Source organism: Rickettsia endosymbiont of Ceutorhynchus obstrictus, assembly GCF_964026565.1.
Taxonomy (GTDB): Bacteria; Pseudomonadota; Alphaproteobacteria; order Rickettsiales; family Rickettsiaceae; genus Rickettsia.
Map to the genome: position 1 here is coordinate 227,199 of NZ_OZ032162.1, position 56,231 is coordinate 283,429.

A 56,231-nucleotide genomic window follows, 5' to 3' on the forward strand; every position below is an offset into this window, starting at 1 on the left:
GCCATAGCCCGGAAGATCGACTATAATAAGCTTTTCCGCTAGATTGAAGAAATTAATTTGTTGAGTACGTCCCGGGGTATTAGAAACTTTAGCAAGATTTTTGTTATTACATAAAGTATTAATTAAACTTGATTTACCGACATTTGATTTACCGACAAAAGCAATTTCCGGCAGAGAGAAGTTGGGTATCTGACTTGGACGCATTGCACCGGCAATAAATTGTGCCTGCTGACGAAAAAGTTTAGTAACTTTATCAATACTCATAATAATATTGAGGTTTTTGTATAATTAATTAACATGAATGCAGCAATGCTACGTGAGTAGGCATTGTTGTGTGGATACTAGAATCGTCATTGCGAGCCGCTGTAAGCGGCGTGGCAATCCAGGCTATCCCGAATGTAATGAGGGATTTAAATTAGAATGCTAAACAAGTTTAGCATATCTGGATTGCCGCGTCGCCTACGGCTCCTCGCAATGACGCTCTCTTAAGTTGACACCCATGTCATTATATTCGGGATAGCCTAGATTGCCGCGTCGGATATCCGGCGTTGTTGCATGGATGGTTAAAATCGCTTAAAACTTGTCATACCGTGGCTTGACCCACTACTGTACGAACGTTGAAAAAAGGCTGTGTCATGCCGTGACTTGATCACGGCATCCAGGAAAATAAAGCCATATTAGACTTATTTTAGAATCTTTTTATGATATTATAAGCTGGATTCCGTGGTCGTAGCCACGGAATGACAGAATTTTTACCTCTTTATTTAAACGTTCGTACAATAGTGGGCTTGACCACGGTATCCAGAAAAAATTAAAAAACCTGACTGGATGCCGTGGTCAAGCCACGGCATGACATCGCGGTACTTTTAAAGAATACCCAAAATATAGCAATTTTCGATCCATGCAACAACGCCGAATAAATCACGGAATGACATCGTGAAATTTGCTATAAATTTGGAGCCATGCAACAAAATTGCTTTTAGCTAAGAATGACATTGTTGCGTGGATATCGTACCGTCATGGCGAGGTGCCTCTTGGCACCGTGGCCATCTAAGTATAAACGTATTTTTATATTAAACTTGCCACCTATATAAATTTTTGGTATTCTAATTAATCCCTCATTACTATTGCCGGATAGCCTGGATGGCCAAAGCCACGCAGTTCGCTCGCCATGACGGATTTTTATTAATTTCCGATCCACGCAACAATGCTTCACGAGAATGATATTTTTACAATTATGGATAAAGAATTTTTGGTTGCGGGGGCTGGATTTGAACCAACGACCTTCAGGTTATGAGCCTGACGAGCTACCGGGCTGCTCCACCCCGCGATAATAAACTATTAATTAATAGTTCTATAGTATGGATAAAATGAAATTAGTTTTAAATATATAAAGTTATTTAAAGCTATATTATTACTCTGACTCCGGTTTTTTTGTCATCCCAAAAGAAAGACCGGAAAATTTTTTATTAAAGTCACTAACACTTTTATTAGATTGATTAACAATATTTCCCATATCTTTGTTCCATGCCGGATGTTTTCTATAATCAACATCCATTAAAATTTCGCCGGTAGGATGAGCCGACATTGTTTTAAAAGTGTCGCTACTAATCTTAATTAAAAACTCTTTATATTCCGGATGTATGCCGCTTTTCATAATGTTTTCGCTAGTTTGTTTTGAATTATTTTCTTTTTAATAACTTTTGCGTTGTCGGATAAAACATCATTAGATACTTTTATCATATACTCATCAAAACCGCCGGCTTTTTCCACCGAACGTATGCACTTTGCATTTACCGATAATCTATATTCTTGCGCCGTTACGTCGCTTATAAATTTAACGGACCTTAAATTAGGCTCAAAACGCCTTCTAGTTTTGCGTTGTGAGTGAGATACATTATTACCGTACAAAACGCCCACCCCAGTGAGCTCACACCTACGAGACATAAGTCAAATACCTTAAAACTTAACTACAAATAAGGGAATATAATGTAATTACCGGCAGCTGTCAAGCGATCTTTGTAATATAATCTAGGCATTGCTAAGTCAAAGTAGATGTAGTCATTGCGAGCGACTGAAGGCGTTGTTGCATGGCTCGATAAAAGCAGCAGTATGTCATTCCCGCGAAAGCGGGAATCTAGAAAAAACACTTAAAATAAACAAAATTATATAAAAATTTACTATATAATTCGCTTAAACATTTTCTGGATTCCCGCCTTTAGCTAGAATGACATCGAAAATTTGAGCCATGCAACAAAGCTGCGACCAAAGGGAGCGCGGCAATCTAGAAAATAATAATTTACATAGCATTTTGTACTAATTTTTTCCTGGATTGCCACGTCGGGACTACGTCCCTCCTCGCAATGACGGTGTTTTTTTATAAGGATTTCGAGCCATGCAACAACGCTTGCAGCGGCTCGCAATGACGTAGAATTTCAAGCTATCTATCTTCACATCTTAAACACGTCTAGCATAGAATATAATCCTGGCGGCTTGTCGGCTAGCCAAATAGCGGCTTGAATTGCGCCGTCGGCAAAAGAATTTTTATTAAGAGCTTGATGTTGCAAGGTGATTGTTTGGTCATCGCTCAAAAAATATATATCGTGTATGCCGTGAATATTCCCGCCGCGTAGCGAAGTAATACCGATTTCGTTATCTTTTCTGCCTCTGTTATTACTGCGATTAAATGCCGCGCATTCATCAAAATTTAAACCCTTTGCTGCTGCAATTATTTCGCCGAGTAAAATAGCCGTCCCTGACGGTGCATCTTTTTTAGCGCGGTGATGAGTATCTAAAATTTCAACATCATAACTATTATCAAGAGTTTTTGCAGCTATCTTAGCTAAAACTCCTAGTAAATTAGCCCCTAAACTCATATTAGCGGAATATAAAATAGGCAAAGTTTTTGCCGCCGTTTTTATATAATCCAAATATTGAGGTTTTAAGCCGGTAGTACCGATTACTAATTTAGTTTTGTGCTTAAGAGCGCTATCTATTAGTTTTTCTAATAGTTCCGGAGTAGAAAAATCGATAACTATCGCGGAATTTTTACAAAGATCATATAAGTTGCTTAAATTGTTTAGGCTATTAAATTGCGCCGTAATTCTGCATTGATCAAACTTGCTAATTCTGTCTTTAATCGTTTGCCCCATTCTACCGGTGGCACCGCAAAGCCCAATGTTGATAGTCATTTTAATTCTTGATATGATTTTAGGAAATATAATAACGGTTTTGAGTTATGTTTTATAGCGGTATTAATAACTTCGCCAATAAATATAATATGATCGCCGGCTTTATAGCTTGCAACTTTTCGGCATTCAATATGGCAAATTGCACCATTTATTAACGGGCAAGCGGTATATTGCCCTAATTCATAAGAAATATTTAAAAATTTGTCTAGGTTATGCTTGGAAAAATGCTTAGAAAGATCAGATTGGTCTTCAGCTAAAATACTAACTGCAAATTTATCGCTATTGCTAAAACCGCCGATACTAAAAGCTTTTTCATCAAGACAAAAAGAGACTAACGGCGGTGTCAAGGATACGGAAGTAAAGGAATTAGCCGTAAAACCGAAAAGTTCGTTGTTATAGGAAGTAGTTATAACAGTGACGCCGGTAGGGAATCGGCTCATTGCATTTTTAAATTCGTCGTTTTTTACTGTATTAGCCATTTTTTCATAATTTTATTAAGAGTTCCGTCTTTTTTTAATGCGCCGATTGCTTCATTAATTTCTTTAATAAGTCCTGAATCTTTAGACATAGCTATCGCAAATTCCGAAGAAAATTCTTCCAAAGTACAGCTCGCCAGATTAGAATTATTTTCTTTAAATTTTATGGATTGGAATTCTTCAAGGATAACGGCATCTATAACCTTTGATTTTAGTTCTTCCACTAACATTAAATTATTTGATAAAGAGTTAATTTTAATATTTATTTTTTGCGCTAGTTCTTGAGCTGTTTTTTCCCAACTACTACCGAGTTGCGCTCCGACTATTTTATTGTTCAAATCATCAACGCTTTGTATATTGTCCTCCAATCTATATAAGATCGATAATTTTGTCTTCCCATAATTATCGGAAAAACTAATATATTTTTGCCGTTCCGGAGTGGCAGAAAGCGCAGCTATGACGACATCGATATTTTCGCTAACTAAAGCTGCAAGTAACCCGTTAAAATCAAAGTTTTTTATGATGACTTTTTTGTTTAAACGTTCGCCTATTGCATTTATAATATCAATATCAAGTCCAACAATTTCACCGTTTTGAATAAATTCATAAGGAGGATTATCGGCAGAAGTGCCGACAATTAAATTATGTTCGGATTCCTGTTTTTCGCAAGCAAGTAGTAAAAAAGATAATAAAAATATTTTTAGTAATTTCATATAATAAATTTTTTAAATTATTAGTTAACTAGATTAACAAGATAAGGCTAAGTCAAGTGTCGGTTGTGTACAGCGTCATCTCGATCGCTTGATACAAGCGAATTTTTCTGGATTCGCCTGTACTCACGTATTATTAACGGCTAGCGCAGGCTCACCTTTAAATTCATCTTGTCTAAATCTTTCTGAATTTAGCTGTATACTGAATCCGTCATTGCGAGGAAGCCGTAAACCTTGTTGCATGGCTCGGATTTTCGATGTCATTCTAGCTAAAAGCGGGAATCCAGAAAATATAAAAAAGTCATCCTGAATTTATTTCAGGATATATTAAAAAGATGCTGAAACAAGTTCAGCATGACAAAAAAAGCCTGGATTCCCGCTTTTAGCTAGAATGACATACGGCACTTTTTTAGAGCCACCCAACAACGCCCCGCCTTTAGCTAGGAATGACATTAGAGGCTTATTTGTCCCTTAAACTAACATCTATGCAGCATTGCCTCCTCGCAATACTAAGTAATCTCAATAATTAAACCCTTAGCAGTTCATTAATAGCAATTTTGCTCCTAGTTATTTTATCAACTTGTTTTACTATAACCGCGCAATAAAGCCCGGCTTTACCCGCTTCAGCTGCGGGAAGCGTCCCCGGTACTACCACCGAATAAGGCGGTACTCTGCCGTAAATAATTTCGCCCGTATCTCTATATACTATCTTCGTGGAGGTGGCAATAAATACGCCCATACTAATTACTGCGCCTTCTTCTACTATTACGCCTTCGGCTATTTCTGATCTAGCCCCGATAAAACAATTATCTTCAATTATTACCGGCTTTGCTTGCAATGGTTCTAATACGCCGCCTATTCCTGTACCGCCTGAGATATGACAATTTTTACCGATTTGCGCACAAGAGCCGATTGTTGCCCAGCTATCAATCATTGTTCCTTCGTCTATATAAGCGCCGATATTAATAAAAGAAGGCATAACGACAACATTTTTGGCTATATAGGTACCGGTTCTAATAAAAGCTCCGGGTACTACCCGCATTCCGGCTTTTTTAAAAGTACTTTCATCGGTGTCCGGCGAGAATTTAGCAGGAATTTTGTCGTACCAATTTTTATAATTACTAGTGTAAATTTTTGATTCAGTAACGATAAAATATAATAATATCGCTTTTTTTATCCATTCATTCACATACCAATTATTTTCTTTTTTTTCACAAACTCTAAGGGTACCTTGATTTAAATCGTTTATAATGTTATTAACTATCTCTCTAATATCCTTTAACTTTGAAGAGTCATGTAGTAGTTTATCTTTTATTTGCCAAGCGTCTTCAATTTCTTTAATATATGCTATACTACTCATCTTTCAGGAATTATTTTTTTATTTTATCAGGGATTTACATACTCGCCTATTTAAGTATAGGCTGCGTGTACTCACCCTTCAAAATAAAATCTAATTCCTGAAATACGAGCAGTATAGCATAATACTGTATAGGTCTATATGATAAAAATAATAAATAACTTTATCATTAAGTCAATTTATAAAATATAATAATTAAATGTATATTACTTGTCCAAATTGTCAGACAAAATTTACCGTTTTTAACGAGCAAATAGGTATAAACGGTCGAAAAGTTAAGTGTTCTAAATGCCGTCATATTTGGCATCAAAAATTAGATTATAATGCTACGAAACTAACTGATTTTGCTAAAATTGAAGAACCCCCTGAAGCTATTACTACACCTTTTAAAAATGAATTTTATACAGAGGGTAGCGGTCTACCGGCGTTATTACCCCGTAAACCTCCTAACTATAGTTTTTTTTCTTTGTTATGGATTAGCTTTATTATTTTTTCTTCAATAATATTATTAGAAGATAATTGTAGATTTTTAGTTAGGTATGATCAATTAAAAATTGATCATATTGTTATTCAAGATATTAAAAATCCTGATAGAATAAAAATTTCATATGCAGTAACTAACCCGTCGAGTTATCAAATATCAAACCTAATATTTAGGGTTAGGATAATCGATAAAAACCGGAAAATTTTGGATTCTTACGTAACTAATAAGATGAATATTAATATTTTGCCTGATCAAACGATAAATATGGCAATAGAGCTTGACGGCTTGCCGCCTTTTGCCGAGTATTTAGATATTACTATAGGCAATAAATTTGATTTTTTATTTAAATAAAAGCTACAGCGTCATTCAAAAAGCTTGATACAAGCAAATTTTCGACATTCGCCTGTACTCACCTACTCTAGTACGCTGCTCAGGCTCGTCTTTAAATTTATCTTGTCTGAGGCTTTCGGAATTTAGCTGTATATGCTAGATTCTTTATTTTGAATTTCGCTACAAAAATTTTCCTACTTAATTATTAACTATTATTTTTTTTCTTGGCGGGAGATATACGCTATCATCTTCCATGAGCGAAATTTTTTCCAAAAGCCCGATAAAACGACCTTTATTAGGTACCAATTTTACTATTGCCCATCCTTCTTTTATTGATTCTTTTATTTGTTCTAGGTCTGATTTATGTTCAGAAAAAGATATAATTTTTTGTGCTAAATCTTGCATTTCTTCTCCTAATAGTTAATAAAAGTTATTTATTATAATATATTAATAATAAATAAAATCAATAATTTTTGTTTAGAGGCTTTGTTGTATGGCTCGAGTTTTTTGCAAAGCGTACGGTGTCATCTAGTTGCTTGACCGCGGCATCCAGTCTTTTTATTAAGGTTTTTCCGGATACCGTGGGAGGGCCCACTACTGTACGAACGTTGAAAAAAGGCTGTGTCATGCCGTGACTTGATCACGGCATCCAGGAAAATAAAGCCATATTAGACTTATTTTAGAATCTTTTTATGATATTATAAGCTGGACTGAAGTGGTCGTAGCCACGGAATGACAGAATTTTTACCTCTTTATTTAAACGTTCGTACAGTAGTGGGGAGGGGCCTCGGTATGACACCGTACTTATAATAACCATAATACGGTAAATTATTAGCCATGCAACAACGCCAATATTTAGAATTAAATACTTTCTAAATTTGCATTAGAAATAATAAAATGATAATCTCCTTATTTGGGTTAATAATAGATTAATATGCAGAAAAATGATTTAGCCGAGCCGGCGGCTCTGTCAAAAAAGCAGTTATTTGCTTTTTTCGGAATGGTTGTCGGGATGTTTATGGCGGTACTCGATATCCAAATCGTCGCAAGCTCATTGTCGGTAATAGCTGCAGGGCTTGCTGCCTCAAGTGATGAGCTGTCCTGGGTTCAAACATCTTATTTAATAGCCGAAGTAATTATAATACCTATTACCGGCTTTCTAGCTAGATTACTTTCGACCAGAATTTCCTATTTTATTGCGGCGTTCGGTTTTACTATTATGAGCATATTATGCTCTCTTGCTACTAATATTGAATCAATGATTATTTTTAGAGCTTTGCAAGGATTTTTCGGCGGTGCAATGATACCCACGGTTTTTAGTACTGTTTTTATAATTTTCCCCGTCTCTCAGCGCCCGACAGTAACGATATTAATTGGGTTAGTAGTAACCGTAGCGCCGACGCTTGGACCGACACTCGGAGGCTATATTACGGAAGTTTTATCTTGGCATTTTATGTTTTTGCTTAACGTCATACCCGGGATTTTTGTTTGCACAGTCGTTTTTCTTTATGCCGATTTTGATAAACCTAATTATAATTTACTGAAAAATTTTGACTTTATCGGTATAGCACTGATGGCTGTAACCCTTGGAACATTGCAATATGTTTTAGAAGAAGGAAATAAAAAGGGGTGGCTAGAAGACACTGAAATATTGCTTCTAAGTATTATGGTAGCTAGCGGTTTTATTGCTTTAATTATTTGGGAATTAACATTTGTTAATCCGATTTTAGACCTGCGAACGTTTTTATATAAGGACTTTACTTTCGGCTGCCTTTATTCTTTTGTGATGGGTATCGGCTTATACGGAGCGGTATATATCTTGCCGTTATTTTTATTTACGATAGCAGGGTATGATACCGTGCAAATCGGTGTTACTATGATGGTGACGGGAGCGGCGCAATTTTTATCCGCTCCGATTGCCGGCAGGATGTTAGGCGCCGGTGTCGATTTAAGGATAATGCTGATTATAGGGCTTGGAGGATTTGCCTTGGGTTGTCATTTAAATAGTTTTTTAACACCGGATTCGAGATTTGCCGAGTTTGTGTTACCGCAATTTGTTAGAGGCTTATCTTTAATGTTTTGTTTCATACCGACCAATAACATTGCTCTCGGCAATATGCCGAGAGAAAGAGTGGGAAATGCCAGCGGTCTTTATAATCTTACCCGTAACCTTGGTGGAGCAGTAGGGCTTGCGGTAATTAGTACTATCCTTACTAACTACACTAAAACTTTTGCCGGCTATTTAGGAGAAAATATTTCTTCTACTTCTTCGAGTGCAGCAGAGCAATTAGCATTTTTTAGTCAGTTATTGGACGGGAAAGTCGTCGATCCGGAAAAAGCTTCGTATTTGTTACTTGCGAATCAAATAAATGCCGATGCGTTTGTAATTGCAATAAATAATATATTTAATATGATAGGGTTAATATTTGTGATGATTATGGTTTTGATTCCTTTTACTTCCAATATTAAACTAAAGAAAGCGGTCAATGCGCATTAAAATTATTACATTTTTTATTTTGTCGATAATCTGGATCGGGTTAATGGGAGAATTAAATAACCCTATTAAAATGTTATGGATGGGTATTGTCCCTGTAGGTATTTATTTATTTTCTCGATGGCTTGATATTATACCGCACAAAATGCATTTGAATTATAAAGCCCCATTATATTTTTTATGGTTACTGGTAGAAATATATAAATCTGCGTTTGCGGTTATTAAAATCGTCTGGGGTAGAGATATGAAAATAGAACCGACTTTTGAATGGGTTGATGCAGAAGGGTTACCGGAAATAGGACAGGTAATATACGGTAATTCGATTACCCTAACGCCGGGTACCGTAACACTTGATATAAATAACAATATGTTGTTAGTGCATGCGCTTAACAAATCATCAATTGACGATTTAAAAAACGGGATTATGCTTAATAAGGTTAAGGGGATGTTGAGAAGATAATGCCCGTGTGAATCTCTCAACGTCATTGCTAGGAGGCATTGCGTGGATACCCTAAACGTCATTGCGAGGAGGTGCGTAGCACCGACGCGGCAATCCAGAAAAAAATATTATGAAACAACTTGTGGTGTATATTATTGCTGATAAACGAAACGGTACGATTTATACCGGTGTAACTTCCAATCTTGTTAAACGTATATATGAACATAAGAGCGGTCTTATGAATGGATTTAGTAAAAGATACAATTGTAAAATACTTGTATTTTATGAGATTTGTGAAACTATGGAATCAGCAATAATAAGAGAAAAACAAATTAAATCAGGTTCACGAGAAAAAAAGCTTAAGTTAATTGAGCAACTGAATTTAGAATGGAGAGATTTGTATAATGAAATTATTTAACTGGATTGCTGCTCTAAGCGATGTGGCAATCAAGTTAAACATATTTGCATGCTAAACTTGTCAGCTATATAAATTAGCATTCTAATTAAATCCCTCATTACATTCGGGATAGCCTGGATTGCCACAGCCACTTCGTGGCTTCGCAATGACGGGTTTTTATTAATTCTCGAACTACGCGGCAACGCCTCCGTGGCTTCGCCATGACGATTTAGTATACTATTTAGGAAAACATTATTTATGGATGAATATTTTAAACAAACAGGGTTTTTATTTGGCGGTAATGCTGTTTTTATAGAAGAATTATATCGGCAGTATTTAACAAATCCCAATTCTGTTGATCAAACTTGGCAAGCATTCTTTGGGCAGATTAAGGATAATGAGAGTGCAAAAATTAATAAAAGCACGGCTAAAATAATACTCCCTTCAGAGGTTAAAATTTCTGAAGAACCTACCTTATCTTCAGAAATAGTAGATAGTTTTAAAACCGTAAGAATGATCGAAGCCTATCGTAAATACGGTCATTACTTTACAACTCTTGACCCCTTAAATCTTGAAATTGTTAAAACTAAAAATGATGTAAAGCTTGATATTCTAAATTTTGATTTTAGTAATGAGCAGTTAGAGAATGTTATAAATGTTCCTGATGAATTTTTTGGATTAAAGAAATGCAAATTATCGGAATTAATTAAGCTACTCGATAAAACTTATTCCGACCATATCGGCGTTGAATTTGAACAAGTAGAAAGTGCGGAAGAAAAAAATTGGTTATATAGTCAGCTAGAAAATGAAGCTACGTTATCACCGGAAGAAAAAAAGATTATATTAAATGATTTGGTAGAAGTAGAAGGATTTGAGCAGTATTTACATACAAAATTTCCCGGAGCAAAGCGTTTTTCCGTCGAAGGCGGAGATTCTTCGGTAGTTGCTATGGATAAAGCTATAAACTTATCAGCTAGTTACGGCGTCGAAGAAATTGTAATCGGTATGGCGCATAGGGGGCGACTTAATACTGTTACTAAAATAGTCGGTAAACCTTATAAAGCCGTTATTGCCGGATTTATTAGCGGTAATGTATTTCCTGACGACTTAAATGTTTCGGGGGATGTAAAATATCATTTAGGTTATTCGTCGGATAGAGTTGTGAGCGATAAAAAGATTCATTTATCGATGGCGGATAACCCCTCTCATTTAGAAGCGGTAAATCCGATAGTTGCCGGAAAAGTTAGAGCCAAACAAGATGCTATACGAGATACTGAACGTAAAAAAGTTAAGGCTATTTTAGTTCACGGCGATGCGGCTTTTTGCGGTCAAGGAGTCGTAGCTGAATGTTTATCTATGTCAAATTTAGCTGCTTATGATACCGGCGGGATATTACATTTTGTTATTAATAATCAGCTAGGCTTTACAGCCAATGCCAAGGATACCCGCTCAAGCAGATATTCTACTGAATTTGCTAAAATAATTGCTGCACCTATTTTTCACGTCAACGGCGACGACATGGAAGCAGTTTTAAAAGTAACTAATATTGCTGTAGAGTATCAGCAAAAATTTAGCAAGGATATTGTAGTTGAAATTATTTGTTATCGTAAATACGGTCATAATGAAGGCGATGAACCGATGTATACGCAATCAGTTATGTATAATGCAATTAAAAATAAACCCACGCCTGGTGCGGTTTATGCCGATAAGCTAGTAAAAGACGGAGTAATTGACGGTAGTTATTTTGCTAAACTGAAAGAGCAATTTAAAGCTAAATTAGATCAAGAATATGAGCAAGCTAAAAACTATAAACAAGAGGCGCATTTTCTAGGTGGTTTATGGCAAGGGCTAACTCGTTCTAGTTCCGGAATAATTACCACCGGTGTTAATAAAAAAACTCTGCAAGATATAGGTGTAAAATTATGTGAAGTGCCTAAAAATTTTGCAATTAATCTGAAACTTGTTAAATTATTTGAGGCGCGTAAAAGCACTTTAATAGAGGATAAACCGATTGATTGGGCAACTTCTGAGCAATTGGCTTTTTCAAGCTTGCTTATTTCGGGTACAAAAATAAGGTTTACCGGTCAAGATTCAGGACGCGGGACTTTCTCACATCGTCATTCGGTATTATACAGTCAGATAGACGATACGAAATATATACCGCTAAATAATCTAGCCGAAAATCAAGCAAAATATGAAATAGCGGACAGTCTTTTATCCGAATACGCGGTACTTGGTTTTGAATATGGTTATTCTTTAGCAGATCCTCGGAATTTAGTTATTTGGGAAGCACAGTTCGGTGATTTTGCCAACGGCGCACAAATTATATTTGATCAATTCATTTCTAGTAGTGAAACTAAATGGCTACGTTTAAGCGGTCTCGTCGTTTTACTACCGCATGCTTTCGAGGGACAAGGACCGGAACATAGCTCGGCAAGGCTTGAGCGATTTTTACAGCTAGCGGCGGAGGATAATATGTATGTTGCTTATCCGACGACTCCCGCTTCTATTTTTCACCTGCTTCGTCGTCAAATACTCGGTACTACTCGTAAGCCGTTAATAGTTATGACGCCGAAATCATTATTAAGGCATAAATTAGCCGTGTCATCACTTGCGGAGCTTGACGAAAAAACTAGTTTTATACCGGTTCTGGATGAAGTTAATATAGATGCAAGCAAGGTTATAAAAGTAATTTTATGTAGCGGTAAAGTTTATTATGATTTAGTAGAAGTGCGTACAGATAAAAACATCACGAATATAGTAATTATAAGGCTAGAACAATTATATCCTTTCGAGAAAAATATAGTAGTAGACTTATTAAAGAAATATAATAAAGCTAAAGAATTTATTTGGTGCCAAGAAGAGCCAAAAAATATGGGAGCATGGAGTTATATAGTTTCTTATTTGGAGGGGGCTTTAAAAGAAGCCGGAGTTAGTAACCGATTTAAATATGTCGGGCGAGAGCCTTCAGCATCCCCTGCAGTCGGGTCGTTACATGTACATACCGAACAGCAGCAGAAACTAGTGAGAGATGCGTTGGGGGTTTACGTTGTCGCATCTCCATCGTCATTGCGAGGAGCGTAGCGACGTGGCAATCTAAAAAATTATGAAACAACCAGCAGTATATATTGTTACAGATAAACGTGGTGGTACGATTTATACAGGTGTAACTTCAAATCTTATTAAGCGTATATATGAACATAGGAATGGGCTTATTAAAGGGTTTAGTACAAAATATAATTGTAAAATACTAGTATTTTATGAAATTCATGAAACTATGATATCTGCAATAGCTAGAGAAAAACAAATTAAAGCAGGCTCAAGAGAAAAGAAAATTAAGCTAATTGAGCAAATAAATTTAGAATGGAAGGATTTATATAAAGAAATTATTTAGATTGCCGCACTCCCTTCGGTCGCTCGCAATGACGCTGAAAGGTATCCGCGCAACAATGCCGCACGGGAATGACATAAAAAAATACAAAAATGACATATTAGTAACAAGGAGTAAAACAATATGAGCGTTAAAATTACAGTGCCGTCTCTCGGCGAATCGGTTACGGAAGCGACTATTGCCAAATGGTATAAAAAAGAAGGTGATGCCGTTAAAATAGATGAGTTGTTATTAGAGCTTGAGACGGAAAAAGTTACGCTAGAAGTTAATGCTTCTGCTAACGGTACTATTAGTAAAATATTAAAAAATGAAGGAACAAATGTAGCAGTCGGTGAGGATATAGGGGAAATTCTAGAAGGAGAGGCAGGAACTACTACATCGCCGCAGCCGCAAAAAGATACTGCAAATTCTACGCCTCCTAAAGTCGCTACGCCTCAAATGTCAGAAAAAGTTACGGCAGCCAACACTAGCCTTGCTCCGTCCGTACAAAAATTAGTGACTGAGAATAAACTTGATCCGAGTAATATAAAAGCTTCCGGTAGAGACGGAAGAATAACTAAAGGCGATGTATTGGAAGTATTAAATACTCCTGCAAGTCAAGCACCGACTCCACAAGCAACTAGCGGCATAAAAGCAAATGACGATAGAGTGCAGCGTGTTCGTATGTCGCGTTTGCGTAAAACTATTGCCCAGCGTTTAAAAGATTCTCAAAATACGGCAGCTATTTTGACGACTTTTAACGAAATTGATATGTCGAAAGTAATAGCTTTGCGTACGCAATATAAAGAAGAATTTGAAAAAAAGCATAATGTAAAACTCGGATTTATGTCTTTTTTCGTGAAAGCTACTATTGAAGCTTTAAAAACGATTCCTTCAGTAAATGCCGAAATAGACGGCGATGATATTGTTTATAAAAATTATTACGATATCGGCGTAGCGGTCGGTACAAATCAAGGTCTGGTAGTACCCGTTATTAGAAATGCCGATAATTTAGGATTTGCCGGCGTAGAAAAAGAAATCGGTGCCTTAGCTCAAAAAGCGAGAGAAGGGAAATTATCTATGACCGATCTGTCGGGCGGAACTTTTTCGATTTCTAACGGTGGAGTATATGGCTCGTTATTATCAACCCCGATTATTAATCCTCCGCAATCGGGTATTTTAGGGCTTCATAAAACAGAAGAAAGAGCCGTGATAATAAACGGCAAAATTGAAGTGCGTCCGATGATGTATATTGCATTATCTTATGACCACCGAATAATAGACGGCAAGGAAGGCGTTACTTTTTTAGTAAAAATTAAAGAACTTATTGAAAATCCGGAAAAATTATTGTTAAATTTGTAATAAAATCTTTCTATTAGAGGTTGGGAGTATCATCATGTCTAAAGAACAAATAGATTTGAACGTAGCGATAGAAAAAATTAGTCCCGCTTCTAAAGAAATAGAAGATTATATTATTGCTCAAAGACAAGCGGTAAGCCTTGACCCAAATGCTAATCTAACTTTAAATCAATATTTAAAAGATAAATATTTTAAAGATAAAAACGTAATCGCGGTTGCAGATTTATCAAATAGAGATTTTAGCAAAGAAGGTACCGATAAAATTATCGATCTTGCAGGCGGAGATTTTAGCGGTGTTATCTTAAAAAATACTAGTTTTAAAGGATGTGATTTATCGAATGCTTTGTTTTGTGATGTTGATTTCGATAATGCTTATTTTGAAGATACTATTTTACGAAATATAGATTTTAGAGGTGCTACTCTTGAAAATTGCAGATTTTCCGAAAATTATAAAAATTATTCATCTTTAGGGAAAGGGCAAGAACTTGAAGGTATAAAATATAGTACTACCTCATCTTTAGGAAGAATATATGCCGATGTTAAGGCTGAACGTTTTAAAAGAAAGGAGCACGAAAAAACAATAGTCGAAAAAAAACAAGAATTAAATGAAATTTATAAAACTTTGACTGTGCAGCAAACTGCTTGGTATGTTATCGGAAGAAATACCGGTAATGAAAAATACGATAAGTTAGATGCAGAACTTAAATTAATGCTACATAAAAATATTTTTCCGCCGAAAGATTTGGTAATGCATGCAAGTTTTCAAAATATTTTTAGTAGTGAACACTCAATATTTGATCCTGCTTATATAAGAGGCTCTAATAAAGAAGAAAAAGAGCAAGAAATAAAGCTCGTATCTTTAACGCGAGAAGATGTTATAAGTTATCTAAGTGAAAGAAAAACTAATGAGAAGCTTAGTTTAAACGATTTTGCTAAAAGTAAATTAACTACGCCGCTTAGTCAAACTGTAAGAGTAGTTGCTGATTTATCAAGTAAAATTGATATGCTTACTAATAATGAGTGGCGCGGTAGAGTTGATTTATCCGGTTTAGACTTTACCGGTGCTGATTTGAGTGAGGCAATTTTTGCCGGTTCAATTTTAACTAATTGTAAATTTGAGAATACAAATATAAGTAAAGCAAATTTTGAAAGTGTTGAACTTCAAAATGCAAGCTTTACGAACGTTAATGCTGATAATACCAATTTCTTTAATACTAATATAAAAAATGCCGTTGTTGAGCATAGTGAGTTTACCCATGCTTTTATGTCTCGTTCCGATGGTAAAGAAGTAGTAGTAAAAAATTCAAATTTTGATTATGCGAATATAAAAGACGGAAAATGGGATGAGTCAAAACTTGTGAATTCTACATTTAATTACGCTAACTTAGAGGGTATTTCCTTGATCTCTGCGGACTTACAAAAGGTAAAAATGCAGCATGCAATACTTGATAATGCAATTTTAACAGGTTGCAAAGTTATAGAATGTGATTTATCAAATTCTTTAATGAATAAAGTGGAGGCAAGCAAAGCAGAGTTTCGTGATACTATTTTAAAAAATATAGAAGCTAAAGGAGTAAATTTAACGGAAGCTGAGTTAGATAAGCTAGTAACACTTGAAGGTGCGGATTTACAGAATGCTATTTTAAAAAGGATTAACGCGGAAGGAGTAAATTTTGCTAAAGCTAATCTAGATTTAGTGCAAGCTCAAGAAGCCAATTTACGCGGTAGCATATTAACCGATGCTACGGCAAAATTCGCTAATTTCCGAGGAGCCATTTTCAGAGAAGCTAAGGCTCAAGGTGTTAATTTAAGTTATAGTAATCTTGAAAAAGTTGATGCACAAAATGCGGATTTTACTAAAGCTTTAATGAGGCGAGTTCAAGCAGAAAATGCGGATTTTACTGCCGTGAATTTTACGAAAGCCGATCTTACTCGATCAAACTTGAAAAAAGCAATTTTAGTACAGATACAAGCAGGAAAAGCAATATTAGACGGTGTAAATTTATATGATGTTAAGCTAAAAGAGGCTAATATAAATGAAGCTACTATAGATAACGAAACTAATATTGCTCATACCGATATTACAAATATTAAAGGTAATTTTGTTCAAGACGGGCAGCAAATTTCGCCGTTAGAGCTTAAAAATAAGCAAGAAAAATTAGAAGTAGAAAATAAGAAAAATGTTCAAACTACAGCGCAAGGATTTTTAAAAGGAGTAATAGATACGGTTAGCTTGTTGCCGCCGACTATACGAAATGTTCAAGGATTTAAAGAATTATATGATAATTTTATAAAATTTCAGGAAGTAGATAATAAATTACTTAGCGATAAATTATTAGTAGAAGAGCGTAAAAATTTACAAAAACAACAAGCAGAGTATGCCGCTAATTTAATAAAAGGAGCGCAACCGGTTTTAAAAAGTTATCAATCTATTTTAAATAATCCGGCAAGCTCTGATTTTCTAAAAGATAACGTAGCGCAAGCGGCAATTATTCCGGTGTTAAATGCTGTCCTAACTCCTATACTAACTGAGCTATACACTCCGGAAGCGCAGGCAACAGGTGTTGTAATTCCTAATATGTTTGATAGAGTTAGTCCCCGTTTTATTAGAGATTTACTTCCCGTATCGATAAATTTAGTAGTAAGTGTTTTAGAAGGCGATTCAAATCAAAAAATGCAGGATATTTATAAAAATTTAGCTGTACGGTCGGAAAATTCAAGGGAAAATATCATTGGAAGTGCATTTGAAATATTAAGCACCGATAATGTGCAGAATATTATTAACGATGATCTTATACCGTTTTTAAAAGATACTAAAAACCAAGAAGAATTTGTAAAAATTGCTCAAAATGCTATGGATAATAGTTTAGGTCGGGAAATTCCTAAAAAACTATTTGCCGATACCGTAAATTTAGCCGTAGATGTAAGTGCTGCAATGCTTGCTAGCACGCCGCAAATTATTGAAAACTATCAAGAATTCACAAAATATCAAAGTAATAGTGAAAAACTTTTAACTAATAACAATTTATCGCTAGAAGAAAAAAATAATTTAGTAGATGAACAAAAAGAATCGATAAAAAATATTTTAAAGAACACTGAAATATTTGTTAATAATATATCACCTATTTTAGAGAATAATTTAACAGAGTATTTTAAAAATAATATAAATGATATTTTGAAATTTTTAGATAAACCGCAAGTTCAAGATCGTATAAGATCGTATGATATAACGCCGGAATTTGCTAAAAATTCTACGAAAGCAATATTACCGTTTATGGAAGAAATTTTGCCTTTGGTAACTAAACTTACTAAAAATTCTTTAGAAGGTGAGAATAAAGAAAAATTAACCGAACTATTTTCACAAATTCAAGAAGTGATGAATGCACATCCCGATAATCAATCGGAAAAAGTAGGAATAGTAGTTAAGTCTTTAATTAGTTTCAAAAAAGCTAATCCGGAAATAGAAAAGATTTTAGAAAAAGAAATCCCGGAATTATTAGTAAAGCATGCGGATACTCTTGGACCGGTAGTTGAAGAATTTTTAAATAAAACTGAAATGGGTAAGAAAGTAAAAATCCAAGGTGAGAAAATTATTCAGGTATTAGGAGAACATGCACCGGCTTTGGGAAAAATTGTAAGCTCATATAGTAAAGGTCAATACGGCGCAATGGTGAGACCTATATTTGAGTTATTAGCCGATAAAAAAGTACTCGGAATAATAACAAAAAGTATTATTAATTTAAGCGCATATAAATTTCAAGAAAGCTTTGTTCCAAATAAAATACGGAATAAGGTAATCGGGTCGGAAATGAATAAAACTATAGTTGAGCTTTTAGAAACACAATCAACATTATCTGATAAACAAATTAATTTAGCATTATTATTTCATGAAAGAGATAAACAATTAACGGAAAAGGAATATTCAGCGATGTTTTCTTATTCGTTAAGAGATAAAAATCTTAAAGGGTTATCTTTTGAAAAATCGGTATTAAAATTTGATAATTTTAAAGTTAAAGGATTTAATTTTGATAATACTAAATTTAAAGAATGTTCTTTTAAAGGAGCTATATTAGAAGAGTGTTCCTTTAAAGGAACTATTTTTAATGAACAAGTGAATTTTGAAGGGGCGACTATTGATGCTGCAACTCTAACAACGCTTATTCCGGCAATTAAAAAATATAACGCTAAACATCCGGATAGCCGTATTGCTTTAGACAAAGTAAAAATTGCAGGAGATGTAAGTAAAATTGATTTTTCAGGAGTGGTTTTAAATAATCCGGAATTTATAAAAAACAACAAAGTTGAGTTGCAAGAAGATAAGGAAACACCTAAAAATGATAAACAATTTAAATCGGTTGTTATGAATAATAAGAAAAATGGCAGGGGGATTTAATTTGAATATTCACTTAATTAACTTGCAGGAATTCGTATATTATTTTATGGTAAGTCTCTTTATATTTGTAGAATAACTCTAAAGGCAGAATGTAAGCAATGATAAAATGTACCCGTCGGATTGAATTTGATGCCGGACATAGAATTATCGGGCATCAAAATAAATGTCAATTTCTGCACGGTCACCGATATATTCTTGAAGTAACCGCTGCCGCTAAAAATACTAACAAACTAGGAATGATAGTTGATTTCGGCGAAATTAAGCTTTTTGCCAAAAAATGGATAGACGATAATTTTGATCATAGCCTTATCTTACATCAAGACGATAAAGAAATAGGAGAAAAAATAGCTAGTTGGACGGGTCAAAAAATATATTATATGCAGGATAACCCTACTGCCGAAAATATTGCACTTCATTTAAAGAATGATATTTTCCCTAAGATTTTCACCGGTCAAAGCTTTATTATTACTAGCCTTAAGTTATTTGAAACGCCTAATTGTTTCGTTGAGGTATAGAAGAGTGCAGCAATATTGTATAATTTTAACTACTACTAATAGTAGAAAAATATTAGATGAAATAATTAATATTTTACTGGACATGAATTTAGCTTCTTGTATACAAATAGAAGATATTAAAAGTTATTTTAAGTGGGAAGGTAAGTTAACTTCTGAAAAAGAATATAGGGCTATAATCAAAGCTAAATCAGATAATTACAAGAAAATTGAAGAGATAATAGTAAAAATTCATAATTATGAAGTACCGCAAATAATAAAAATTGATATTGATGACGGTTTAAAAGCATATTTAAATTGGATAAGTTCCGAAGGAAACGGGTTATAGGCGGTTAAACAACAAAAGTAACGTTATCATTGTGAGCCGATATTGTTGCGTGGATACTAGAAATCGTCATTGCGAGAAGCTGTAGGCGTTGCTGCATGGCTCATAATTTACCGCATTATGGTTATTACAAGTATGGTGTCATACCGTGGCTTGACCCACTACTGTACGAACGTTTAAATAAAGAGGTGAAAATTCTGTCATTCCGTGGCTACGACCACTTCAGTCCAGCTTATAATATCATAAAAAGATTCTAAAATAAGTCTAATATGGCTTTATTTTCCTGGATGCCGTGATCAAGTCACGGCATGACACAGCCTTTTTTCAACGTTCGTACAGTAGTGGGCTTGACCACGGTATCCAGAAAAAACTTAATAAAAAAGCTGGATGCCGTGATCAAGTCACGGCATGACACAGCCTTTTTCTCAACGTTCATGCACTAGTGGGTCAAGCCACGGTATGACAAACTAAAGATTTAAAACTTAATAAGTATAATAATGAAATTATGGAAAAAAGTTACCTTAGGGTTGATCTTAGGGGTTATATTCGGTAGTTATTTATCTAGCTATGTTTCGTATGTTAAGCCGATAGGCGATATTTTTCTGCGTTTGATTAAAATGATCATTGCGCCTTTAATTTTCTTTAGCTTGGTTTCCGGTATTACTAGTATGAAAGATTCTTCCGCTCTCGGTAGGGTAGGGATGAAAGCAGTATTAGCATTTTTGGGAACAACTTTTTTTGCTACGGTTTTTGGTCTTGCGGTAGCTCTTATATTAAAACCGGGGCATGGAATTCATATGGATCTCGGTGCTACTCATACTGTTTCGACTGTAGCTACTTTTAATATATTTGATTTTTTCGTACGCATTGTACCGGACAATGCAATAGGTGCTTTTGCCAACGATGATGTCTTACAAATTGTATTTTTTGCAATATTTACCGGCATTACTTTAAATAAAATGGGAACTACTGCAGAACCGGTTACGGATTTGATTCATTTAATGTCAAAAATGGTTTTAAAGATGATCTCATTCGTTATTCAATTATCGCCGTACGGTGCTTTTGCTTTAACGGCTTGGATAGTCGGTATGTACGGTATAGAAGTCATGAGTAGTTTGTCGAAGCTAGTTATGGCGGTTGTGGTTGCCATGATATTTCAATATTTGATTTTTGGGTTACTTATTTATTTATTTTGCCGAGTATCACCGATACCGTTTTATAAAAAGAGTTTCGAGTATCAAATTTTAGCGTTTTCTACCTCAAGCAGTAAGGCAACTCTGGCAACGACGATGCAGGTTTGTCGTGAACGATTAGGTATTTCCGAGGCTAGCACTTCGTTTGTATTGCCTCTTGGGGCATCAATCAATATGGATGGTTTTGCCATAAATTTATCCCTTACTACTATATTTTTTGCGCAAATGATGGGAGTAACACTGGCTCCCCACGATTATTTAGTTATTATTTTAACTTCTACGCTTGGCTCCATAGGCGGCGCCGGTATTCCCGGGGCTTCTTTAATAATGTTGCCGATGGTGCTTTCATCGGTTCACTTGCCGATAGAAGGGGTAGCTATTATTGCCGGCATTGATAGAATACTTGATATGTTACGTACGACAATTAATATTACGGGGGATGCAACAATTACCTTGATTATTGATAATAGTGAAGGTACCTTAGATAAAGAAAAATATTTAGCTTAAATTAACGTGAACTATGGATAATTCTTATCCATAGTTCGGGTTAAATTATACTCGTTCAACTCTTCATTTCACGGGAGTATACAATATTATGAATATAAGGTTAGCGTTTTGGATCGTTATTGGTATATTTTTCGTTTATAACAAGGTTTTAGCTGAACCGAAAACCGCCCAACAAACCATTAAAGTTGCTACCGGTTCTATTTTAAAAGGTTATTATGCGATCGGTCTTGATTTATGCAAAACTATTAAAATTGCTAATAAAAATATTAAATGTGAAGTAGTCCCGACAAATGGCGGCGTAGAAAATTTAAAATTATTGAAAGAAGGCAAAGTAGATTTAGCTTTAGTACAGTCAAATATTGCAGTGGAAGCCTTTGAAGGCATAGGTTACTATCAGAATCAAGAAAAAATGCAAAATTTACGGCAAGTATTAAATTTATATGATGAATTTTTTACCGTTATTGCTAAAGACGATGATAAAATAAAAGTTTTTGCCGATATTGAAGGAAAAAAAATATCTAACGGACCGGGATTTTCTAGTAGTAATATTACCTATGATGCTTTGCGTCAATTATATAATTTTACTAAAGAACCGATAGATGTTGATATTAATTACGAAGATTCTATTAAAAAATTCTGCAATAAAGAAATTGACGTTATAATGATGATGGTTGGGCATCCTAACCCTTTGATAAGTCTTATTGCAAATAGTTGTGAAGTTGATTTTGTCTCTATTGAAAATGCTAAAATAACTGAGTTAATAAAAAGCAATCGAGCTTTCCGTAAAGGAATACTCCATGAAGGGTTGTATCCGGGAATTACCGAAAGTCAAACTACGGTTGTTGTGCCGGCAATTTTGGTCACAAGGGAATATCTGGATTTTGAATTATTAGATAAGTTTATCGGAGCATTTCATAGAAATGTTGCACATTTTAAACACGCAAATTATTTGTTACAAGATTTAGATATTAAGTATTTTGCAGATATTAGTAACTTTGTTTTACCGAAGCACGAAGCAGTCCGAAATAGACAATAAAATTATAAAAGAATATTATGTATAAAAATATTATTATACCGATAGATTTGGCGGATAAAAAATCAATAAAAGCAATATTACCCAAAGCTTTAACTTTTGTTACCACCTTTCAAGCTAAATTACATTTTATATATGTAATTTCTGATTTCGGCATGAAAATGGTCGAAGATTATTTGCCGAAAAATTGGGTTAAAGAGCAAAAGGAAAAACACCGTGAACAGGTAAAAGAATTAATAAAACAATATGTACCGGATGAGATTGAAGCAGATTATTATATCGGGCGTGGAGCAGTTTATGATGAAATAATTCAATATTCTAACAAAGTAGAAGCGGATTTAATAATTATTTCGGCGGTAAGACCGCAATTAAGGGATTATATGCTTGGCCCTAATGCTTCTAAAATCGTTCGCCATTCGAGTATTTCGGTATTGGTGGTAAGAGACGAAAATATCTAATAAAGATTCCCGCCTTCGCGCATGAGTGCCAACTTAAGCGATAAAGGTCCATAAAGTCCGTCATTGTGAGGAGGTGAGCGTTCACGGATATAAATAAAAAATAAATAAGGAGTTGAAAAAGGTTATAGAATTGTATAGAAATAGATAGGACAAGAATAAGTAGCAGCATCAATGAATAATGTTCTATCCGATCGAATTATAGAGTTAGAAAAGCTAGTAGAATTACTAGAAGTAACCAATCAACGGCTTTTACAAGAAAATAAAGAATTAAAGATTAAGCTAATAGAGTTGGAAGATAGGCTAAATAAGAATTCTAGCAATTCTGGTCTTCCTAGCTCTAAAGATATATACCGGATAGAGAAGAAGACAAGACCCAAGAGTGATAAAAATCCCGGGGGACAAGCAGGTCATAAATATAACGCTTATCAAATAAAAACGTCAGATATCAATGTTGATATTATGCCCGATGAAGAGATTTGTAAGTGCGGTGGTTCATTGTTATTAGAAGAAAAATATAGAACCCATCAAAAAATAGAAATTCCTGTTATCAAACCTGTTGTTACGGAATATAGGTTGTATAGGAAAGTATGCTCTTTATGTAATAGAAGATATAAAGCAAAACTAGATAATTACCGATTATTAGGGAAGAACGCTGAAAGTATAATTAGTTCTTTAAGTGGATTCTTTAATAATAGTAAGAGAGAAGTACAATCAATATTAAACCAAATATTTAACCTTGATATTAGTCTTGGCTTGATCTCTAATACTGAGAACAGAATATCAGTTAAGTTAGAAGATAAATATAATGAATTATTGAATAAAATTGAAGAAAGCAGTTACCTTCATTTAGACGAGACAAGTTCTAATAATAAAGGCAGTAGACATTGGTGCTGGGTAGCTACGAACAAAGCTTTTACGGTATTTAAGCTAGCTAATTCAAGAGGACAAAAGATATTAGAAAGTTTTTTACCTGAATATGAAGGGAAAATAATAAGCGATAGATATGCGGCTTATAATATGTTTGACAGCAGCAATCGTCAAATATGTTTAGCTCATTTGCGTAGAGATTTTAAAAGATTCGCTCATAGTCACAATGCCTCTCTTGCTAAAATTGGTTCAGACCTTCTTTGCGTAACTGATACGATATTTAGGCTTTATAATTTACATAAAGAAAATAAGTTAGATAAACCTCGATATTTAGCAGTAATGCAGAAAATTAAAAAGATTATGCTGTATTACTTGCAAGATGTCGCTAATACTGAATACTTACAAGCCCAAAGAGTAGCAAATAATATACTAAAATCATTCGATATGATATGGCTCTTTTTAGATGATTCACAAATAGAGCTAACTAATAACTTGGCAGAACGACAGATAAAGCATTTTGTTAAATATCGAAAGAATTCTTTTTTTACATGGTCACTAAGGGGCGACAGATTCTTAGAAAGGATTAAGTCACTTTATGCTACTTCTAAACTCCAAGGCATTAACCCTTTCTGCCATTTACTAAAATTGGCGTGAACGCTCACGTGAGGAGCCGTTGTTGCGTGGCTTGATAAAAGCAGCAGTATGTCATTCCCGCACGGCATTGTTGCGTGCCTCGAAAATTGCTATATTTTGGGTATTCTTTAAAAGTACCGCGATGTCATGCCGTGGCTTGACCACGGCATCCAGTCAGGCTTTTTAATTTTTTCTGGATACCGTGGTCAAGCCACGGTATGACAAGTTTTAAGCGATTTTAACCATCCATGCAACAAAGCTTCCAGTCGCTCGCAATGATGATTCCGGTATATGTGCAATAATGCCTTCTTTCGGTCTTGCAAAATTCTTCTTTTACAAAACTATAATCACTTTTTCCATCTGTTATGAAACCAAAACCATTGTCCGGGGTTTTGTTTAACCCATTCTCCTAAAATTTGATTAATATTTAGCATTATATTATAGTAATCAACTTTATCATCGCCTGTTTGCTGAAATATAAGGGGAGGGTGAACTATTGCTTTAAAATGACTACCCCGTGTTCGGACTATCCGGCACGGTATAATCGGATATTTAAATTGCAGGGCAATTTTAGCAATAGCGTGCGGAGTCATGGCAGGAGTTCCTAGAAACGGTACTTCTATACCGTCATTCATTTTTTGATCAACAAGCATAGCAATAGCATCGCCTTGTTTTATCGCGTTAATTAAACCTCTGCTTCCTTCTGCTCCTTTTGGAATCAGCTTCAATTTATCACTACTGCGAATTTCATTAATTAACCGATTAACATACGGATTGTTAGCTTTACGGTATATTATAGAAAATTTAGGATAAAATTTATGTATAAGTTTAAGCGCAATATCCCAATTGGCAAAATGACCGGCAAATAATAAAAACGGTTGTCCGGCTTTTCTAAATTCTTCTATATTTTCTACGCCGGTTATTTCAATTCTTTGCAATAATTCTTGTTCTTGCATGCTGCTGATATAAGGAAATTCTCCGATAAAACGACCGAAATTATCCCAAGTTTGATCGATAATTGCTTCGGTATCCACGCTATCCCCAAAAACATTTTGGATATTTCTCCGAGCAATTTTATTAACTGCTAGTAATATACCGATTTTTCTAGCTATAAAGCTACAGATATTTCCGGCTCGATCAATACCGAATAGGCTTAATATCTTCATTGCCGTAACAACAACAAAATATTCAAATAAATATCTAATATTTTTTAAAAATTTTTTCATAAATTAAATTAATTAATTTTTCCGGCTTATCTATCAATAGCTCCACATCACAACAAATTATTTCAGTAGCTGAGTCCTTCAAAGATGAAAGCTTAACGTAATCTTTTCTAGTAGTGATAAGCACGGCATTGTGTTTTTTAGCGGCAACAAGCAAATTTTCTAAATCTTTCTTTGAATAATTATAATGATCGGGGAAGACTTGATAGCCTGCTATCGTCAAACCATAATTTTTTAAAGTTAGAAAAAAACGCTCCGGGTTGCCGATACCGCTAAAAGCAAAGTAATTTTTTGTTTTATCTATTTTTTTTGAAAGGATAATTTTCGCTTGCACTATAGCAGTATAAGGCACTAAAATATTAGGTAGATTCCAATTTTCAGCACTTATTACCGTAATTAAATCGGCTGATGCTAGAGCTTTCTCCGGATATTCCCGCAAAGGACCCGCCGGCATTAAAAAACCGTTACCGAAAAGTCGATGAGCATCAACTGCCAAAATAGTAAAATCCTTGTGAAAATTGGGGTTTTGTAGAGAATCATCAACTATTATTACAGTGGGCTTGATATTGCTAATTAAAGGAATGATTTGTCGAATTTTTTTGGTAGCAATAACTGTGCCGTACTCGGATAATATTAACGACTCATCTCCTACCTCTAACGCAGTATGATGCTCTCTTACTATAGTTGCTTTGGATAGTTTGCTGCCGTAAGCTTTAGTAATAATAACAAATTTTATATTTTTTGCCGATAATAATTTTGCTAAGTGAATAACTATTTGCGTTTTACCCGTTCCTCCGACACTAATATTACCGACGCAGATTACCTTAGCAGGAAAAATAACGGTCCGCGCAAAAAATTTCCTTAAAGAACTTATAAATAAATATATAAGGCTAAATGGCCATAATAGATAGGCAATAATATTCCTACTTTGCCAGAATTTAGGATATAGGAGCTTAATCATCGATTGTAAATATTAGTTTAGGCTTAGTATAGCTGATGTTACTCGATTAACTTATTATTTTCTGGATTGCCGCAGCCACTTCGTGGCTTCGCAATGACGATTCCGATATCCACGCGGGTATTGCCTCCTCGCAAGGCATTGTTGCATGGCTCTAAAAAAGTGCCGTATGTCATTCTAGCTAAAAGCGGGAATCTAGAAAAAACACTTTTTAAGTCATCCTGAATTTATTTCAGGATCTTTTTCAATAGATGCTGAAACAAGTTCAGCATGACAAGAAAAAGACTGGATTCCCGCTTTCGGGCGTTGTTGCACGGCTCGAAAATTAATAAAAAACTCGTCATTGCGAAGCCACGAAGTGGCTGCGGCAATCCAGGCTATCCCGAATGTAATGAGGGATTTAATTAGAATACTAAACAAGTTTAGTATAAAAATATGTTTAACTGGATTGCCACGTCGGCATAAATGCCTCCTCGCAATGACGATTCTGGTAGCCATGCAACAACGCCCCGCTTTTAGCTAGAATGACATCGAAAATTCGAGCCATGCAACAACGCCACTATTCCCGCAATAATACGACATTTTAGCAGACCCTAACATTTATAGCAATGTGATATAAAATCAAACGGGTTAATAGCTTTATTATCTAATAAAATTTCAAAATGTAAATGTTCGCCTGTCGCATTGCCGCTTCTGCCTTGGATACCGATAAGCTGCCCTCTTGTTACGCGGCACCCCTCTTTGATATGTATTTCCTTTAGATGGGCATATTTAGTAGTAATTTTACGGAAATGCTTAATTTCTATAAAATTGCCGTAGTCACGCACTCTCGCGACTTTAGTGACGATTCCGCTTGCTGCTGCATAGACCGGGGACGATTTTTTAGCTTGTAAATCAATACCGCTATGAAAACAATTTTTCTTTCTTTTCTTTTTATGAGGGCTTTTGCGGGCGCCGTAATGGCTGGTAACTTTTGCCTCGTATTCCGGTGCCATCAAGGGTATAGAACTAATTATTTTATCAATTTTTAAAAGTTCGGATATATTATTTTTTTGAGCGGTGATATTATAGCTTTTTGCAAAGTAACGAGCTTCAGCACTAGAGAGGAATTTATACTTTATCTGTAATCGCGATAATAAATCCTTGATCATGACTATTTTCGTACCGGCGGCTTGATTAAACTCTTGCGGCTTTCTATTATGAAATTTTTGTAAGAAAATTTTATTTTGATTAGGGTTATTAATTATTACCGCTAGATTTTTAGCATATAAACATTTTGTATTGCCGGTATTGTTAGCAAGATCATACTGCACGACTAATTCGGCATGATTTATTTTATATTTTTTTTCTAATTCATGAGTAGTAGTAGCAAGTAAAGTTTTATCTAGAGATAAATTAAAGCTATTGCATCCTTGAATAAAAAATACAATTAACAGCAATAGATAATTTTTATACTTTAATCGCATTATAAATAATTATAAGTGAATTTTAAATTTAAGGCAGCAGTAAGATACTCGGTTAATTGCGCTAAATCATCTTTAATATTAGGCGGATTAATTATCATTAGCCCACATTTTACCATATTTTTATCGGAATGTAGAAGCTCATATTCAATAATAAGCGTTTCTTTGAAACCCATATCCTTATAATTGTGATAAAAATCCCGAACCAAAGACCGATCTTTAATTGGATACCAAATAAGAACGCAGTTATTGAGTGCGCGGGATTTTATTTCCGTTATTACTTCTAATAGCTTATCAAATTCATTTTTTACTTCAAAAGGCGGATCGAGAAAAATTAATCCTCTTTTTTCTTTAAAAGGAACAAACGCTTTAACGGCTTTGTAGGCATCTAAATTATGGATATTTGCGGTTTCTCCTAATAAATTCTTTAAGCTTAAATAATCTGCCGAGTGAAGTTCAGAGGCAATTAAGCGATCATGTGGTCTTAATAGTTTAGTGATTATTAAAGGTGAACCAGGGTAATGGTCTGTAGAAGTCGTATTTACTATATCTAAAAAGAGTTGTAAAATATGCGGTACACTCGAATGATTTGAATGTATATTAGAAAAAGAACTAGTAAAGTCGAGTAATTTTTTAATACCGGTTACGCTCTCGGAAGTTTTTTGAGCTGCTTCTAAATTAAGGTCATAAATACCGATTCCGGCAAAACCATCCAAAACTGCAAAAGGTTTTTCTTTTTTCTTTAGTTGCTCTAAGATTGTAATCAGTATTAAATGCTTTACGACATCGGCAAAATTACCTGCGTGGTAGATATGGCGATAATTCATACGATATTTCGATTAATTTTAAGAAAGTATGGTGTCATACCGTGGCTTGACCACGGTATCCAGAAAAAGCCTTAATAAAAAGACTGGATGCCGTGGTCAAGCCCACTACTGTACGAACGTTTAAATAAAGAGGTAAAAATTCTGTCATTCCGTGGCTACGACCACGGAATCCAGCTTATAATATCATAAAAAGACTCTAAAATAAGTCTAATATGGCTTTATTTTCCTGGATGCCGTGGTCAAGCCACGGCATGACACAGCCTTTTTTCAACGTTCGTACAGTAGTGGGTCAAGCCATGGCTTGACACCGGATTGCTTTGCAAAAATTCGAGCCATGCAACAAAGCCCCGCCTTTAGCTAGAATGACATGGAATACGCTTTAACCGATCCCCGCAAAAAAGCCATTTAGGATAAGTTCTTATCCTAAATTCGCGTTATAAGCGCTAGCCATTCTTGTTCGTCGATAATTTTAATATTTAATTCTTTAGCTTTTTTTAATTTACTGCCGGCATCATCGCCTGCAATTACTAAATCGGTAGAAGCCGAGACGGTAGCCGTTACTTTTGCGCCTAATTTCTCTGCTTGAGCTTTTGCTTCCGCTCTTGAAAGAGTCGGCAGCGAGCCGGTAAATACTAATATTTTACCGCTTAAGCTACTTTGCTTAATCTGCTCTTGATAATCTTCAATAGTTAACACCTCGCCAAGTTTATAGATAAGATCAATATTTTCTTTAATATCAAAAAAATCAATAATATCCACTAAAATTTTATCGCCCACCCCTTCTAAATTATTTAGCTTTTGATAGATATCCGTATTACCTTCGGCAAGTGAGGTCATTTGCGTTATAAAATTATTGTAAGTTTGAAATTCTCTAGCAAGTAGCTTGGCATTTTGTTCGCCGATATGTCTGATACCTAAGGAATATATAAATCTTGCAAGGCTAACATTTTTTGATTTTTCAATATTGGTAAAAAGATTTTCGACGGATTTTTTGCCCCAGCCGTCCATATTTTCCAATTTAGTTAAACTATCATCATTTTTATTTTTCAAGAAAAAAATATCGAATGGATTGTTGATTAAGCCTTTATCTATTAAAAACTCCACTTGTTTTTTACCGAGTCCGTCAATATCCATAGCATTTTTTGAAACAAAATGGCGGATTCGTTCATAATTTTGCGCAGGACAGTTTAAATTATCGCAACGTATAATTATTGCGTCAGCATCGTAATGCACAGGCGAGTTACATGAAGGACAAAATTGTGGCGGCTGAAATTCTACGGCATTATCAGAACGTTTAGTAAAATCGACACCGGTAATTTGCGGTATCACATCACCGGCACGTTGCAAAAATACATAGTCCCCAACTCTAATATCTTTTCGAGCAATTTCTTGATAATTATGTAAAGTTGCCCTGGCGACCATAACCCCGCCGATCGATATAGGTTCTAGTTCGGCTACGGGCGTTAAGGTTCCTGTTCTTCCGACCTGTACGGTAACGGCTAGCAACTTTGTTTGTCCGATTACGGCAGGGAATTTGTGAGCTATAGCGAATCTCGGACTTCTGGCGATAAAGCCCATACGATCTTGCAAAGCAAAATCATTTAACTTATAAACTACTCCGTCAATTTCATAAGGTAATTGATCCCTTTTTGCTTTTAAATATTCATAAAAAGAGAATATTTCCTCTTCTAACCGAGCTAATTTTCCGAACTCATTGACGATAAACCCAAATTCTTTAAGCTTTGTAAGCAACTCATCTTGAGAGCTTGCTAGCTTTTCACTATTATTGCCTATTGCATAAACAAAATATTTTAGCGGTCTAGACCTAGTTATAGCTGCATCAAGTTGACGAAGCGAGCCGGCGGCGGCATTGCGCGGATTGGCAAATTTATCCTTACCTACTTCCTCCTGCTGCTCATTTAATATAGCAAAATCTGCTTTATCGATGTAAATTTCCCCGCGTATTTCCAATTTTTGCGGTGCATTGATAAGTTTATGAGGAAAATTTTTGATAGTTTTAATATTAGCCGTTATATCTTCGCCGATATATCCATCACCTCGTGTAGCCCCTGTTATAAGCTTGCCGTTTTCGTAAGTAGCCGCAAAAGATAAGCCGTCTATTTTAGGCTCACAAAAAATGGGCGTAAATTCATCTAGTCGCAGAAAATTTTTTATTCTATCGATAAAGTCTTTAACATCCTTTTCGTCAAAAGCATTGCCGAGCGATAACATCGGCATAGCATGTTTAACCTTGGCAAATTTACTTTGGACTATACTGCCTATTTTTTTGGTCGGGCTGTTTTCTAAAATTAAGTGAGGAAATTTTTGTTCTAGTGCTAGATTTAGGCTAAATAATTGATCATACTCGGCATCAGACACTAAAGGTGCATCTTCCATATAATAAGCATGATTATACTCTGCTATTTTAGAGGCTAGCTCTTTTAATAGCTCCTTTGCTTCGTGTTCGGTAATTAAATCTATGTTTTGTGATTTATTTTGCATTGATAATGTATTTATACTTTAAGCGATTTGATATGCCCAAATTTAGCCCAAGTAAGAATTTTTTGATCTCTAGTGATTAAAGTTGCATTATAACATTTAGCAGTTGCTACAATAAGTCTATCAGCAGGATCATTATGAAAGCCATTCATTAACAAACTACTTTCTGCAGCGATTTCAGCAGAAATATTTTTAATAGATAATCCTTTAATGTTAGTTACTGATTGTAAAAAACCTTTTATAGGCTGATTAATATTGATACGCTTTTTATGTTCCAATATAGCAATTTCCCATAAAGATATGGAAGATAAGAATAATAGTTTATTTTCTTGTTTTATATTTATATATTGCCTTACGGTTTCAGATAATTTGTTTGGCTCTAACATAGTCCAAAGCACAACATGAGTATCAAGCAGAATAAGATCATTCATTCTCAGTATCCCATATAGGACTAATAATATCTCCTGTTATTTTGCCTTGACCTTTAAATATGCCTATTATGGAAGTTTTAGGTTTCTTAGAAGCTTTGGGCTGTGCATTTAAAGCTTCTAATTTAGCAATCGGTATGTTTCTTTTAGTAATAATTATAGACTGATGAGTTTTTTGTAGGTCTTCAAGTATCTCTGAGCAATGAGATTTAAATTCACTAATAGCTATGTTAGTAGACATATTTATAATATAATTATGTTAATAATTTAATATTATAGCATATAGCCACGTGTAATAGTCAAATATTATTTAAATTTTCTCCTATTAATTAATCCAATTAAAAAGCCGCTAGCGGTGATAATCACTCCTAGCCAGATAAAGCTCATCATGGGTTTATAATATATTTTAGCATGAATTATATCGTTATCTATATTACTTAAAACCGCGTAAAGGTCGTATGTTAAATAAGAATAAATATCACTTTCCTGCGATAAAGTTTTCTCGATTATATAAAATCTATTTTCCGGTTTTAATATAGTAATTTTTCCTTCTCTGTCTTCAAGCCAAAATTCGGCAATTTGTCGGTAGTAATTTTCTCCTTGCGCAAATTTAATATTTTGTAAAGTAACTTTAAATTCTCCGAGTATTTTGCTGTCTCCTACCATGCCCGTAAAATCGACTTCACTTTGTAATAATGAATTAATAGTAACACTAAAAGCAATTAGCGCAAAACCGAAATGTCCTAAAATCATTGCCGCACTACTAGCTTTTAGGCTTTTTTGAAAATATACTGTTTTGTTAAGTAACGAATAAATAGTATGTAGCATCAAAAAAACAGCGGATATTATAAGGGCTGCGGAAATAAAGCCGTATTTTACTTTAAAAGAGATAGCGTAACATATTACTAAGGAAAGTAGTAATATTATAATATGCCTTTTTAAGGAGCTTTTATTAGTAAAAAAACCGGCGATAAAAAGAATCGGAATAACAAAAATAATAAAATTACTAACAAAAAATTCTTCATTAATAATAACGGGCTTATCATCAAATAAAGAATAAATTACCGGATAAAGAGTTGCGCATATTAGTATGACTAAGCTAGTTAGGAAGCAGATATTGCCGAGGATTATTCCCGTTTCTTTGATGTCATACCGTGGCCTCGCCACGGTATCCAGTCTTTTTATTAAGGATTTTCTGGATACCGTGGCGGGGCCACGGTATGACATTAGTCCAATCGAGCTAAGCGCAATAATTACGAATATTGTCAGCAAATAAGCCCCTCTCTCCGGTGATACGGCAAAAGAATGGATAGAAGTAATAAAACCGGAACGTACTAAAAAGGTGCTAAATACTACTAATAAAAAAGTAATGATTGATAAAATTATTGTCCAGCTTTGCATCCGACCGGATTTTACGGTTATTAAAATTGAGTGATGAAGGGCGATAGCAGATAACCAAGGGAATAGAGAAATATTCTCGACCGGATCAAAAAACCAAAACCCTCCCCAGCCGAGTTCTCTATAAGCCCACCAAGACCCTAAAGCAATGCCGATAGTCGTAAATAAAATACCGATATTGGCGAAAGTTTTTAATAATTTTATATCATTCCCGCGCAGGCGGGAATCCATACTTAATTTGTCAGAATGACTTTTTGAGTATTTTTTTCCGGATTCCCGCCTGCGCGGGAATGACAAAGGAGGCGGGAATGACAAGGGAGACGGGAATGACGTAATGGAGCGTAATAAAATAATACACGCACAGGTAAAGGGTACTACATAACTAACATATCCCAAATATAATATGGGAGGATGGATGCTAAGTGCGATATCTTGCAGCATCGGGTTTAATCCTAAACCTTGCTCAGGGATAAATGAAAAAGCATTAAACGGGTTGGAAGTAAAATAAATAAAACTGCCGAATAATAATTGTAATATCGATAAAATAAGAATGGCTAGCTGCTTGTCTTGTTTATCGTTAATTAAGCAAACATAACAACAGCTAATAATTTGTAGTAAACATAACCATAATAAAATTGACCCTTCATGGCTTGACCAGCTGCCGGCAATTTTAAATAGCAAAGGTTTTAACGTGCTAGAATTTAAAAAGACAATTTGCAAAGAGAAATCTGATATGACAAAACTGTAAACTAGAAGGGTGAAGGATAATAAAGTGCTAAAAACGCTAAGGTAGAAGGAGTAGAGAGGCATTGTCATACCTTGGCTTGACCACGGTATCCAGGACTTGCTTTTCTGGACCCCGTGGTCAAGCCACGGGGTGACACCTTTTTGGCTAACAAGCCGACATAACAATAAACCAATCGCTCCACCGCTTGCAACTATTGCAAGTATCTGAAAAAAATTACCGATATCACTCACCGTTAATTATTCCTTCGGTTACCGGTAGAACGGTAATTTTTACGCTCTCAATCTTGTTGGCTATTTTTCTGTTAATAACAATAGTTAAGTTAAATATTTCAATTACCTCGCCTTGACTTGGAATACGGGCAATTTTATGAATAATTAAACCGGCGATAGTATTTGCGTTATTATCCGGTAAATTCCAGTCTAATTCTCTATTAATATCTCTGATGGTCGTAGTACCGTTAATGATAAATTCTGAATCGGATTGTTTAATAATTTCATTATTGTGGCGGTCATGCTCATCGGTAATCGGTCCGACAATTTCTTCTAAAATATCCTCAAGCGTAATAATACCTTGCAGGTCGCCATACTCATCAACAACGCAAGCAAAATGGTTGTTGCGTTCTCTAAAAGCATGTAATTGGTGGACGACTAAAGCATTTTCCGGAATAAACCACGGAGGAGTTACTAATTCCTTAATGTTAATTTTTTTTGCATCATTATTATTGTCATATAAAGCACGTAGTAAATCCTTTAAGTGAAGAATGCCGATTATATTGTCCCTATTATCTTGCCATAAAGGTACGCGAGTATTTGAACTTAAGGCTAAAGCATTTTTTACTATTACCTCATTCGGTAAATCTATATTGATCGCTATAATATTACTTCTATGCGTCATAATTTCCGATACTACCATATTTCGGATATCTAAAATCCCTCCTAACATATTACGATCGGACTTGTAAACATTGCCTTCCTGATGGTAATGCTCAATCACTCCTCTAACTTCTTCGGTGCCTGATATTTGGGACTTTAAGTTAATACGAAATATGAAACAAAATATTTTGATAATATAATCAAGGGCGGCATTAATGGGCTTTAGGATTTTTAAAAAAACTATAATAGTCGGCGCCATAAATAATGCTAATTGTTCGGCTTTAGCAACCGCTATTGCTTTCGGTACTACTTCACCGAAAACGATTATTATAAAAGCCATGACGGCTGAGGCAACTATTGTGCCGCTATGACCTAGCAAGCTAATAAATAGTGAGGTGGCAATAGTGGTGCAAACGGTGTTAATTAAACTATTACCGATTAATAAAGTCCCGATAACTTTTTCTTTCTTTTTAAGGACTTCCAAAACGAGTGTTGCACGTTTGTTGCCTTCTATTTTTAGCTTTTGAATTTTTCCCGGAGATGAGGCGGTAATAGCAGTTTCCGTAGCGGCAAGGAGTGCAGATATACCCATCATTATAATAATAATGATTACTAATAATGTAGTCATTTTTTTAATACAGATGTAAATTTGTTAGTAGCAATTATATTCGTAATAAAATTTTTTACCTAATGTTTTTTTATTATTATGTGGGCAGAGCGATTTAAAAAGTGATAGAAGTCATTTCCGCTGGGTATTGTTGCGTGGATGAGAAATTAACACAAAAAAACCGTCGTTGCGAGGAGGTGCAGGGTGTTTTTAACCATCCATGCAACAACGCCGGCTATCCATTAAATTCATCTTGTCTGAACCTTTCTGAATTTAGCTGTAGTCTACAGTAATAATTTCAATTTAGATAATATATTATCTATAAGTGTTTTATCTAATGTCAGAAGCTTATTTGCCTTACGCGCTTTCCAATCCATAGATCGAACTTGATCGCATAACACTACTCCGTTTATTTGTGCAAAGTTTATTTTTACTTCAAATGGATAACCTTTAGTTTGGCTAGTAATAGGCGCAAATAAAGCAAGACCGCTTTTAAGGTTATATTTGTAAGGGCTAAGGACTACAGCCGGTCGTGTCTTTTGAATCTCTCTACCTTTTTGAGGTTCAAAATCAAGCCAAACTATATCTCCTCTTTCAGGCACATATGTTACCATAATTCATTACCTACGATATCATCATCATTTAATATTTCATGATGACGATTAAAGTCTGTAATATTATTTAGTAATGTATCTAATTCTGATATTTCTGTGCTAATAATCAAATGATTGTCAGCTATTTCTAAATTAACAAATATACCTTGTTTAAAATGTAGCTTTCCGGCTAAATGTTTAGGAATTCTAATGCCTAAACTATTTCCCCATTTTTGAATTTGAGCTTGCATACATAATATTATATTTGTTTACTGTATAAACAAGTATATACTATAAACTTGAATTTTGCAAGCTATTGCTAAACCATATCGATCTTCACTGTTAACTTACCTAATTGTCAGCGTCTTACTTCTTTATTATCATTATCCTTGCTACTAATACGTTGTACAAAACTAGGATTTTGAACTCCTATATTTACCTTACTTCTTACTTCTTGTACTTGTTGTTTTGCGAGTTCTTGAGTTAATATTGTAGCGTGATTTTGTCTTAGGTCACTTCCCTTATTTCCATGTTCGGCTAAAGAAAATATTTTTTCTCCGTTAGCTATTTTTATCAAATTATCCGTTACGAATGCTCCGCAATCTTTATCATTTGCTTGTTGTTGAGTGTGCAAATCTTCTATTTTTGCGTTTGGCGCAACTTGGTTAATTAAATTTTCTAACTTCGGTCTAACATTAAGAGGAGTACCGTTTGGGTCATTATAAGTAAATGTCATTTGATCTTTTGCTGTATCATACGTAATTACCATACCTGTCCAATGTTCACGTCCGGTATTGATAGGAATAACTGCAGCTTTTTTGCCTCCTTCTTTCACTTCTTTTACTGCTTGTGAAAGCACAACATTATTTAATTCCTCTCCCCAATCTAAAGAAATTTGTTGGGTATATATTTTATCCTTACCGAGAGAGGTCTCTATAACTTCCCTAATATTATCATCGGTATATAAATAATCCGGTTTTATTAAATCATTTATTGCAGTAGTCAAAACCGGCATTGTTGTTGCAGAACTCATTATAGGGGTAGGAGAAGGTTGTTTATTAACTTCAGGGATGTTAGTAGCCTCTATAGAAGGAGGTAGTTTGTCATCAGGAATAATATTTTGTTCTTTTGCCGGCTTAGCTTCCTCTTCTTTCTTACCGAATATTTTTTCTTTAAAGCTTTTAGCAATCTCTTTAAAATAATTAAAAATTCTGTTAAAAAATCCCTTTGGTTCCGGTGTTAGAGTAGTTTGTTCTTCTATTAAAGCTTTCGGCTTTATTGCGTCTTGTAAATGAGCCGTATTCGGGATATCATTTGCAGGGCTAGAAGGCGATTGATCGTCACTTGATATATTAGGACTCATATCTTTCTCCATATTTGAAATTTTTTGTTTATCCGAAAGATCAAAATATATATCCACGGGATTTATTTCGGCTTTACTTAAATCTTTTTGGAATTGTTCAGATAATTGCGATACGTATTTTTCTAAGTTCTTAGCGCCGGTTGCTTGATCTTTTAAAATTTCTTCAACTTCTAATTTTATACCGAATAATTGATCCGGGTTTTCAATACCGAATTTGAGGGCTATGGCATTACTAGCTCCTTCTACCGAAAGCGGGTTGCTCTTTATAACTATTCGACTATTCTGATCTTTAGCAGTCTTTACTAGTTCGTCTAATTTAGCTTTATCGGGTAATGACCCTGAAATTAAAATATTAACCGGTTTCTGTAGAATTTTTGATATTACGCTATTTGCGTCTGATATAGTTTGAATATTAGTAGTTTTTTCTCTAGCTATATCGCCGTGGGAAATAGCATAATTTTGATCTTGCTCATTAGCAAAAAATACATGATCAATTTTTGCTAACAGCCCTTTCCAAATATTTTCTAACTTCGGATTTTGTAGTAATGGTTTATAATTACTAAAGGTAAGAGAAGTTTTTATGCCAAGGATTTCAAAATTTGTTAAATCTTGTAATCCAAATATAGGGTAATGATCATTTGAAGAATGTTGAATATTAAGTATCGGAGTTTTACGTCCTGATTCTTCAATTATTTCTCTTAAAATTCGATCTTTATCAGATATATTGCTTTCTTTGTTCGGTTTAAGTGAAATAACGGATATTTTTTGTTCAGCTCCTTTTTCATTTATTCTTTGTAATATTGCATCTTTACCGCCTAAAGAAAGAGTAAATATTATAGGAACATTTTCTTTTTGTTTAGCCATGTATAAACCTTATTTAAAAAATATTAAATAATTTATCTTATTATGATAATTTTTAAAGTTTAAAGCAAGGTTTATTACTAACATTTGCCTTTATAATAGTTGACTAAAAAATATGATGTTATTTAATTTTTAATGCTCCATGCTTTAGCTCATATATTTTATCCATTTTATGAGCTATTTCATGGTTATGGGTGACCATAATAATAGCGGTATTTTGTTCCTTTGCAACTTTAAGAAGTAAATTAAACACTTCATTACTAGTTTTAGGGTCAAGGTTACCGGTCGGCTCATCCGCTAAAATGATTTTAGGTTTATTAATTAAGCTGCGAGCAATAGCAACACGCTGCTGCTCGCCGCCCGATAATTCTCCGGGCATATTATGTGATTTTTTAACTAAGCTAAGGCTAAGTAAAATATCCTCTGCTTCTTTTATTGCTTCTTCTTCATCACCTCCGGCGATTAATTTCGGTAAGATAACATTCTCAAGAGCGGTAAAATCCTTAAGCAAATGGTGTTGTTGATAAATAAAGCCTAAATGATATAGTCGGATTAGATGATTTTGTTTCTGATTCGCATTCGGGATAATGACTTCTCCATTTGTCGGTTTATCAAGGAGACCTGCAATATGTAGTAAAGTCGATTTACCGCTACCGGAAGAGCCGATTATTGCAATTAATTCGCCTTCGTTAACGGTCAGATTAAGATCGTCTAGCACTCTGACAATCGTTTTTCCTTGGTTATATTGTTTTGAAATATTTTTTAAAATTAAAACGTTGTTACTCATATCTTAGGGCGTCCACAGGATTTAATTTAGAAGCTTTGTAAGAAGGATAAATCGTTGCCAAGAAACATAATATTATCGATAAAGAAGTAATTAATACTATATCCTCTATTCTCACTTCCGAAGGCAGAGTATAGAGGAAATAAATTGCGGCTTCAAAAAGTTTAGTACCGGTTATTTTTTCTAAAGAAGTTTTGATAGTCTGGATATTGTAAGAAAAACCCGTACCGAGTATTACGCCGAGTATAGTCCCAAGCAGACCGATAAACATGCCGTTACAAATAAAAATGATCATGATTTGTTTAGTACTTGCACCGATAGTCCGCAATATTGCGATATCCGAAGTTTTATCTTTAACTAGCATAAACAAGCTAGAAATAATATTAAAAGCAGCAACAGTAATAATTAAGGAAAGAATAGTAAACATTGCTATCCGCTCCACCGCTAGCGCATTTAAAAATTGCATGTGTAATATTTGCCAGCTAGTTACTCTTACGTCGCTACCTAGTAATTGCTGCACTTTATATGAATAAGGAAGAGATTGGTCGGGGTGTGCGGTATTGAGTTCAATAAGGTTAATATTATTGCCGAGCGATAAAAAATTTTGCGCGGCTTCCAGCGGCATTAATATAGTTGTACTGTCGTAATCATACATGCCGCTGGTAAAACTCGCTATAACTTTAAACTCTTTCGAGCGCGGTATACTACCGAAAGCCGTTGAAATCGCATTCGGTGAAATTAGCTTAAGCTTATCACCGACATTAACGCCGAGATTACTTGCTAGCTCGCTTCCTAAAGCTACGACGTTTTTACCGTGAAAATCGTTAAAACTACCGAAATTGACATTTTTTAGAATCTCGTTCTTAACACTCAAATCCTTTATATCAATACCTTTAATAAGCGCACCGCTATTATTTCTTTTTCCAAGTGCCAAAGCTTGTCCGTGCGCGACGATAGTTACGTGTTTTACGTAATCTTGCTTAAGTAACTTAGTTTTAATTTCTTGATAATCATCGATAACGCTTGCCGTCGGGCTTATCACTATATCACCGTTTAGCCCGATAATATTTTTGGTAAGCTCGGTATGAAAGCCGTTCATGACCGACATTACTACTATCAAAGCTGCAACGCCGATAGTTACTCCGAGCAATGAAAAACCGGCAATAATAGAAACAAATTTTTCGTTTTTCTTGGCTCTAAAATATCTAAACGCTACTTTTAAAATAAAATTTTTATTAGTCATCTTGAATATTTAAGTTAAATTTTTTAATACGTTGTTGCAAAGGGGCCTTGTTGCATGGCTCATATTTTTGATGTTATTCTTGCTATCCTTTATGTCATTCCCGCGCAGGCGGGAATCTAGATTTTTCTTTGTCATGCTGAACTTGTTTCAGCATCCTCTGTAATAGATCCTGAAATAAATTCAGGATGACTATTATTTTCTGGATTGCCACACCGAGTGCCGTCTTATTAATTCTTTTGAATAGAACACTCAAAAACTTTATCATATTGAAATAATTTATAACATGTCAATAACCCAAATGCGGTGGCAACGCATATAGTTATACCTAGCGGTGCATAAGTGCCGTTATACAACCAGCCGACCAATTGTAAACCTATTGCCACTGAAACTAACCTAGCGGAAGTAAAAACACCCGTCATACGAGCCTTACCGTTAGGAATTGCCTCAAGTAATAACGGCCATAATATGTTAAACGGATATATTATTCCTAGTGAAAGTAATAACATAATTATTGTTATTGTAAGTGGATCGGTAGTTTTATTTATAATTAGAATAGTATCGGCAACTAGAAATAATATTATAAATAACATGCCAAAATAAAAACAATTTTTAATGCCGAATTTTTTGAAACAATAACCGCTAGTAAAACTCATAGCTGCAAATAATGCAGCCAGCGAACCTTGATAAAGTCCGAAAGCTTGAAGCGACACCCCTAAATCTTGCATATATAGAATCGGCGCTATACCGACAAAAACCCAATATCCTTGTGCAAGAAACATCAATGTAAGTAAATAATAAATAGCTTTTCGTGATTTGAAAACCGGTAAATATTCTTTTAAAGAAATTCGTACTTCTCTATTTGTTTGACCTTTCGGGATAAATAATAAACCGAGTATTAGACTAGTTATGCCGAATAAAAATAATAAGACAAAATTACCGTGCCAACCCCAAAATAAATTTACATAACTACCTGCAACAGGTGCAAAGGCCATAGAAAGAGTAATAGTACCGTTTAGGACTCCCATCATTTCTTGTTGTTGTTGCACTGAGTAAATATCGGCCAATACTACATATACAAGCACCGCTACCGCCGATATACCGCTTCCTTGCAAGAATCTGCCTATTAGTAACAGCTGATAACTATTTGCAAGCATACATAATAAAGTACCTAAATTAAAAATAAACAGTCCGATAATAATAATCGGTTTACGACCGTAACGATCTCCTAAATTACCGACTATAAGTGACGTTATGCAATAGGCTATTAGGTTCACACCCAGTAACCACTCTACCATAAAAGGAGAAAGATTAAAGGTATTTTGTAAATCAGGGAAACTTGGGACGAATAAATCTACTTCCGCGCCCGCTAAAATTTCCATAATTATAACAGTAAGAAAGAGCTTCATAAAAATAATTTATATGTTTTTGTTCATAAGATTAAGATCGTTCCGGTAAAGTAATGTCCTTTAAGGTTATTCTAACCCGGCATTGCCCGCGTGGATTAAAATCGTTGCAAAAAGCATCGTTATTGCGAGGAGGCAATGGCATTGTTGCGTGGCTCGAAAATTAATAAAAAAACTCGTCATTGCGAAGCCACGAAGTGGCTGCGGCAATCCAGGCTATCCCGAATGTAATGAGGGATTTAATTAGAATACTAAACAAGTTTAGTATAAAAATATGTTTAACTGGATTGCCACGTCGGCATAAATGCCTCCTCGCAATGACGATTCTGGTAGCCATGCAACAACGCCCGAAAGCGGGAATCCAGACTTTTTTTGCTTTTGTCATGCTGAACTTGTTTCAGCATCCCCTGTAATAGATCCTGAAATAAATTCAGGATGACTATTATTTTCTAGATTCCCGCCTTTAGCTAGAATGACATACGGCACTTTTTTAGAGCCATGCAACAAAGCCGCGACCAAAGGGAGTGCGGGAATCTAGACTTTTTTTGCTTTTGTCATGCTGAACTTGTTTCAGCATCTAATTCAAGATATCCTGAAATAAATTCAGGATGACTATTATTTTCTGGATTCCCGCCTTTAGGGCGTTGTTGCATGGCTACCGGAATCGTCATTGCGAGGAGGCATTTATGCCGACGTGGCAATCCAGTTAAACATATTTTTATACTAAACTTGTTTAGTATTCTAATTAAATCCCTCATTACATTCGGGATAGCCTGGATTGCCGCAGCCACTTCGTGGCTTCGCAATGACGAGTTTTTTTATTAATTTTCGAGCCATGCAACAACGCCCACCTTTAGCTAGAATGACATACTGCTGCTTTTATCGAGCCATGCAACAACGCCTGATGCCTTCGCGGATGACATCATTTTAAGAATTACTAATCGATGAAAAAATAAAAAAGAGGGGTAAGGATGATATATTACTTAGAAATTTTCAAAATTATTATACAAATAAATAACCGGTATAAAGTAAATATATACTTTATACCGGCATTTCGTCAGAATTTAAAATAATATTATTATATTAAATTCACTATTTAAGAATAGCTTAATCTAAATAATAATATTATTGAGAAATACCTAATTTTGTTTTTTGCTCAGGAGTAGTATTGTCCATAACCCACTTTTGAACATCGGCACTTAACACATTATACTGATCGGAAGTTAAGCTATCAACCCAACTTTTTTGATCTGCAGTATTCATTTGCATGATCGCATCTGTAGTAACAGATTCCGGTGCAGGCATTTTTGCCATGTCAGCAAAAGCCGATGTTGAAAAAGCTAGAACTAATAGAACCTTTAATAAATTTTTCATTTTTGATAAACCTTTTTGTTTTTGTATAAATGATTATAACTTAAGTATAAGAGCTTTCAAGTTAAATTACATAACAATTTAATTTTTTTATCGAAAATGAATTGTTATTGCAACAAATATGTTACTCATTTTTTGTTGTTGTCAGTTGTTCACGACAAATTAGGCGGTAAATTTCTGAATTTAATAGTAAATCATCGTGAGAGCCTTCGGCAACTAATTGCCCTTTATCTATTACTAAAATATTATCGGCGTGTTCAATGCCGCTAATACGGTGGGCAATCGATAATATAATTTTTCCTTTCATTAATTGTTTTATTGAACTTAATAATTTTTGTTCGCTCATCGTATCTAAAGCACTCATTGCTTCATCGAGAAGTAAAATTTGCGGGTTGTGAAGTAAAGCGCGCGCAAGTGCTATTCTTTGCTTCTGCCCGCCTGACAATCTTATACCTTTTTCGCCGATTTTCGTGTTAATCCCGTCATGAATTTTGGCGGCAAATTCCGTTATTCTCGTTATTTCCGTAACTTTTGCTATTTCTTCGTCGGTAGCATCAGGTTTTGCAAAAATAATATTCGATCTAATAGTACCTGAAAAAATACTAGCTTCTTGCGGGACGTAAGCAATTAAATTCCTAACCGCGCTAGAGTTTATAAATGCTATATCTTGATCTGCGATAGTAATTAAACCGCTACTGGGGAAATAAAATTTTAATAATAGCTGCATTAAAGTAGTTTTGCCGCAGCCTGACCTGCCGGCTATACCGATAAATTTACCCTTGGATATTTTAAAAGAAATATTATTGATAATTTTTAAATTCGGTCTTGAAGGATAAGCAAAATTTATGTTTTTAAACTCTAGGGTAATCTCTCCTTCCTTCTTGCCTTCGACATTAACATCCGGATACCCGCCTTCGCGGCTATGACATAGAGCGGTTTTATCGTATGAATCCGTAAGAGTTAATACCCTTTCAAGAGCCGTGAGCGGTAAATGCATTTCACTTAAAAGTTCAAAAATTCCGCCGCTACTTATTCCGGCAATAATGGCATAATAAATAAATGAAACCATAGAGCCGGCAGATAAATTGCCGGCGACTATGTCCATGCTGCCGATCCAAATAACTAAAGTGATAGAAGTAAGTATCACCGCTATTGAGACGGCAAAAAATAATGCACGGATTTTTAAACGGCTAGCGGAATGTTTTAAATAGAGAACTACTTGCTTATCGAAATCGAAAATTTTATTTGTTTGTTGATTAAAAGCATGGATAGCGCGGATATTAGTAAAGCTTTCTTCTATATTAGAGACTATTTCCGCTTGAGCATTTAAAGCCTTTTTTGATAGAGCTTTTACATGTTTACCGAATTTAATTAACGGGATTAACAATAAAGGAATAGTAATAATTACTATCCCTGTAAGCTTGTAGCTTTCAAAAAACATTAAGGCGATACCGCCGATTAACATCACAAAATTACGAATGAAAAAAGACAGGAAATTAACGATAAGTTTGGCTATTAAATCTATATCACCGGTAAGCCGCGAAATAATCTCACCGATTTTTAATTCTTCAAATCCGGCAATTTCATAATTAATTAAGTTGTTATAAGACTCTTTTCTAATTTGAGTAACTACTTTTTCGGCAACATTATTAATATAATAAGAGCGAAAAAAACTACTGATACTTAAGATAACAATCAATAGGCAAATAAATAATATGGATTTATTAATTGATGTTTGATAATTTTCGGTTAAGCCGTTATCAACTAATTCCCTAAAAACACCGCCCATTAATAATAATGAAATTGATACGGATAATAAAGACGCCGTAACAATAATAAGGTCTTTTTTATAAAACCCTAAATATTTAATCAGTCTATATAGAAGTTTGATATCCATGGCATCATTGGTTTAGACAAAAGGAATGGGAAATGTAGCTTATACTGTTCAGTTAGTCTGAAAAGTATAGGTTTATGTCATTCCCGCGTAGGCGTAGCGTTGTTGCATGGCTCGATAAAAGCAGCAGTATGTCATTCTAGCTAAAGGCGGGAATCCAGAAAAAACACTTAAAATAAATAAAATTATATAAAAATTTACTATATAATTCGCTTAAATACTTTCTGGATTCTTGTTTTTAGCTAGAATGACATCGAAAATTTGAGCCATGCAACAACGCGTATAAATGGGGCGAATGACGGGACTCGAACCCGCGACCCTCAGAATCACAATCTGATGCTCTAACCAGCTGAGCTACATCCGCCGTAAGTGGTATTACTGCCGTAGATATCGAAGCGTCATTGCGAAGCCACGAAGTGGCTACGGCAATCCGGCTAAATATAGTCATCCTGAATTTATTTCAGTATCTATTAAAAAAGATGCTGAAACAAGTTCAGCATGACAAAGATTAGATTGCCGCGTCGGTACTTACATACCTCCGCGCAATGACGGGGTTTTTGCAACGATTTTGATCCACGCGGGCATTGCCTCCTCGTAATGACGTTTTAATTATCCACGCACGCAATGCCACCGTAATTATAACAACGTAAACTTAGATTATTTGGAAGATTTAGTCAAGAGCAATATAAGAATGACTAATAAAAATTATATTTTTTATTTCATGATTTTTTTACTTGCGCTATAATTTATTTTGAAAAAAACATAATAATATTTTAAGAATGAAAAAAGCGGTAATTTTAGTAAGCGGCGGCGTAGATTCATCGACTGTACTTGCGATGGTGAAAAAAATGAATTACGAAATTCACGCTATAAGTTTTAATTATCATCAACGTAACAAAGTTGAACTACAAAAAATAAAGGAATTAGTCAAAAACTATGATGTAAAGCAACATAAAATTATTGAGATTGACCTTCGAGCCTTTGGCGGTTCTGCTCTGACCGATGATCAAATAGACGTTCCTCATTATCATGATACTAATGAACTTCCAAGTGAGATACCCGTTACTTACGTACCGGCTCGTAACACTATATTTTTAAGTTTTGCTCTTGGGTTTGCCGAAATAATAGGATCAACGGATATTTTTATTGGAGTTCACGCAAGCGATTCCGCTAATTATCCGGATTGCCGTCCGGAATATATAAAATCTTTTGAGGCAATGGCAAATTTAGCTACTGCCGCAGGGGTGCAGGGGCAGCGCATTCAAATTCACGCGCCGCTACTTCAGATGACGAAAGAAGAAATTATTAAAACCGGTAGAGAGCTTGGAGTAGATTATTCTAAAACAATATCATGTTACGATCCAACAGAAGAAGGATTATCGTGTGGAACATGTCATTCTTGTTTTATTAGGTTAGATGCCTTTAAAAAAAATAATATACAAGACCCTATCAAATATATATGACAGTTAGAGAATATTTACAGGGACCGTTTCCTATTTTAGACTTAAATGACGTAGTTTTAAGAGAGTTAACCGATGAGGATGCGGAAGACTATTTTAATTATATGAAAAAGCCGGAAATGGCGTTATATTTAACGGATAATAATAGACCGTCTAGCCTTGAAGAAGCGCTTAGCGAAGTTCATTATTGGGCTAGTTTATATAAAAACCGGAGAAGCTTTTATTGGGGAATAGCCCTTAAAGATAATAATAAGCTTATCGGTACTGCCGGCTTTAATATGATAACGATCGCACATCTGCGAGCAGAAATAAGCTATGATCTTGATGTTGATTTTTGGGGGCAGGGGATAATGTTAAAATCTATAAAGAATATTTTAAAATTTGCCGATTATATGGGGTTAATTAGAGTACAAGCAACGGTGATAACCGATAATCATCGTTCTATTAATCTTTTAGAGAGATGCGGTTTTGTTAAAGAAGGCATCTTAAAAAAATATGAAATTGTTGCAGGACAACATAAGGATTATTACATGTACGCAAGGGTTTTATAAATTATTAATTAAAATAAAAAGAGAAGATTTAATGGTAACGGAAACTAATAAAAAAGAATTAATTTGTTCTTTCTGCAGTAAAAAACAACATGAAGTAAAAAAATTAATAGCAGGACCGGCGGTTTTCATTTGTAATGAATGCCTTGATCTTTGTACGGAAATTATGAAGGAAGAAACTAAAGTTGCGCTTAAGCAAATTACTTCTTCGATTCCCGCACCGCAAAAAATTTGTGCAATATTAAATGATTATGTCATTGGGCAAGATCAAGCTAAAAAAGTTTTAGCGGTAGCGGTTTATAATCATTATAAAAGGCTTGAATATCTTGAATCAGGCAATAACGACGTTGAGCTTACTAAATCAAACATCTTGCTAATCGGTCCTACCGGTTCGGGAAAAACATTACTTGCTCAAACGCTTGCTAAAATTCTTGATGTACCTTTTACAATGGCGGACGCTACTTCTTTAACCGAAGCAGGTTACGTCGGAGAAGATGTTGAAAACATATTATTGCGGTTATTACAATCCGCCGAGTTTAATATAGCCAAAGCTCAAAAAGGCATAGTCTATATTGATGAGGTCGATAAAATAGCCCGCAAATCGGAAAATCTCTCTATTACAAGAGACGTATCGGGCGAAGGAGTACAACAAGCTTTGCTTAAAATTATGGAAGGAACTGTTGCTTCCGTGCCGCCTCAGGGAGGAAGAAAACACCCGCAACAAGATTTTGTTCAGCTAGATACTTCTAACATTTTGTTTATTTGCGGCGGGGCCTTTATGGGCATAGATAATATTATAACGGCAAGGACAAGCCAAAGCTCTATGGGATTTGCTGCCAATGTTAATATGAATAAAGAGAAAAATAGCGGTGAATTATTAAAATTACTTGAGATTGAGGATTTAACTAAATTCGGTTTAATACCTGAATTTATCGGTAGATTGCCGGTAGTAACTACTTTGGACGATCTTGATAAACAAGCATTAGTTACAATCTTAACTCAGCCTAAAAATGCTATAATAAAACAATATAAAAAACTATTTGAATTAGACGAGACCGAGCTTAATATTGATTTAGATGCTTTAGAGGCGATTGCCGAAAAAGCTCTAGCTAAGAAAACAGGCGCTAGGGGTCTTCGCTCAATCCTTGAGAATCTGTTACTAGATAGTATGTATAAAGTTGCAGAACTAAAAAAAATGCAGGTTCATATTACAAAGGATGTAGTAAACGGTCTAGCGCAGCCGGCAATTACTTCTAATAATGTGGTTAAGCCTACTAAAAAACAACGGATGGTAGAGGATATACCGGCGTAAGATCGGCAGTTGTCATTCCGTGGCGGCGTTGGCGTTGTTGCACGGCTCGAAATCCTGATAAAAAAACCCGTCATTGCGAGGAGGTGCGTTAGCATCGACACGGCAATTAATCCTTAGAGTAAGAATATATAAAATGTTTAGTTTTTTTAAAAATTCAAAAATAAAACAATTATCTACGGGGTATAAAGAAGAAACTTTAAAATACACAAAAAATGTTAATGAGTTTAGAAATGAAGGAATGAAGACGCTATGGCAAGAACCGGTAAAAACAGAAGCACCAATTGATACTCGAGAAAAATATGTAGAAGAAGTATACAAAATAATTTTAGAATTTAACAAAAACAATAAGGTAAAACAGTTAAGAGAGCTATTTCCTCCACAAACTGAAATCTTTTATTCATTTACGGAAAATAAAGATACGGTAGGCAATATTCATAAAATTGTTGCTATAAGTGATGATATATTTTTAGTAGCTGTAGATGAGCCTAGACTTTTAAGTGAAGATAACCGGATATATTATCAAAGAAATTGTTACGTATATAAAAATAAAAAATTTCATGAATTAAAGAATGTTTTAGATTTTGGAGTATGTCCTCAGAAAAAAATAATTTCTTACATAAAAGAAGACGGTATCTATTTAACAAATTATCACAATGATAAAGAAATAACCTATAAACCTTGGGCAAAAGAAAAAGTTTATTTTCCTGATGGCTCTATTGCAGTAAATGATTGTGATTTATCAAATATATTTGGAGATTTATATGTTCCTTTTTCTGACGGTAAAAAAATTCTAATGGGCGGATATAGCTTTGGCTTAATATTATTAGAACTAGAGACAAATAGAAGAACTTTAATTTTTCCCGATAAACAATATTATGACGAATATATTAAAGATAACCCTAAGAAAAAAGGAAAACCACTAAAAAATATTTTAGAGTTATGGGAGTTTCCTATGTTTCATTTTTCTCTTTCACATAATAATCAATATATAGCTTTAGGTTTTCAAAGTTCTTTCCATAACCTTTATGACATAAATGGAAATCTAATAGGTTCTGCTTTACCTATTTCATCTTACCCACATTATGCTATTTTTTCACAAGATGATAAACAGATAGCTTTTAATTCTTGTCATTTTTATAACGGTGGTACAATAGCAGTACAACTTCAAGAAATACAAAATAATGGCAACCTTGAAAAACAAGAAGATTATGAAGATTATATTGAATTAGATACTGAAAGCCGTGTCTATGCAGCTGTTTCTACATCTTATGGATATATAATCGGTGATGCTCAAGGGTATATACGTGCCAGAAGCTATAATGGCGATCATTTATGGGATGATTATTTAGGTTTTAATATCCAAACTATGGATATTACATCAGATGAGAAATTTCTATATGTTGGGACATATAAGGGTATTGTATATAAAATTCGTTTAAACTCCGGAACAATTGATCCTTATAAAATTGGTAATTCTACTAATTACGAAGAAAAAAGATGGATGTTCTGGGAAGAGAATAACATTTTAGAGTGGTAATAGTATTTATTGACTTTCTAAACAAAAAATAGCGGAAAATGCTGTGAAAATTATTATTTTCTAGATTGCCGCGCTTCGCACAAATGCTCGCAATGGTGATTCCGGTAGCCATGCAACAACGCCGGAGGCATTGCGTGGATGGTTAAAATCGCTTAAACCTTGTCATACCGTGGCTTGACCACGGTATCCAGAAAAAATTAAAAAGCTTAACTGGATGCCGTGGTCAAGCCCACTACTGTACGAACGTTTAAATAAAGAGGTAAAAATTCTGTCATTCCGTGGCTACGACCACGGAATCCAGCTTATAATATCATAAAAAGATTCTAAAATAAGTCTAATATGGCTTTATTTTCCTGGATGCCGTGATCAAGTCACGGCATGACACAGCCTTTTTTCAACGTTCGTACAGTAGTGGGTCAAGCCACGGCATGACACCGCGGTACTTTTAAAGAATACCCAAAATATAGCAATTTTTGATCCACGCAATAATGCATTGCGGTAATAAATTTATCTAATTTAATACATCATTATCGCCGTTAAAACAATTAAAGCTCCCACTAATCCGACTATATTGGCTATTATGATAGGAGTGTTTTTTAATAAAATACCGTATAATAGCCAACTGCTAAGAGCAACGGCACTAATCGTAAAAGCCGGTAGCGAGACCGAACTTGCAGATTTACAGGTAAATATTTTATATGCCTGTACGTAAAACATGAAATTACCTATTATTCCCATAACAGTCATATATTTTTCGTAAAAATTCATAAATTTTGGTGACATTATTTTTATATCCTATTTAATGTTAATTGTGTGGATCGATAAAAAACGCTGCGGATGTCATTCCCGCGCGGCATTATTGCGTGGAGGTCTTGGATCGTTAAACGTATGAGCTAGGGAGATGTAGGCGTTGTTGCATGGCTCGAATTTTTGCAAAGCGTTTGTCATGCCACGGTATGACACCGTACTTATAATAACCGTATTAATACGGTAAATTATGAGCCATGTAACAATGCCTGTGCCTCATCGTAATGATGTTATTACTTCGTCCTGTGAAAACTCGCCACTATCGGTATATGATCAGAAGGCTTTACTTTAGCCCTTAAACTATAATCCATATAACAATTGTCTAAATAGTCAACCGCACCGTTAGAGCCAAGTAGCATGTCAATACGCATACCTCTATTTTGCTCAAAGCATCCGGCTCTATAATCCCACCAGGAAAATTCTTGAGTATTAGGGTTTCCGAATCTATATAAATCTTCAAACCCTAAATTTAAGATTGTTCGGAATTTTTTTTGTTCTTGTAGAGTAAAGCAAGTAGTGTCGGTAAGTATACTCGGAGAATATACATCAATATCAAACGGTGCAATATTAAAGTCTCCGCCTATGATGATTTGTTCTTCAAAAGATTTTTGCAAGGATAAATATTTGATAAAGCTATCATAAAATTTTAGTTTTGCTTCAAATTTATCGCTACCGACTAGCGAGCCGTTAGGAGCGTATAATGAAATTACTTTGCAAAAACCAATGGGAGTGGATACGTTAATTTCCAAAAATCTTGATTGATCAGAGCAATAATTATCAGGAAAATCCTTTATTACTTCGTCCGCGGGAAATTTAGATAAAATAGCAACGCCGTTATATGATTTTTGTCCGTGAACATAAAAGTTATACGGTAGATCAGATAGTTCGTTAAACGGAAAATTATCGGTTTCGCATTTTATTTCTTGTAATAATAAAATATCAGGATTTACTTCGGTTAAAAAATTACGTAAATGCTCAAGTCTTATTTTTATGGAGTTAATATTCCAAGCGGCTATTTTCATTTTTGCTCTGTAGTGTAATTATTGAAACCCATTCTTGCGGGAAGATATTGCTGCTTTTATCGAGCCATGCAACAACGCTCCGCCTGCACGGGAAGGTGTTGTTGCGTGGATCATAATTATCGTATTATGGTTATTACAAGTACGATGTCATACCGTGGTCAAGCCCACTACTGTACGAACGTTTAAATAAAGAGGTAAAAATTCTGTCATTCCGTGGCTACGACCACTTCAGTCCAGCTTATAATATCATAAAAAGATTCTAAAATAAGTCTAATATGGCTTTATTTTCCTGGATGCCGTGATCAAGTCACGGCATGACACAGCCTTTTTTCAACGTTCGTACACTAGTGGGTCAAGCCACGGTATAACTCTTCAAGTTACACTTACATATACTTCATTTTTTATAGCTCTCTTCATTTCTGCCCTGCCGTATTTTCTTCCGTTATTTTGTCATTACGAAATCTCCATTCCGGGAAACTGAAATAATAAACTAAAAGATGAGTAAAAAATGCTCCGGCAATTACCGCCATCATAGAATATTCTATTGTATTATAATCAGGGTTTGAGCCGTATATATCAAGTAATACGCTAAAACATACCCCCCATAATATTGATATTTCAATAGTTAGACCTTTCGGGACTCCTTTGGTAAATTGTCCTCCGCTGATAAAATCTCGGAATATTACGCCGCTATTGGCAGTTATACAGGCGAAAAACGGTCCCCAAAATCCAAGCGGTTCAATTTTTTGTATAATAATCATGACAATGCCGATAACTACAAAACTTGCTTGCCCAAATGCATCACAAATAGCAAGAATATTAATAAATACTTGATCTAAAAAACTATCTTCATAAACTTGTTTATTGTAAGAGCTAAATAGTTTAATAGCGGTAAAACTGATTAATACGGATATAAAGACATAGTAAAAATAAAAGGGAGTAAAATCAAAATTTAAATGTCCCGTATCATGATTTACTATTAAATCAAGTATAATACAGCTGCTAATAGACGGTAATATTGCAAATAAAAAAGTACCGAATAAAGTAGTATTATTCTTAGCGCCTATTATAATACCCGAAACTGCAAAAGCTAAACTTCCGATCATAACGATAATATGACACCATCTAGAGTCGATAGATTTAGGTAATAAAATATGATACAGGTAAGTTTTTGTAATTTTCTTATATTCATTGCTAGTAATAAATGCGTCTATTGCATAATTAAATTTTTGTACTACATTTAAAGATACGGTTTTTTTACTAAACATTAAATGTATCGGTGTTTTTATATTTAAAGGAACTTCCGTTATTTTTTGCTCAACTTTCGCATTCAAAATATTTACGGCGCCGACTATTCTATCGCTAACAAACCCGTCAATTTCTTTTGTCATAAGTCCGTTAACTAATTCCATATCATTTTGATATACAGTAATTATATCGCTATTTTTTTCACTTTGTAGAAAATCGGTAAATTCCGGAAGACCGTATACGTTACCTTTAATCACGCCAAGATGAAGATTAAATAAACGTATTTGCGCCATAAACTGATTAATGTTTTGAAAATTTAGTTTTTTTGCGAGTGGATCGATAATAAATAGTGAAAGTTCTTCTGACCTGTAAGGCTTTGAGAAATAAGCATATTCACTTCTTTCTATAGTATAAGTAGCTCCGCTTGCCATATCTAATGTGCCTTGTTCGATATCTAATTGGTTTTGAAACCAATTATTTTCTTCCTTAACTATACTAATTTCCGCTTTTTTAGCAAAAGCATTAATTAATTCAATATCCATGCCGGCGACGTTAATATTGCCGTTCGGAGTAGTAGTAATATATTGATAAGGGATATTTGTGTACCAACCGTTTATTAAAGTTTTCTTATCCGGTACATGGTTACATTCTATAGTCGATGGATTTGCGATAGAAGGTTGACTTTGTAAAGGTTGACCGGGTACGGCTTCACTTAAAGCATAGAAATTTTTTAAAATAATCAATATAAACACAAAGAGTTTAAAAATTTTTATTCTCATATATCAATCTCTGTATAATTTAAATTATAGTTAATTGTTTCCACCTGCGGGCCTTGTTGCCTGGCTCGAATTTTCGATGTCATTCTAGCTAAAGGCGGGAATCTAGAAAGTTAATAGGAGCAAATTAAATAGTAATTTATTATATAATTTTGCTTATTTTAAGTATTTTCCGGATTCCCGCCTTTAGCTAGAATGACATCGAGAGCGTTTTTAACCATCCATGCAACAACACCGGTCAAGCCACGGTATGACATTTTGTGTCTCTAATCACTTTAATTTCGCCGTCAAAAAAATTAATACTAAATTTTTCTTTAGTTTCTGCCACAGCTTTTGAAGATAAAAATTTACCGTTTTCACTTTTAATGATAGTAAAGCCGCGTTTAAGTACATTATTATAATCTAAGCTTGTTAGAAGTGAACTATTTAACGTTAGTTTATATTCAAAATTTTTCAAACTATTATCGATTGATTTTATCATATAACCGGTTTGATGTGTCAATTCTAATAATTTATAAGTAATTATTTTAACGGGATTAATCCTATCTTTTGTAAAAGATTCAAGTTTTATTTGTTTTTTATTAATCAAATAAGGTAAGGAATCTATTAAATTAAAACCTACTTCATCAAGTAGTTGTTGTTTATTATTAATATAATTTACAAAATATCTATGTATTTTGTTATAGTTAGAAATATGTTGTTGTTGATATTTAATTAATTGATTAATACGGCTTAGTAAAACATGCAAGTGAGATTGTAACGTATAATTTAAAATAGAAAGTACCGGTACGGCAAATTCGGCTGCCGCAGTCGGGGTAGGCGCTCTTTTATCGGCTGCTAGGTCAATTAAAGTATAATCTACCTCATGACCGACTGCTGAAATAATAGGAATTTCTGAGTTAAAAGTAGCTCGTACTAATATCTCATCGTTAAAAGACCAAAGATCTTCTATTGAGCCGCCGCCTCGAGCAACAATTATTACGTCCGGTTTATTTACTTCTTCTAAATTATTAAATCCTTCTATAGCCTCGGCAATTTCATTGCCGGCATTTTCCCCTTGTACACTAACGGGCCATATTATTATGCGGGACGGGAAACGGTCGGTAATTCGGTGAATGATATCTTTTATAACCGCGCCGGTTATTGACGTAACGACACCGATTTTAGTCGGTAAGAAAGGCAATTTTTTTCTTACCTTATTAAATAAACCTTCTTTCTCTAATCGTGCTTTACGTTCATTTAAAATTTGCATCATGGCGCCAAGACCCGCCGGCTCAAGGTTATCTACCGATAATTGATAGCGTGAATTACCTGAATAGCCGGATAGTTTGCCGCTGATGACTACTTCCATTCCATCCGTCAACGGAAATTTAATTTTAGCAAGAGTGGGACGCCAACAAGTGCAAGCTAAAATAGCCGTATTTTCTTTTAAATTAAAGTAACCGTGACCTGAACTAGCTATTTTAAGACCGGAAATTTCCCCTTTTACTCTAACATAACCGAAATTACTTTCTAATAATTCTTTAATTTTATTAGAAATCTCACTAACGGAAAACTCTTTAGCCGATTGATTATCGATAAAATTATCTAGCATGGTAATATTACTTAAAATGGTACATTGTTACGTGGATTGAAATTAACGCAAAACCCCGTCATTGCGAGCTGGCATTGTGATATGGATCAGAAATTGCTATATTTCGGATATTTTTTAAAAGTACCGCGGTGTCAAGCCACGGTATGACACCATACTTGTAATAACCATAATACGGTAAATTACGAGCCATGCAACAACGCCTCAACAGTGCAGGAATGACAAGCATTTATTTTAGAATACTAGTCTATACCTAACAAGAGCAAGTAAATTTTTATAATCTTTTATAATTACTTTGATATATTTAATATAGCTTGCTATTATTTTCCACTATTAATTATATCTTGAGTAATATTAAATGCGTCTTGTATGCAGCTTATTAATTATCATTATCATATTTCCGGTTATAGGTTTTTCGAGTGCGATTAGACAGGCTAAGGGCGTTAAAATAGATAATGTAGCTGCCGATTTTATTGAATATAATGAAAGTGAAAAGTTAATATACGCTAAAGGTAATATTAGCATCACTCTGAATAATTATTTGTTAACGGCGGATAATTTACTTTACGATATAGAAAATGATATTTTGTGGGCAGAAGGAAATGTTAAAGTCAAAGACGAAAAAAATAAAATTATTATAGGTGAAAAAGTAGTTTTAAAGGATAAATTTAAAACCGGAGTGATTTCGGATTTTATTTTATTTTTCGGTGATAATACTCTTTTACTATCAAAGCTCGCTGAAAGGATTGATGAAAACAAAGCTCGCCTTTATTATAGTAAATTTACGCCCTGTGAAATTACTTGCAATAAAAACCCTATTTGGCAGATTTCTGCCAAAGATACCTATGTTGATTTTGATGCAAATAG

The 56,231-nt window shown here is 34.6% G+C and carries 71 protein-coding genes and 2 tRNA genes (2 of these 73 cut by a window edge); 32 read left to right on the forward strand and 41 right to left on the reverse strand.

The features are described 5' to 3' along the window. From yihA to rpmB, 5 genes are all read right to left on the reverse strand, one after another. Positions 1-264: the 5' portion of a ribosome biogenesis GTP-binding protein YihA/YsxC gene (yihA, locus tag AAGD64_RS01370; RefSeq protein ID WP_253308097.1), read on the reverse strand. It extends 345 nt beyond the left edge of the window; 264 of the gene's 609 nt are visible here — the first part of the coding sequence; the start codon lies at positions 262-264; its stop codon lies beyond the left edge, outside the window. A gap of 715 nt (positions 265-979) precedes the next feature. Further along, positions 980-1,201 (reverse strand): hypothetical protein, encoded by a 222-nt coding sequence (locus tag AAGD64_RS01375; protein WP_341793586.1) that lies wholly within the window; start codon positions 1,199-1,201, stop codon positions 980-982. 52 nt (positions 1,202-1,253) lie between these two features. Then, positions 1,254-1,330, reverse strand: a tRNA-Met gene (locus AAGD64_RS01380). A gap of 84 nt (positions 1,331-1,414) precedes the next feature. Continuing rightward, positions 1,415-1,657 (reverse strand): 50S ribosomal protein L31, encoded by a 243-nt coding sequence (rpmE, locus tag AAGD64_RS01385; RefSeq protein WP_253308096.1) that lies wholly within the window; start codon positions 1,655-1,657, stop codon positions 1,415-1,417. Further along, on the reverse strand, positions 1,654-1,947 hold the full coding sequence (rpmB, locus tag AAGD64_RS01390; RefSeq protein WP_341789597.1) for a 50S ribosomal protein L28: 294 nt from the start codon (positions 1,945-1,947) through the stop codon (positions 1,654-1,656). Before rpmB ends, rpmE begins: the two co-directional genes overlap by 4 nt. 91 nt (positions 1,948-2,038) lie before the next feature. Between rpmB and AAGD64_RS01395 the strand changes: the two genes are divergently transcribed. Continuing rightward, a complete protein-coding gene (locus AAGD64_RS01395) occupies positions 2,039-2,173 on the forward strand; it encodes a hypothetical protein (RefSeq protein ID WP_341793587.1) in 135 nt (44 codons plus the stop codon). A gap of 277 nt (positions 2,174-2,450) precedes the next feature. Here AAGD64_RS01395 and dapB read toward each other — a convergent pair whose 3' ends face one another. The 6 genes from dapB to dapD form a co-directional block, all read right to left on the reverse strand. Next, on the reverse strand, positions 2,451-3,191 hold the full coding sequence (gene dapB / locus AAGD64_RS01400) for a 4-hydroxy-tetrahydrodipicolinate reductase (RefSeq protein WP_341793588.1): 741 nt from the start codon (positions 3,189-3,191) through the stop codon (positions 2,451-2,453). After that, positions 3,188-3,670 carry a flavin reductase family protein gene (locus AAGD64_RS01405; protein ID WP_341793589.1) on the reverse strand — a complete coding sequence of 161 codons (483 nt, stop codon included), beginning with the start codon at positions 3,668-3,670 and terminating at the stop codon, positions 3,188-3,190. The genes dapB and AAGD64_RS01405 overlap by 4 nt, the downstream gene beginning before the upstream one ends. Next, positions 3,655-4,380, reverse strand: coding sequence for an ABC transporter substrate-binding protein (locus AAGD64_RS01410; RefSeq protein WP_341793590.1), 726 nt, complete (start codon positions 4,378-4,380; stop codon positions 3,655-3,657). The genes AAGD64_RS01405 and AAGD64_RS01410 overlap by 16 nt, the downstream gene beginning before the upstream one ends. 123 nt (positions 4,381-4,503) lie before the next feature. Beyond that, positions 4,504-4,641 carry a palindromic element RPE3 domain-containing protein gene (locus AAGD64_RS01420; protein ID WP_253308090.1) on the reverse strand — a complete coding sequence of 46 codons (138 nt, stop codon included), beginning with the start codon at positions 4,639-4,641 and terminating at the stop codon, positions 4,504-4,506. A 63-nt stretch (positions 4,642-4,704) separates the two neighbouring features. Beyond that, positions 4,705-4,830, reverse strand: a complete 126-nt coding sequence (locus AAGD64_RS01425) for a hypothetical protein (protein WP_341793591.1) — start codon at positions 4,828-4,830, stop codon at positions 4,705-4,707. Between the two features lie 73 nt (positions 4,831-4,903). Next, complete coding sequence (gene dapD, locus AAGD64_RS01430; protein WP_341793592.1) at positions 4,904-5,737, reverse strand: 2,3,4,5-tetrahydropyridine-2,6-dicarboxylate N-succinyltransferase; 834 nt, start codon at positions 5,735-5,737, stop codon at positions 4,904-4,906. Between the two features lie 196 nt (positions 5,738-5,933). On the opposite strand from dapD, the gene AAGD64_RS01435 reads away from it, so the two are divergent. Further along, positions 5,934-6,569 carry an MJ0042-type zinc finger domain-containing protein gene (locus tag AAGD64_RS01435; protein WP_341793593.1) on the forward strand — a complete coding sequence of 212 codons (636 nt, stop codon included), beginning with the start codon at positions 5,934-5,936 and terminating at the stop codon, positions 6,567-6,569. A gap of 177 nt (positions 6,570-6,746) precedes the next feature. Here AAGD64_RS01435 and AAGD64_RS01440 read toward each other — a convergent pair whose 3' ends face one another. Continuing rightward, complete coding sequence (locus AAGD64_RS01440) at positions 6,747-6,953, reverse strand: DUF2674 domain-containing protein (protein WP_341793594.1); 207 nt, start codon at positions 6,951-6,953, stop codon at positions 6,747-6,749. A 274-nt stretch (positions 6,954-7,227) separates the two neighbouring features. Then, positions 7,228-7,365, reverse strand: coding sequence for a hypothetical protein (locus AAGD64_RS01445; RefSeq protein WP_341793482.1), 138 nt, complete (start codon positions 7,363-7,365; stop codon positions 7,228-7,230). 117 nt (positions 7,366-7,482) lie between these two features. Here AAGD64_RS01445 and AAGD64_RS01450 point away from each other — a divergent pair, with 117 nt between their 5' ends. The 3 genes from AAGD64_RS01450 to AAGD64_RS01460 all read left to right on the forward strand — a co-directional run bounded on the left by AAGD64_RS01450 (position 7,483) and on the right by AAGD64_RS01460 (position 9,899). Further along, a complete protein-coding gene (locus tag AAGD64_RS01450) occupies positions 7,483-9,045 on the forward strand; it encodes a DHA2 family efflux MFS transporter permease subunit (RefSeq protein WP_341793595.1) in 1,563 nt (520 codons plus the stop codon). Positions 9,046-9,115: 70 nt separating this feature from the next. Continuing rightward, complete coding sequence (locus AAGD64_RS01455) at positions 9,116-9,502, forward strand: Na+/H+ antiporter subunit E (protein ID WP_341794215.1); 387 nt, start codon at positions 9,116-9,118, stop codon at positions 9,500-9,502. Between the two features lie 109 nt (positions 9,503-9,611). Beyond that, positions 9,612-9,899, forward strand: a complete 288-nt coding sequence (locus AAGD64_RS01460; protein ID WP_341793596.1) for a GIY-YIG nuclease family protein — start codon at positions 9,612-9,614, stop codon at positions 9,897-9,899. A 29-nt stretch (positions 9,900-9,928) separates the two neighbouring features. Here the strand turns inward: AAGD64_RS01460 and AAGD64_RS01465 are convergent, their stop codons facing one another. Continuing rightward, positions 9,929-10,081, reverse strand: a complete 153-nt coding sequence (locus tag AAGD64_RS01465) for a hypothetical protein (RefSeq protein WP_341793597.1) — start codon at positions 10,079-10,081, stop codon at positions 9,929-9,931. Positions 10,082-10,136: 55 nt separating this feature from the next. Here AAGD64_RS01465 and AAGD64_RS01470 point away from each other — a divergent pair, with 55 nt between their 5' ends. The 13 genes from AAGD64_RS01470 (at position 10,137) to AAGD64_RS01530 (ending at position 24,715) form a co-directional block, all read left to right on the forward strand. Further along, the gene (locus tag AAGD64_RS01470) at positions 10,137-12,962 is read left to right on the forward strand and encodes a 2-oxoglutarate dehydrogenase E1 component (protein ID WP_341793598.1); all 2,826 of its coding nucleotides are present in this window, start codon (positions 10,137-10,139) and stop codon (positions 12,960-12,962) included. Positions 12,963-12,984: 22 nt separating this feature from the next. Continuing rightward, entirely contained in the window at positions 12,985-13,272 is a 288-nt protein-coding gene (locus AAGD64_RS01475; protein ID WP_253308083.1) for a GIY-YIG nuclease family protein, read from the forward strand. Between the two features lies 1 nt (position 13,273). Beyond that, positions 13,274-13,396 (forward strand): hypothetical protein, encoded by a 123-nt coding sequence (locus tag AAGD64_RS01480; protein ID WP_341793599.1) that lies wholly within the window; start codon positions 13,274-13,276, stop codon positions 13,394-13,396. Further along, entirely contained in the window at positions 13,393-14,610 is a 1,218-nt protein-coding gene (gene odhB / locus AAGD64_RS01485; protein ID WP_341793600.1) for a 2-oxoglutarate dehydrogenase complex dihydrolipoyllysine-residue succinyltransferase, read from the forward strand. The genes AAGD64_RS01480 and odhB overlap by 4 nt, the downstream gene beginning before the upstream one ends. Before the next feature lie 34 nt (positions 14,611-14,644). After that, positions 14,645-19,000 (forward strand): pentapeptide repeat-containing protein, encoded by a 4,356-nt coding sequence (locus tag AAGD64_RS01490; protein WP_341793601.1) that lies wholly within the window; start codon positions 14,645-14,647, stop codon positions 18,998-19,000. A gap of 98 nt (positions 19,001-19,098) precedes the next feature. Then, positions 19,099-19,515, forward strand: a complete 417-nt coding sequence (locus AAGD64_RS01495) for a 6-pyruvoyl trahydropterin synthase family protein (RefSeq protein WP_253308080.1) — start codon at positions 19,099-19,101, stop codon at positions 19,513-19,515. Between the two features lie 4 nt (positions 19,516-19,519). Continuing rightward, positions 19,520-19,840 carry a divalent-cation tolerance protein CutA gene (gene cutA, locus AAGD64_RS01500; protein WP_341793602.1) on the forward strand — a complete coding sequence of 107 codons (321 nt, stop codon included), beginning with the start codon at positions 19,520-19,522 and terminating at the stop codon, positions 19,838-19,840. Between the two features lie 95 nt (positions 19,841-19,935). Continuing rightward, positions 19,936-20,094: a hypothetical protein gene (locus tag AAGD64_RS01505; protein WP_341793603.1), complete on the forward strand. Its 159-nt coding sequence runs from the start codon at positions 19,936-19,938 to the stop codon at positions 20,092-20,094. A gap of 240 nt (positions 20,095-20,334) precedes the next feature. Beyond that, the gene (locus AAGD64_RS01510) at positions 20,335-21,537 is read left to right on the forward strand and encodes a dicarboxylate/amino acid:cation symporter (protein ID WP_341793604.1); all 1,203 of its coding nucleotides are present in this window, start codon (positions 20,335-20,337) and stop codon (positions 21,535-21,537) included. A gap of 85 nt (positions 21,538-21,622) precedes the next feature. Further along, complete coding sequence (locus AAGD64_RS01515; protein WP_341794216.1) at positions 21,623-22,573, forward strand: TAXI family TRAP transporter solute-binding subunit; 951 nt, start codon at positions 21,623-21,625, stop codon at positions 22,571-22,573. Between the two features lie 17 nt (positions 22,574-22,590). Next, positions 22,591-23,028 carry a universal stress protein gene (locus tag AAGD64_RS01520; protein ID WP_253308077.1) on the forward strand — a complete coding sequence of 146 codons (438 nt, stop codon included), beginning with the start codon at positions 22,591-22,593 and terminating at the stop codon, positions 23,026-23,028. 171 nt (positions 23,029-23,199) lie between these two features. Next, entirely contained in the window at positions 23,200-24,549 is a 1,350-nt protein-coding gene (gene tnpC / locus AAGD64_RS01525) for an IS66 family transposase (protein ID WP_341792665.1), read from the forward strand. A gap of 22 nt (positions 24,550-24,571) precedes the next feature. Further along, positions 24,572-24,715, forward strand: coding sequence for a hypothetical protein (locus AAGD64_RS01530; protein WP_341793605.1), 144 nt, complete (start codon positions 24,572-24,574; stop codon positions 24,713-24,715). 160 nt (positions 24,716-24,875) lie between these two features. Here the strand turns inward: AAGD64_RS01530 and AAGD64_RS01535 are convergent, their stop codons facing one another. Together AAGD64_RS01535 and lpxK are read right to left on the reverse strand one after the other, a co-directional pair. Beyond that, on the reverse strand, positions 24,876-25,754 hold the full coding sequence (locus AAGD64_RS01535) for a lipid A biosynthesis lauroyl acyltransferase (RefSeq protein ID WP_341793606.1): 879 nt from the start codon (positions 25,752-25,754) through the stop codon (positions 24,876-24,878). Continuing rightward, positions 25,729-26,712 (reverse strand): tetraacyldisaccharide 4'-kinase, encoded by a 984-nt coding sequence (lpxK, locus tag AAGD64_RS01540; RefSeq protein ID WP_253308074.1) that lies wholly within the window; start codon positions 26,710-26,712, stop codon positions 25,729-25,731. The genes AAGD64_RS01535 and lpxK overlap by 26 nt, the downstream gene beginning before the upstream one ends. 66 nt (positions 26,713-26,778) lie before the next feature. On the opposite strand from lpxK, the gene AAGD64_RS01545 reads away from it, so the two are divergent. Genes AAGD64_RS01545 through AAGD64_RS01555 form a run of 3 tightly spaced genes read left to right on the forward strand, consistent with a single transcriptional unit; the run spans position 26,779 to position 27,232 of the window. Then, on the forward strand, positions 26,779-26,934 hold the full coding sequence (locus AAGD64_RS01545; RefSeq protein WP_341793607.1) for a hypothetical protein: 156 nt from the start codon (positions 26,779-26,781) through the stop codon (positions 26,932-26,934). A 45-nt stretch (positions 26,935-26,979) separates the two neighbouring features. Next, a complete protein-coding gene (locus AAGD64_RS01550; RefSeq protein ID WP_341793608.1) occupies positions 26,980-27,117 on the forward strand; it encodes a hypothetical protein in 138 nt (45 codons plus the stop codon). Further along, positions 27,068-27,232 (forward strand): hypothetical protein, encoded by a 165-nt coding sequence (locus tag AAGD64_RS01555; RefSeq protein ID WP_341793609.1) that lies wholly within the window; start codon positions 27,068-27,070, stop codon positions 27,230-27,232. The genes AAGD64_RS01550 and AAGD64_RS01555 overlap by 50 nt, the downstream gene beginning before the upstream one ends. A 70-nt stretch (positions 27,233-27,302) precedes the next feature. Here the strand turns inward: AAGD64_RS01555 and AAGD64_RS01560 are convergent, their stop codons facing one another. Together AAGD64_RS01560 and AAGD64_RS01565 are read right to left on the reverse strand one after the other, a co-directional pair. Continuing rightward, entirely contained in the window at positions 27,303-28,175 is an 873-nt protein-coding gene (locus AAGD64_RS01560; protein WP_253308073.1) for a M23 family metallopeptidase, read from the reverse strand. Beyond that, on the reverse strand, positions 28,175-28,999 hold the full coding sequence (locus AAGD64_RS01565) for a 23S rRNA (adenine(2030)-N(6))-methyltransferase RlmJ (RefSeq protein ID WP_341793610.1): 825 nt from the start codon (positions 28,997-28,999) through the stop codon (positions 28,175-28,177). The genes AAGD64_RS01560 and AAGD64_RS01565 overlap by 1 nt, the downstream gene beginning before the upstream one ends. A 235-nt stretch (positions 29,000-29,234) precedes the next feature. On the opposite strand from AAGD64_RS01565, the gene AAGD64_RS01570 reads away from it, so the two are divergent. Continuing rightward, on the forward strand, positions 29,235-29,360 hold the full coding sequence (locus AAGD64_RS01570) for a hypothetical protein (RefSeq protein ID WP_341793611.1): 126 nt from the start codon (positions 29,235-29,237) through the stop codon (positions 29,358-29,360). Between the two features lie 62 nt (positions 29,361-29,422). Here the strand turns inward: AAGD64_RS01570 and ligA are convergent, their stop codons facing one another. From ligA to AAGD64_RS01595, 5 genes are all read right to left on the reverse strand, one after another. Next, positions 29,423-31,501 (reverse strand): NAD-dependent DNA ligase LigA, encoded by a 2,079-nt coding sequence (gene ligA, locus AAGD64_RS01575; RefSeq protein ID WP_341793612.1) that lies wholly within the window; start codon positions 31,499-31,501, stop codon positions 29,423-29,425. Between the two features lie 11 nt (positions 31,502-31,512). Beyond that, complete coding sequence (locus tag AAGD64_RS01580) at positions 31,513-31,929, reverse strand: type II toxin-antitoxin system VapC family toxin (protein WP_341793613.1); 417 nt, start codon at positions 31,927-31,929, stop codon at positions 31,513-31,515. Further along, positions 31,922-32,167: a type II toxin-antitoxin system Phd/YefM family antitoxin gene (locus AAGD64_RS01585; RefSeq protein WP_341793614.1), complete on the reverse strand. Its 246-nt coding sequence runs from the start codon at positions 32,165-32,167 to the stop codon at positions 31,922-31,924. The genes AAGD64_RS01580 and AAGD64_RS01585 overlap by 8 nt, the downstream gene beginning before the upstream one ends. 65 nt (positions 32,168-32,232) lie before the next feature. Next, positions 32,233-34,134, reverse strand: a complete 1,902-nt coding sequence (locus tag AAGD64_RS01590) for a heme lyase CcmF/NrfE family subunit (RefSeq protein ID WP_341794217.1) — start codon at positions 34,132-34,134, stop codon at positions 32,233-32,235. A gap of 160 nt (positions 34,135-34,294) precedes the next feature. Then, positions 34,295-35,572, reverse strand: coding sequence for an HlyC/CorC family transporter (locus tag AAGD64_RS01595; RefSeq protein ID WP_253308068.1), 1,278 nt, complete (start codon positions 35,570-35,572; stop codon positions 34,295-34,297). A 134-nt stretch (positions 35,573-35,706) separates the two neighbouring features. On the opposite strand from AAGD64_RS01595, the gene AAGD64_RS01600 reads away from it, so the two are divergent. After that, a complete protein-coding gene (locus AAGD64_RS01600) occupies positions 35,707-35,844 on the forward strand; it encodes a hypothetical protein (RefSeq protein ID WP_341793615.1) in 138 nt (45 codons plus the stop codon). On the opposite strand, the gene mazF is transcribed toward AAGD64_RS01600, so the two are convergent. The 8 genes from mazF to AAGD64_RS01640 form a co-directional block, all read right to left on the reverse strand. Next, entirely contained in the window at positions 35,836-36,165 is a 330-nt protein-coding gene (gene mazF / locus AAGD64_RS01605) for an endoribonuclease MazF (RefSeq protein ID WP_253308067.1), read from the reverse strand. The two genes, AAGD64_RS01600 and mazF, sit on opposite strands and share 9 nt — an antisense overlap. After that, entirely contained in the window at positions 36,159-36,395 is a 237-nt protein-coding gene (locus AAGD64_RS01610; protein WP_253308066.1) for an AbrB/MazE/SpoVT family DNA-binding domain-containing protein, read from the reverse strand. Before AAGD64_RS01610 ends, mazF begins: the two co-directional genes overlap by 7 nt. A gap of 107 nt (positions 36,396-36,502) precedes the next feature. Beyond that, on the reverse strand, positions 36,503-38,371 hold the full coding sequence (locus tag AAGD64_RS01615) for a Ulp1 family isopeptidase (RefSeq protein ID WP_341793616.1): 1,869 nt from the start codon (positions 38,369-38,371) through the stop codon (positions 36,503-36,505). Positions 38,372-38,489: 118 nt separating this feature from the next. After that, positions 38,490-39,155, reverse strand: a complete 666-nt coding sequence (locus AAGD64_RS01620; protein ID WP_341793617.1) for an ABC transporter ATP-binding protein — start codon at positions 39,153-39,155, stop codon at positions 38,490-38,492. Further along, entirely contained in the window at positions 39,148-40,395 is a 1,248-nt protein-coding gene (locus tag AAGD64_RS01625) for a lipoprotein-releasing ABC transporter permease subunit (RefSeq protein ID WP_341793618.1), read from the reverse strand. Before AAGD64_RS01625 ends, AAGD64_RS01620 begins: the two co-directional genes overlap by 8 nt. A 9-nt stretch (positions 40,396-40,404) precedes the next feature. Then, positions 40,405-40,530: a hypothetical protein gene (locus tag AAGD64_RS01630; RefSeq protein WP_301282638.1), complete on the reverse strand. Its 126-nt coding sequence runs from the start codon at positions 40,528-40,530 to the stop codon at positions 40,405-40,407. A gap of 92 nt (positions 40,531-40,622) precedes the next feature. Beyond that, complete coding sequence (locus AAGD64_RS01635) at positions 40,623-41,801, reverse strand: multidrug effflux MFS transporter (RefSeq protein WP_253308062.1); 1,179 nt, start codon at positions 41,799-41,801, stop codon at positions 40,623-40,625. Between the two features lie 66 nt (positions 41,802-41,867). Beyond that, complete coding sequence (locus AAGD64_RS01640) at positions 41,868-42,008, reverse strand: hypothetical protein (protein ID WP_341793619.1); 141 nt, start codon at positions 42,006-42,008, stop codon at positions 41,868-41,870. Between AAGD64_RS01640 and AAGD64_RS01645 the strand changes: the two genes are divergently transcribed. After that, complete coding sequence (locus AAGD64_RS01645; protein ID WP_341793620.1) at positions 41,996-42,211, forward strand: hypothetical protein; 216 nt, start codon at positions 41,996-41,998, stop codon at positions 42,209-42,211. The genes AAGD64_RS01640 and AAGD64_RS01645 overlap by 13 nt on opposite strands. Here the strand turns inward: AAGD64_RS01645 and AAGD64_RS01650 are convergent. Continuing rightward, positions 42,180-42,302 (reverse strand): hypothetical protein, encoded by a 123-nt coding sequence (locus AAGD64_RS01650; RefSeq protein ID WP_341793621.1) that lies wholly within the window; start codon positions 42,300-42,302, stop codon positions 42,180-42,182. The two genes, AAGD64_RS01645 and AAGD64_RS01650, sit on opposite strands and share 32 nt — an antisense overlap. 50 nt (positions 42,303-42,352) lie before the next feature. Continuing rightward, entirely contained in the window at positions 42,353-42,589 is a 237-nt protein-coding gene (locus AAGD64_RS01655) for a hypothetical protein (protein ID WP_341793622.1), read from the reverse strand. Here AAGD64_RS01655 and AAGD64_RS01660 point away from each other — a divergent pair. Next, on the forward strand, positions 42,577-42,729 hold the full coding sequence (locus AAGD64_RS01660; RefSeq protein ID WP_341793623.1) for a hypothetical protein: 153 nt from the start codon (positions 42,577-42,579) through the stop codon (positions 42,727-42,729). The genes AAGD64_RS01655 and AAGD64_RS01660 overlap by 13 nt on opposite strands. A 194-nt stretch (positions 42,730-42,923) precedes the next feature. Here the strand turns inward: AAGD64_RS01660 and AAGD64_RS01665 are convergent, their stop codons facing one another. The 3 genes from AAGD64_RS01665 to AAGD64_RS01675 form a co-directional block, all read right to left on the reverse strand. Further along, positions 42,924-43,172, reverse strand: a complete 249-nt coding sequence (locus AAGD64_RS01665; RefSeq protein WP_253308061.1) for a DUF2673 domain-containing protein — start codon at positions 43,170-43,172, stop codon at positions 42,924-42,926. Between the two features lie 121 nt (positions 43,173-43,293). After that, positions 43,294-45,066, reverse strand: a complete 1,773-nt coding sequence (locus AAGD64_RS01670; protein WP_341793624.1) for an ABC transporter ATP-binding protein — start codon at positions 45,064-45,066, stop codon at positions 43,294-43,296. A gap of 284 nt (positions 45,067-45,350) precedes the next feature. After that, positions 45,351-45,427: transfer RNA gene (locus AAGD64_RS01675), tRNA-His, on the reverse strand. A 415-nt stretch (positions 45,428-45,842) separates the two neighbouring features. Between AAGD64_RS01675 and queC the strand changes: the two genes are divergently transcribed. The 4 genes from queC to AAGD64_RS01695 all read left to right on the forward strand — a co-directional run bounded on the left by queC (position 45,843) and on the right by AAGD64_RS01695 (position 49,920). Beyond that, on the forward strand, positions 45,843-46,526 hold the full coding sequence (gene queC / locus AAGD64_RS01680; RefSeq protein WP_253308059.1) for a 7-cyano-7-deazaguanine synthase QueC: 684 nt from the start codon (positions 45,843-45,845) through the stop codon (positions 46,524-46,526). Further along, positions 46,523-47,074, forward strand: a complete 552-nt coding sequence (locus tag AAGD64_RS01685; protein ID WP_253308058.1) for a GNAT family N-acetyltransferase — start codon at positions 46,523-46,525, stop codon at positions 47,072-47,074. Before queC ends, AAGD64_RS01685 begins: the two co-directional genes overlap by 4 nt. Before the next feature lie 31 nt (positions 47,075-47,105). Further along, positions 47,106-48,383 (forward strand): ATP-dependent Clp protease ATP-binding subunit ClpX, encoded by a 1,278-nt coding sequence (gene clpX, locus AAGD64_RS01690; protein ID WP_253310067.1) that lies wholly within the window; start codon positions 47,106-47,108, stop codon positions 48,381-48,383. Positions 48,384-48,516: 133 nt separating this feature from the next. Continuing rightward, complete coding sequence (locus AAGD64_RS01695) at positions 48,517-49,920, forward strand: hypothetical protein (RefSeq protein WP_341793625.1); 1,404 nt, start codon at positions 48,517-48,519, stop codon at positions 49,918-49,920. 516 nt (positions 49,921-50,436) lie between these two features. Here the strand turns inward: AAGD64_RS01695 and AAGD64_RS01700 are convergent. Beyond that, positions 50,437-50,703 (reverse strand): SemiSWEET family sugar transporter, encoded by a 267-nt coding sequence (locus AAGD64_RS01700; protein WP_253310066.1) that lies wholly within the window; start codon positions 50,701-50,703, stop codon positions 50,437-50,439. A gap of 257 nt (positions 50,704-50,960) precedes the next feature. Beyond that, a complete protein-coding gene (gene xth / locus AAGD64_RS01705) occupies positions 50,961-51,749 on the reverse strand; it encodes an exodeoxyribonuclease III (RefSeq protein WP_253308056.1) in 789 nt (262 codons plus the stop codon). Between the two features lie 21 nt (positions 51,750-51,770). Between xth and AAGD64_RS01710 the strand changes: the two genes are divergently transcribed. Together AAGD64_RS01710 and AAGD64_RS01715 are read left to right on the forward strand one after the other, a co-directional pair. After that, positions 51,771-51,935, forward strand: coding sequence for a hypothetical protein (locus AAGD64_RS01710; RefSeq protein ID WP_341793626.1), 165 nt, complete (start codon positions 51,771-51,773; stop codon positions 51,933-51,935). Between the two features lie 112 nt (positions 51,936-52,047). After that, on the forward strand, positions 52,048-52,230 hold the full coding sequence (locus AAGD64_RS01715) for a hypothetical protein (protein WP_341793627.1): 183 nt from the start codon (positions 52,048-52,050) through the stop codon (positions 52,228-52,230). Here the strand turns inward: AAGD64_RS01715 and AAGD64_RS01720 are convergent. From AAGD64_RS01720 to AAGD64_RS01730, 3 genes are all read right to left on the reverse strand, one after another. Beyond that, on the reverse strand, positions 52,163-53,749 hold the full coding sequence (locus AAGD64_RS01720) for a transporter substrate-binding domain-containing protein (RefSeq protein WP_341793628.1): 1,587 nt from the start codon (positions 53,747-53,749) through the stop codon (positions 52,163-52,165). The genes AAGD64_RS01715 and AAGD64_RS01720 overlap by 68 nt on opposite strands. 262 nt (positions 53,750-54,011) lie before the next feature. Beyond that, on the reverse strand, positions 54,012-55,367 hold the full coding sequence (gene xseA, locus AAGD64_RS01725) for an exodeoxyribonuclease VII large subunit (RefSeq protein WP_341793629.1): 1,356 nt from the start codon (positions 55,365-55,367) through the stop codon (positions 54,012-54,014). A 58-nt stretch (positions 55,368-55,425) separates the two neighbouring features. Next, on the reverse strand, positions 55,426-55,557 hold the full coding sequence (locus AAGD64_RS01730; RefSeq protein ID WP_341793630.1) for a hypothetical protein: 132 nt from the start codon (positions 55,555-55,557) through the stop codon (positions 55,426-55,428). 165 nt (positions 55,558-55,722) lie between these two features. On the opposite strand from AAGD64_RS01730, the gene AAGD64_RS01735 reads away from it, so the two are divergent. Then, on the forward strand, positions 55,723-56,231 hold the 5' end (the start) of the coding sequence (locus AAGD64_RS01735; RefSeq protein ID WP_341793631.1) for an LPS-assembly protein LptD. 1,627 nt of this gene lie beyond the right edge of the window; the window shows 509 of its 2,136 coding nt (coding positions 1-509); its start codon is at positions 55,723-55,725; the stop codon falls past the right edge of the window.

Coding starts and splice junctions, on each gene's coding strand:
- rpmE (WP_253308096.1), bottom strand. CDS start 1,657: ATGAAAAGCGGCATACATCCGGAATATAAAGAGTTTTTAATTAAGATT.
- rpmB (WP_341789597.1), bottom strand. CDS start 1,947: ATGTCTCGTAGGTGTGAGCTCACTGGGGTGGGCGTTTTGTACGGTAAT.
- dapB (WP_341793588.1), bottom strand. CDS start 3,191: ATGACTATCAACATTGGGCTTTGCGGTGCCACCGGTAGAATGGGGCAA.
- AAGD64_RS01405 (WP_341793589.1), bottom strand. CDS start 3,670: ATGGCTAATACAGTAAAAAACGACGAATTTAAAAATGCAATGAGCCGA.
- AAGD64_RS01410 (WP_341793590.1), bottom strand. CDS start 4,380: ATGAAATTACTAAAAATATTTTTATTATCTTTTTTACTACTTGCTTGC.
- AAGD64_RS01420 (WP_253308090.1), bottom strand. CDS start 4,641: ATGACATCGAAAATCCGAGCCATGCAACAAGGTTTACGGCTTCCTCGC.
- AAGD64_RS01425 (WP_341793591.1), bottom strand. CDS start 4,830: ATGTCATTCCTAGCTAAAGGCGGGGCGTTGTTGGGTGGCTCTAAAAAA.
- dapD (WP_341793592.1), bottom strand. CDS start 5,737: ATGAGTAGTATAGCATATATTAAAGAAATTGAAGACGCTTGGCAAATA.
- AAGD64_RS01435 (WP_341793593.1), top strand. CDS start 5,934: ATGTATATTACTTGTCCAAATTGTCAGACAAAATTTACCGTTTTTAAC.
- AAGD64_RS01440 (WP_341793594.1), bottom strand. CDS start 6,953: ATGCAAGATTTAGCACAAAAAATTATATCTTTTTCTGAACATAAATCA.
- AAGD64_RS01445 (WP_341793482.1), bottom strand. CDS start 7,365: ATGGTTATTATAAGTACGGTGTCATACCGAGGCCCCTCCCCACTACTG.
- AAGD64_RS01450 (WP_341793595.1), top strand. CDS start 7,483: ATGCAGAAAAATGATTTAGCCGAGCCGGCGGCTCTGTCAAAAAAGCAG.
- AAGD64_RS01455 (WP_341794215.1), top strand. CDS start 9,116: ATGTTATGGATGGGTATTGTCCCTGTAGGTATTTATTTATTTTCTCGA.
- AAGD64_RS01460 (WP_341793596.1), top strand. CDS start 9,612: ATGAAACAACTTGTGGTGTATATTATTGCTGATAAACGAAACGGTACG.
- AAGD64_RS01470 (WP_341793598.1), top strand. CDS start 10,137: ATGGATGAATATTTTAAACAAACAGGGTTTTTATTTGGCGGTAATGCT.
- AAGD64_RS01475 (WP_253308083.1), top strand. CDS start 12,985: ATGAAACAACCAGCAGTATATATTGTTACAGATAAACGTGGTGGTACG.
- odhB (WP_341793600.1), top strand. CDS start 13,393: ATGAGCGTTAAAATTACAGTGCCGTCTCTCGGCGAATCGGTTACGGAA.
- AAGD64_RS01490 (WP_341793601.1), top strand. CDS start 14,645: ATGTCTAAAGAACAAATAGATTTGAACGTAGCGATAGAAAAAATTAGT.
- AAGD64_RS01495 (WP_253308080.1), top strand. CDS start 19,099: ATGATAAAATGTACCCGTCGGATTGAATTTGATGCCGGACATAGAATT.
- AAGD64_RS01505 (WP_341793603.1), top strand. CDS start 19,936: ATGGCTCATAATTTACCGCATTATGGTTATTACAAGTATGGTGTCATA.
- AAGD64_RS01510 (WP_341793604.1), top strand. CDS start 20,335: ATGAAATTATGGAAAAAAGTTACCTTAGGGTTGATCTTAGGGGTTATA.
- AAGD64_RS01520 (WP_253308077.1), top strand. CDS start 22,591: ATGTATAAAAATATTATTATACCGATAGATTTGGCGGATAAAAAATCA.
- tnpC (WP_341792665.1), top strand. CDS start 23,200: ATGAATAATGTTCTATCCGATCGAATTATAGAGTTAGAAAAGCTAGTA.
- AAGD64_RS01535 (WP_341793606.1), bottom strand. CDS start 25,754: ATGAAAAAATTTTTAAAAAATATTAGATATTTATTTGAATATTTTGTT.
- lpxK (WP_253308074.1), bottom strand. CDS start 26,712: ATGATTAAGCTCCTATATCCTAAATTCTGGCAAAGTAGGAATATTATT.
- AAGD64_RS01550 (WP_341793608.1), top strand. CDS start 26,980: ATGACAAGAAAAAGACTGGATTCCCGCTTTCGGGCGTTGTTGCACGGC.
- AAGD64_RS01560 (WP_253308073.1), bottom strand. CDS start 28,175: ATGCGATTAAAGTATAAAAATTATCTATTGCTGTTAATTGTATTTTTT.
- AAGD64_RS01565 (WP_341793610.1), bottom strand. CDS start 28,999: ATGAATTATCGCCATATCTACCACGCAGGTAATTTTGCCGATGTCGTA.
- ligA (WP_341793612.1), bottom strand. CDS start 31,501: ATGCAAAATAAATCACAAAACATAGATTTAATTACCGAACACGAAGCA.
- AAGD64_RS01580 (WP_341793613.1), bottom strand. CDS start 31,929: ATGAATGATCTTATTCTGCTTGATACTCATGTTGTGCTTTGGACTATG.
- AAGD64_RS01585 (WP_341793614.1), bottom strand. CDS start 32,167: ATGTCTACTAACATAGCTATTAGTGAATTTAAATCTCATTGCTCAGAG.
- AAGD64_RS01590 (WP_341794217.1), bottom strand. CDS start 34,134: ATGCCTCTCTACTCCTTCTACCTTAGCGTTTTTAGCACTTTATTATCC.
- AAGD64_RS01595 (WP_253308068.1), bottom strand. CDS start 35,572: ATGACTACATTATTAGTAATCATTATTATTATAATGATGGGTATATCT.
- mazF (WP_253308067.1), bottom strand. CDS start 36,165: ATGGTAACATATGTGCCTGAAAGAGGAGATATAGTTTGGCTTGATTTT.
- AAGD64_RS01610 (WP_253308066.1), bottom strand. CDS start 36,395: ATGCAAGCTCAAATTCAAAAATGGGGAAATAGTTTAGGCATTAGAATT.
- AAGD64_RS01615 (WP_341793616.1), bottom strand. CDS start 38,371: ATGGCTAAACAAAAAGAAAATGTTCCTATAATATTTACTCTTTCTTTA.
- AAGD64_RS01620 (WP_341793617.1), bottom strand. CDS start 39,155: ATGAGTAACAACGTTTTAATTTTAAAAAATATTTCAAAACAATATAAC.
- AAGD64_RS01625 (WP_341793618.1), bottom strand. CDS start 40,395: ATGACTAATAAAAATTTTATTTTAAAAGTAGCGTTTAGATATTTTAGA.
- AAGD64_RS01630 (WP_301282638.1), bottom strand. CDS start 40,530: ATGACAAAGAAAAATCTAGATTCCCGCCTGCGCGGGAATGACATAAAG.
- AAGD64_RS01635 (WP_253308062.1), bottom strand. CDS start 41,801: ATGAAGCTCTTTCTTACTGTTATAATTATGGAAATTTTAGCGGGCGCG.
- AAGD64_RS01665 (WP_253308061.1), bottom strand. CDS start 43,172: ATGAAAAATTTATTAAAGGTTCTATTAGTTCTAGCTTTTTCAACATCG.
- AAGD64_RS01670 (WP_341793624.1), bottom strand. CDS start 45,066: ATGGATATCAAACTTCTATATAGACTGATTAAATATTTAGGGTTTTAT.
- queC (WP_253308059.1), top strand. CDS start 45,843: ATGAAAAAAGCGGTAATTTTAGTAAGCGGCGGCGTAGATTCATCGACT.
- AAGD64_RS01685 (WP_253308058.1), top strand. CDS start 46,523: ATGACAGTTAGAGAATATTTACAGGGACCGTTTCCTATTTTAGACTTA.
- clpX (WP_253310067.1), top strand. CDS start 47,106: ATGGTAACGGAAACTAATAAAAAAGAATTAATTTGTTCTTTCTGCAGT.
- AAGD64_RS01695 (WP_341793625.1), top strand. CDS start 48,517: ATGTTTAGTTTTTTTAAAAATTCAAAAATAAAACAATTATCTACGGGG.
- AAGD64_RS01700 (WP_253310066.1), bottom strand. CDS start 50,703: ATGTCACCAAAATTTATGAATTTTTACGAAAAATATATGACTGTTATG.
- xth (WP_253308056.1), bottom strand. CDS start 51,749: ATGAAAATAGCCGCTTGGAATATTAACTCCATAAAAATAAGACTTGAG.
- xseA (WP_341793629.1), bottom strand. CDS start 55,367: ATGCTAGATAATTTTATCGATAATCAATCGGCTAAAGAGTTTTCCGTT.
- AAGD64_RS01730 (WP_341793630.1), bottom strand. CDS start 55,557: ATGGCTCGTAATTTACCGTATTATGGTTATTACAAGTATGGTGTCATA.